Genomic DNA, 57,671 nt, shown 5'->3' with positions numbered 1-57,671 from the left:
ACATATACTGCTTGCGGCTCTTCATGAGACACGCTGACCTGATATATCTCACAGCCATCTACATGCCCCATTGCCTCTGCTGCCTCCAGCAGTATCGAACTCAATTCATCTCTATCATTTTTATTTACTAGAAATTTGCCGTACAAGCCGAATTTCCCCATTCAATCCACCCTTTCGTGATAAACAGTTTGAAGGAAAAATACGACATGTTCTAGACGAATCCCTCTATTTGGAACGTAAAGCCGTCTTATTCACACTTCGGAATGACCAAACTGCAAAAGCAAACGAGAAGATTACTAATAAACTTCCGACATGCGCTGTCGTCTGCATCGAGGATGTAGCGCCGTTCACAAGCCCACCCACTAACGAACCTAATGAAATACCGATCTGCAACGCCGAATTGTTGAAACTCTGGTGTATCCCCGCTGTCTCTGCATCCGACTCAATGATATAGTTCTGCAGCGGCGGTGCCAGACTCCAGCTTAATGCAGCCCAGATTACCATAACTACTAGGAATAATGGGAAGGAAACCGTAGAGAACGGAAGCAGGAATAAGATAATTGCAAATGATGCCACTACGAGAATGATACTTACTTTAGATCCAAATTTATCTGCCAGACTGCCTCCAAAGGCACCTCCGCCAACAGCAGCAATACCGAAGATAAAGTAGCAAATACTAATCCATTGCGTATTCAGACCTAACTCCGATTCCAGGAAAGGTGTGAAATAAGCATAAATCGTATAGTGACCTGCAAGCAGGAACAGCATTGTTAAATGTGCTGTCAGCATCTTTTTATTACGCAGTGCTTTCAGCTGCGATTTCAAGGATTGCACTTGATCTACCTCAATACGATCGAGCGTGAACGCGATCAATATCATAGAAAGCAAAGCCATTAAACCGATGAACAAAAATAGCATTCTCCAGCCAAAGGCATCACTGACGATAATACCAATTGGTACCCCAAGTACAAGCGAAGAACTAATCCCCATGTAAATAAGACCGATTGCTTTCGCACGATGCTGCTGCTTCACAATTTTTGCCGCTATCGTCAAAGAAAGAACTATAATTAATGCTGTACTCATTGCAGTAATAACGCGAGCAATCATGACAAATAGGAAGGACGGACTCATATAAGTGATGACATTCCCAATTACAAATATACCAAGTGTCAGCAGCAAGAGCTTCTTCCGCTCAATATTTGCAGTCATCGTATATAAAATCGGGCCTGACACCGCATAGACCAAAGCGAATACCGTAATAAGCTGCCCCGCCTGACCAATCGAAACCTGCAGATCACTCGCTATGGTTGGCAATATCCCCCCGACAATCAGTTCAACTAACCCTACCGATATAACAGAAATAGCTAATATAAAGACTCTGAAATTCAATTTCCATTTCCTTTCTATATCCTATATTCGAAAATGGCACATAAAAAACTCCCCAATCACAGATTAAAAATCTGTAATCAGGGAGTTATGGCTCCTGGTAGAGACCCTCAAACCAAATTATTGAGGTTATACAGTGTAACACGAACGTATTCCATTTTCTTATAGCATTATAGCAAGATACTGACATTACTGCAAGATGAAGCAAGCACCAGAGATGCTCTCTATTTGACTGCCAAAATGTTTAAGCTTTCATGGTTGCTTTATCGAAAAAACTCGATATACAATAGACTCATGAATACAATCGAACTATTCAAAGCTTTGTCGAATGAGAAACGACTGCAAATACTGCATTGGCTTAAAGAACCGGAGAAGCATTTTCCCAAGCAGCAGGCACATCTGCCGAAGGAGGTTCATTACAAAGGCGGTGTCTGTGTCGGGGACATTCAAGAAAAAGTCCAAGCTTCTCAATCCACGGTTTCGCAATATCTGGCCATGATGCAGCGCGCAGGGTTATTGGAGTCCATTCGTTATAACCAATGGACGTATTACCGCAGAAATGAAGAAACAATTCAGAAGCTAGCAGCTTACCTGGATAAAGAATTGTAACGACTTACAAGGGATCCTTTATGGATTTCTTTTCTTTCACTTTGAATATCGGTTTATTACGATATACGGAAATGTAAATATACATCAATTGGAGTGACACGATGGCTTTAACTAAGAAACAAACATTTTTAGCATTCACATTAACTTTACTGACATTCGTCATGGGAACAAGCGAATTCGTCATTGTTGGCTTACTGACAGAGGTAGCTGCCGATTTAAACGTAACGGTAGCAACTGCCGGAACACTTGTATCGGGATTTGCCATTGCCTATGCAATCGGCACTCCCCTCTTAACTGGCTGGGTAAGCCGCTTTCCGAAATATCCCTTGATGCTAACACTTATCGTCGTCTTTATTCTAGGTAATATTATCAGTGCGTTAACTTCATCCTTCGGCATTTTACTTGCAGCACGAATTGTGACAGCAGCAGCGAGTGGTGTTCTTACTGCTTTAGCAATGACAGTAGCAAGTGACACAATGCCAGCAGCAAGACGTTCTTCCGTTATTGCACTTATCTTTGCCGGATTCACAATCTCCAATGTCTTAGGTGTACCGCTTGGCACATTCATAGGCCAATTAGGCTCATGGCATCTGACATTCTGGACAACTGCACTACTCGGGGTGGTCGCCTTCATTATCAGTCTGTTTATCTTACCAAAGACAGCAGCAGGCGAGAAAAGCTCTATAGTGAAGCAACTTGTACTATTTAAGAACCCAAAAATCCTTGTTGGGTTCTTTATCCCGACGTTCAGTATCGCTGGAACTTATACAATCTACACGTATATCACGCCTATTATCGAGAATGAATTAGCTATTGCATCCAGCTCCGTAGGACTTGTCTTGCTTGCATACGGACTCTTTTCTATCGGCAGTAACTTCCTGGCAGGTAAGATTGCCGGACGTAACGGCATTGGAGATTTACGCTATTCGTTTATCATTCAAGCAATCATCATTGCCTCCCTGTACGTGACAATGGATATTACTATTGCTGGATTGATCAGCATCATGCTGATGGCAGTCATGATTTACGTTATGAATGCAACCATTCAAATTTATCTGATGGACCAAGCAGCAGTTTATTCGACGGCGGCCAGGGATTTTGCTTCCTCGCTGACTCCTGTTTCCGTTAATATTGGTATTACACTTGGTTCCGCTTTAGGTGGAGTGGTCGTAGCATACGGAAACCTGCCTAACCTTGCGATTGTGGGCGGGATATGTGCCCTTATCGCCTCCCTATTATCGTTTATCAGTTATCGAATGGAGAACTGATACCAATACATGAAAAAGACAGGTTGTGATCAACCTGTCTTTTTCGTATGTAAGAAATCAGATTTAGTTATTGCGTACATTTTTACATCACGCTGTACTCCTTTTATATAAAGCAACTTACGCAATGTCCCTTCAAATGACATACCAGCCTTCTGCATGACTTTCTCCGAACCGCTATTTTGCACATCACATTTCGCTTGAACCCGCTCAAGTTTCATTCTTTCAAAACCGAACTGAATGACTTGCTTTGCAGCTTCTGTCATGTAACCTTTACGCCAATATGGCTGCGCAAGTACGTAACCAATCTCGCCCACATGATGATTTTGCTGCCAAGAGACATAATTGATTGTACCAATCATGCGCTTCTCTTCCTTAAGCTCGATTCCCCAAAAAACAGCTTGATTACTTTCGTATAAACTAAGAATGATATCTAGGAATTGCTGTGTATCCTCAATCGTTTGGTGAGTAGGCCAGGTAACAAATTCAGAAACAGCTGGATCCGAACCGTAGGCATATATTGCTTCTACATCTGATGGTGTCAATTTACGAAGAATAAGACGTTCGGTTTCTAAGGAAGGAAGATTTTCAAGTACGTATTCTGTTTGCATTTTAAAACGACCTCCTATTAACTCTCTTATAGCTATTTTTACATATATATCCACTATAATAAACTAGTTTCACTCGTTACCAAAAAACAAAAAACTCCCCGATTACAAAATAACTGTAAACAAGGAGTTCTATCAAAATGAAATTCTATCCTAGATATGAACGATATATATTCTTGCCGTCCTTCTTTGCTTGATACAAAGCAGTATCCGCACTGCGCATTAGCTCATATCCCTTTTTACCATGAGCCGGATAAAAGGCTATTCCGATACTGGAGGTTGTCTTAAATAGATTTCTGCCTATGTTCCAAGCTCTTTGGAAAGATGCCCGGATGTTATCAGCAATGCGGATAGCATCCTGTTCTTCTTCTATACCTGGCAGAAGGATTGTAAATTCGTCTCCGCCCTGTCTAGAAAGAACATCCTCATTTCGCAGGCATTCCTTCACCCTCTGAGCAAATTGGTTAAGCAGCTCATCACCAACATCATGTCCGAGTGTATCATTGATATATTTGAAATTATCTAAATCCAAATACATCACAGCTACCTTGTTCTTCGTTTGCTTCGCCTCTTCCAATGCTTGATCCAGCTTTTCCTTAAACAGCCGTCTATTTGGCAGTCCAGTCAACGTGTCATGATAAGCCATATATGTCAGTTTCTCTTCAAGCTCCAACCTTTCCGTTATGTCCCTTGAGACAACGAGGAAATGATTAAACACACCATTTTCATCAAAGATTGGATTTGCTTTCCCCTCCAACCAAATCCAATCACCTCTAATATTCTTAAAACGGAATTTTAGCACTGTACCTTTTTGGGTCGCAACCATTTCATCCAGCTGCTCTCGCACCTTCCTCCGGTCATCTATATGCATGAAATCTCCTGCATATTTTCCTTCATACGCTACAGCTGGAAACCCGAGTACTGTTACGTGAGATGGAGAAGCGTACTTGAAATAGCCATCCCAATCTATAATGCAGAGCAAATCAGTCATATTCTCCGCAATCAAGCGATAGCGCGCTTCACTCTGCCGTAACGCTTCTTCTGAGTTCCTTCGGTCAGAATTATCAAGCAGAGAAGCTGCTTCCTTTCTATCTGTGATATCCACTGAACACCCGATTACCTCGACGACCTTACCGCCTCTTATGACGGGACGCAAAGATGTGACATATCTTAATCCCTGCACATTCGATTCGTAAACGACGTTTTCTTCCCCATTCCATGCCCGTTCATAATACGGCATCTTTCTGTCTGCTTCTTCTTGAGAAAGGAATTCTTTCAATTCCTTTCCGATAAGTTGCTGCGGAGTAAATTGCATACGATAAATCAGTTCGCCATCACTGAAGCCATGGATAAACCGCCCGTTCTTTTTCGTGAATTTGAAAATCATGCCTTGCTGCTTCCGGACAGCTTCCTGCAAGTCCTGCTGCGTTTTTTCTACACCCCATTGGAGCCAGGATTCTCTGGAGGTCTCTGGAGAAATGCCTTCATTAGGGATGATTCCCTCCAATTTTGGAATGATGTTCACAAATTCCTCTGGCGATACTGGCTTACTGAAAAGATACCCTTGGGCTTCATCACAGAGATTCTGCTGAAGAAAGACAAGATGATCTTTGAATTCTACACCTTCAGCAATAACCTCGAGCTTCAGTTGATGTGCCATTGCGATAATCGTTTTAACGATAGTCGCATCCTTGCTGTCATTGGTACAATTACGCACAAATGACCGATCTATCTTAATAGAATCTATCGGGAATTCCTTTAAATGATAAAGTGAGCTAAATCCTGTGCCAAAGTCATCCATACTGATCCGGACACCCATCCGCTTCAGCTGATGCAAAACTGGCAGCACAGCATGGACATCCATTGTCATGCTTTCCGTTATCTCCAGCTCCAAGTATTCGGGAGCGAGTCCTGATTCGTCTAATACAGATTGTACCTTCTCCGCCAAATCACCTTGATACAGCTGAGGGGCAGATAGATTAACCGCCACAATCATAGAAGACAAACCCTGTTCCTGCCACGCTTTATTCTGCATACACGCTGTCCGAAGCACCCATTCCCCGATAGGCAGAATCATTCCTGTCTCTTCAGCAGCAGGAATAAAATCCAGCGGGGAAATGATCCCTTGCTCAGGATGCTCCCATCGGATCAGCGCTTCCACTCCGCACAATTTGCCTGTCTTCAGATTGAGCTTCGGCTGATACAGAAGACAAAATTCCTCCCTCTCAAGTGCGAGATGCAGCTCTTCTTTCCATTTATCTTTATTTGGTTTATATACATTCACTATCGCAACACCTCGATTTGCTAAGTCTTTAACTCATGCTGCTGGTTGCTGGGTAATAAATTTTATTGTCTTATATGGCCATAGTTGCTCCTGCTATATACGCTACATGATTATACAACCAACCCCGGCTGTATACGACACTTTCCATTAATCCAATTATAGGAAATGAAAGAACAGCTTTATTGTATCTATACCCTATAAGATAAGCTGTGATTCTTTATGCAATATAACAACGAATTAAAACCGCCAGTGTTATATCACTGGCGGTTGTTTGTATTAAATAATCTAAGCTATGGCAAGGCGCAATGAGGAATGTATACATGAATGGGAGTATAGCAGTATCGGATTACGAGCGAATAATGTTTGAGAATTAAAAATGAGATAATCCGCTGGCAGCACCAACGGGTTATCTCATTAAAGTATAGAAACGTGAAAGTTTAAGTTTACCACCAGCCGCCTCTGACCCTTATACTCTCCCTCAAAATAACATAAGAATGCTCTATGCCTTTCAATAGCAATATATTCTCCTCCAAACGCTGCCTCAATGCTTTATTTGCCTGTCCATCAAAGCAATCCTCTAGCGCTTCCTTGAGTTTTGTATGCTCCTCTGAAAGGGATTCAATATGGTAGCACCGCTCTAAATACTTCTTATAAAACTTCTCATCTGCTTCTAAATCGTCCTTGATACTTCTCTCCAACTCTTTCTTTTGCTTCCGTCTCTCAAGGAATTCATCAAATTCATCCAGTATTTCTATCATTCTATCATGCCTTCCACTAATGAATTAGAACCTCAGCCAACCTGCTAACATTTCATCAATATGTGCAAAATCTTTCGCCATCTTGTTCATATTGTGTGCGATTTCTCCAGTGTCAGATTGTGCATCTTTTAGAAATTCAATCACTTCATCAAAATAATCCATCTCAAATAACATCGGAATACCATTTGGACCACTTACCGTCAGATCCCGATAGATATCATCTACATCGGAGCCATTCAGCTTATCGTACCTTCCCGCACCAACCTGACCTTTGAATTTACTCTTCGCATATTCCATCGCCGAGAGATAATCATCCAAGAACTGCATCATCTCTTTTTTAGTCTTCGCAATAAGATCTTCACTAGCTTCTACTTGTGCTGCATAAGATTTCATTAATTCGGTTTGAATAACAATGGGGAAATCTGAAACACCACTATTTTTTAGGAAGAGAGGTGATGTGGAGATAGCAGCGCGTAGTTTTTCATCAAATAGAAGATTTGATTTGTAGTAGCCATTTTCATCATATAGATTTGTATCTGTGTAGTTCTTTATACCATGAGATCCAAGCTTGTCAGCCAATTGATCGCCTAAGCCATCTTTCCCCGCTGGGTCTTCCATATAATAGAGCGAGCCGATTGTTTCTTCGTGGAACATAGCAACCGCATCACTAGGGTAGGCATATGTAATGATCTTATCCTTATAATCTCCTTCGCGAACACGGTTCTGCTCCTCTTCACTTAAAAGGCCATAGGCATCTGCTGCTGCAAAGGTAACCGCGTTAGAATCATAAACGACTGCACAATATTGACCAATCCCGCCTCCAAGTGAATGTCCCGTAAACGTTATATTTTCTGCACCGTATTTATCCACGTATTTCTTTACAGCCGCTTTTGCTTCTGTAAATTGATTCTTGTTGGTAAAAGTAATTGTGCCATTGTCGTTCAGCTTTGCATTTCCAGTCTGCAATGCAGCGTCTTGAGATGGTGTAGCTACATAAGCAGTAGTTCCATACTCCTTTTTGGCATAGTTTGAATTACCACCGACTACACCGAAAGCATCTTCATAAACATCTTTAAGAAACCCGGAATAATCTACCTTTTTATCAGATTCATAGATTACAGTATCACCTTTAAGCGTGGCTCTATCACCAGCCTCACTCATAATGGCATTCTTCGTAGGTTCGTCCAGACCTTTAAGTTCCACTTCTTTTGTGGTAGTTTTAGGAGGTTCAGTACCGCGGAAGCTGATGACGATTTCCTTGGTTTGGGGGTTTTCTAGTACATAGCCGTATAAGCCTGTTTTTTTGTCTTCAATTATTTCAACCGTATTCCAAACTATTTTTTCACCATCAACATCTTTTATTTTGAATGATTTCTTCCCATCATTGTAAGCACTCTCTGATAGTTTACTTGCAACATAATCTGTTAAATTATCCCCCATAGATAAGCACTCCTTTCTTTGATATACTAATCCCGAGGTGTTATTATGAAAAAAATATACATATTACCATTATTTATTATATTTTCCATTATACTATTGGGAGGTTGTAATGTGAATTCAGATCAGAATAAATACGATGATGTAACTACCTCAAAAGTTAAAGATACTGCAAAGAACTTTATTGAAAATAATTATGAAGGTATAGAATCTATCGAGTTAGAAGAACCATATACTGCTCCAATGGGTAGCTTAACAGTTGATGGAACTGTAAATGGTAAAACAGGTTTCTCTATTAGCTTTGATGAAAATCTAGAAGTAACAAGCATAGCTGAAGATGAAGATTTTCCAGAGGAAAAAGAAGAGTGTAAAGAGCAATTTTGTGAATAGAAGTGAAGGTCATTACAGGTTAAATTTGATGATAAGACTGCTAAGTAAATAATTAGCAGTCTTTTTTATTTAGACTTACGTCATAAATATAACTAAAGTAAAGGTTTCAGCTTACTGTTAGATGGCTAAGTAATCTAAATAAGTTATATTTTGTTATGGAGGATGTTAATATGAAAGACCTTAAACAAGCTCTAAATCATCAAATCGGCTTAGGAACAGCACCACTCGGAAACATGTTCCGCAACGTCCCAGAGGCAGAAGCTATAGAAACGATTCAAACCGCATGGGATCAAGGTATTCGCTATTTTGATACTGCCCCTTTCTATGGTGCAGGCTTGGCGGAATTACGCTTAGGTAAAGTCCTTTCCAAATATGATCGGGATGAATATGTAATCAGCACAAAGGTAGGCCGCTATCTTACCGATGAAGAGGAAGATAAGGAAGGCTTGTATGAAGAAGGACGTAAAAATAAAGTGATCACAGATTACACGGAGGACGCAACGCTTCGTTCAATCGAACAAAGCTTGGAACGTTTACAAACTGATCGAATTGATATCGTTTATGTGCATGATCTTTCTCCTGACTTCCACGGAGATGAGTGGATTGCCAAATTCGAAGAAGCGCGAACTGGAGCTTTCCGTGTTCTGTCACGTCTTCGCGAAGAAGGCGTCATCAAGTCATGGGGACTGGGCGTCAATACGACGATTCCAATCGAAGTAGCGATGGAGCTGGAAGAAGTACAGCCTGACTTGTGCTTATCCGCCACGCAATATACACTGTTGCAGCATAAGAAGGCGTTGCAGCGCATGCTGCCGACTGCAGAGGAAAAAGGTGTCGGCATTGTTGTCGGCGGTGCATTTAACTCAGGAGCCCTGCTCGGTGGTCCTTACTTTGACTACAAAGAAGCACCAGCTGAAATCAAAAAGCGAGTAAAACAATTCGAAGAAATCGCCCAGCGCCACGATGTCAGCTTAAAAGCTGCGGCTCTTCATTTCTCTACAGCTCATCCAGCGGTTGCAGCCGTTATTCCTGGCTCTACACGTCCTGAACGAATCAAAGAGGACTTAGCAGCCATGAAGGCGGAAATACCAGCTGCATTTTGGCAGGAACTGCTGGATAAAGAATTGATTTCATCGGACGCACCGCTACCTAACTAAGATACAGACAACTAACAGCAACTATATAAAAAAAGGCTAACTCCCTTCGATAAGGAGTTAGCCTTTTTGATTAGTGCTGCTGATTGATATACGCGTTTTTCCCCGCTCCCATACCCACAATCCAAAGTACTACAGCTACAGCAACCAACAATGCTAGCGGCACTGTCCAGCTTGACGTAACATCATGAATTAAGCCAAATAATGTTGGCCCTACTGCGGCTAATAGATACCCGACAAACTGTGCCATACCTGATAATTCTGCGGATTCCTGAGCTGAGTGTGTCCGTAATACAAAAAACATTGTTGCTAGACTGAACACACCGCCTCCGGCTAATCCGAACAGCAATACACTGATAACACTAATCCATGTGATACCCGTCAACAATCCGGAGAAGCTCATAACGAAACACAAAGCTATGAGGCTCACTATGCCCCTTTGTCCTACAAGACGACCTGCTAGGATCGGGAGCAAAAATGAAGTCGGCAAGCTGCAAAGCTGCGTGAGAGCTAAAAGCCAGCCAGCTGTTGATTCACTAAAGCCTTGATTTTGAAGTATTGTGGGCATCCAGGTAATCATGATGTAATACAATAACGATTGCAATCCCATGAAACCTGTTACCTTCCAGGCAAGACCCGATGACCATAGTTTCTTTCCTTTCTTAGGTAGAGAAATGGATGATGTTATTACTTTTTGGCGCAGCTGTGGTATCCAAGCGACCATCGTTACAAGCGTCAAAATCACCCATACTGCGAGTGAGCCATGCCATCCACTACCGAGACCGTTTGAAAGAGGAACACTAATTCCAGAAGCAAGCGCAGCCATCCCGTTCATGGTCATCGCATACGCTCCAGTCATCACGCCTACATTTTTAGGGAACTCCCGCTTAATCAAGCCTGGCAAAAGTACATTCCCCATAGCTATACCGATTCCTGCTAAAGCCGTACCAACAAAAAGCATCCATACTGGTGAGAAAAACCGCAATATAAGTCCAACAGCTATGATAATCAGTCCGGCAAATAAAGTTCTTTCAATACCTACACGCCTAGCAATTCTTGGAGCGACCAGTGCAAATACAGCAAAAGCAATCAATGGCAAAGTTGTCAGCATACCTGTTGAAGCATTCCCAATGCCTGTATCTGAACGAATATTGTCTATTAAAGGACTTAACCCTGTTATAGGAGCACGCAAGTTAGCACCGACAAGCAGAATGCTTAAGACTAACACAGCAATGCCAACACGTGAGGCGTTTTGTTTTAATTGATTAGATTGTTCCATATGTCTTCTCCTTACTCTGTCCAGCACGCCAGGAAAATCCCCAGCAAAGACACACCCCTTATAGGTGTATCCAACTCATTTTCTCTATTTCCTCCAAAAAGTCGTACAGTCTGCTTTTTCCATAATATTAAACTCTATCATTTTTTCTAGTAATGAATAATCAACTGGTCCATCCCATTTGATACGAACTAGCTGCTTCGTATGATCATAGCCTGCCTGAACAATATCATCAGAAAAATGATCTATTCCCGCCTTTTCCGGAGCAACAGCCAAATGCTGTTTGGCAATGCTGAAGGCAATAATAAATGTGCCATGATCTGTAAACATTGGCTGATTCCACGCTATTTTCTGTTCCATATTAGGATATTTCTCTGCCACCCATTTCAGCACTTCTTCCGTTCGTTCCCGATGCTGCGTGTTATCAATTTGAGCAAGATAATCTGCGAATGCTTTCATTTCATTACCCCCAAGAAAAATTATTGAAGATCTTATTGTATCTCTACTATAACCACAAGCCTAGAAAAAGAAAAGTTGACTAGAAATGGACTATTCTATTAACGACTTTATGCTAAGTTTTAGAATCTACCACAAGAAACTACTTACTATACCAATCAAACTGCACACTATACCTAACACTACAAACTTCCGACCTTTTAGTTTGCTCTTCTTAATCTCTCTATGCGCTATGTACGCAATCCCTAGTCCAAATCCACCTAGAGTTGCTCCATTATCCATAAAAATAACTCCTAAGATCGAAAAGATTCCTATAATAAGAGAGAAAATAGCTTGATGACAATACTCTGAAGCCTCTGTTTGGTTCTTAAATCTCTCGGTACGCAACATCATCACCCTAACATGAACTTTCACTTTATATTTTCCATTATAAACACTATAGGAATATTATTCCTTAACCATTTAAAATAACTGTTAGTACTTCTATTAATTTATAATTAAAACTGATGACTTGGGTAATATCTTATGGGCAATAAAGCAAAAGAACACCTCCTTCACAAGAGGTGTTCTCACTGCCAATTAGTTAGCCAGTTCTTTTATTTCCGTTTCGCTCAAAGCCTTCCGATACACTGCAACATCATCCATCTGCCCGCCAAAGAACGCATCCGCAGCATACCTGCTTCGCCCTAGATAATTTGTATTTCCGAGAACATCAGATGGGTTAGCCGTTATATTTTCATTTGTTCCTGCAAGCTCTCCATTCACGTACAGCTTTCCGGTGTCTCCTTCAAGCGTTACCGCAAGATGCACCCATTCACCTGTAGCTAATGCCTCATTAGTCGTGATATTCTGATCTACTCCATTATGAATCGTAAATCGCAGCTTGCCGCTTCCGTCAGATGGCGTGAAGAACATGTTCTTGCCGTTGCTTTCACCAATGTCAAAGATTCGCTGCCATGCTACACCGCCTTGCCAGTTCACCCAGGCGGAGAATGTGAAATCCTCTGCATCTGCGATAAGGGGAGAAAGTTCCACATACGAATCATTTCCATCCAACGCTAGCTTGCCATCATTAGTTTGAACAGCGTTCCCCTTCAGCTGCGCTGACAGATTGCTGCCTGATGAATCTGCCGCCTCGTTACTACCTGGATTATCAAAGTTATATTGAGCAATTTCTGGCTCGGAAGCCTGCTGTTTTACTGTCACTTGGAATGTTTTCGTATCTTTCTTTTTTCCTGCTTTAATCTTTGCGGTCAGCGTAGCTTTGCCATCTCCGCTTCCTGCCTCTGGCCGGTGAATCGTGCCATCAGCCTCAATCACTTTTGGATTAGATGAAGTCCACTCTATTGTGGATTCGTGGGTACCTTCTGTCGGCAGCTCTACATTTTGATAGAGATTATCGCTGTTCGAGATAGTAAGGTCCTTCTTCACTGCTGCAACAACTTCTTTATCTTTCATATCCTCCATTCGATTACCCCAGATTGCGACGCCTTTATCAGATAAAGCGGTGAATGTCGTATCATATTCCTGGGCTGCTTCATCCCATTGCCTTAGGAAGAATCCATTATACTTCTCGCCATCAATCGTTAAATTAACCTCATTATCTTTTCCGTGCTTCCACTTTCCTTTCACAGCACCTTCGACTTTCCCGTTCTCTTTCAATGTAATTTGCTCAGATGTTTTCACATCAGCAGATATATCTTTTCCATGGTTCACATATTGATAGTCACCAGCCATATCCTTGCGTTTAATCTTTGCTTCTTTCTCATTTGTATTTCGAGACGGCGCGACGACTGGCCACCCTTTATTGTTCATATGCATCTGATGCACCCGCACCTCATGCTCTTCACCACGCTCAGGGAAACGAGAATGGAAAATGAGGTAATGATTCTTCGTATCCTCATCATAAAAAGCAGTGTTATGTCCTGGTGAGACATAGCCAATACCCGGATCCTCTCCTGGATCACCAACCTTCTTCTCGAACAAGTTATTCCCAAGCAGCTTCACGCCATAAGGTTCAATCGACTTATCATCAAATAGAGGTAAATTCGGATCTGCCTTCACATCAATCATGTCATTTCCCTCTGCATCGTAAAACGGTCCATCCGGGGACTTCGAACGTGCCACCCGAATATTGTAGCCGCCAATAGCATCCAGCCCACCGAATGATAGGAACATATAATAATAATCAGTTTCCGGGCTGTACATCATAGCTGGTCCTTCAATCCGGCTATGGTTTCCGCCCATCAGCTTCTTCCCATACCCTTGCCCTGGAAGCGGCTTGCCTGTCTCTTCATCCATTTCCATAATGAAGATACCGCCAGAGTAAGATCCATACACCATCCATAGCTTGCCATCTTCGTCATAGAACACATCCGGATCTACCACATTCGGATGCTTTGTCGCATCATAAATCGTGCCATCCTCACTCGGCTCATCCCACATACCCGACTTCAGGATAATTCCAGTATCCTCATAAGGCCCCTCAATATCATCCGCCACTGCTACACCCATCGCAGAACGCGGCGAATCTCCTTTACACGCATTGTAATACATATAAAACTTCCCATCCGCCAGCTGAATGACATCCGCTGCCCAGAGCGTATTCGTCTGCGCCCATTCAAGCGTCTCCTTGAGTTCTTCCGTTACGTTGGGAATAAGCTTATTCCCATCACGTACACCCGAATCTACCATTTTCCATTTCATAAGGTCGTTCGTTTTTGCTGCAGCTAGGTGGGAACCGAATACATAGTACTGGTCGTCCACTTCAATGAAGGATGGATCATGGACGGAGGCATTCTCAAATACAGGTATCTTTTCTTTTCCGCCTTTATCCTTTGCCAGGGTATCCGAGCCTGGAATAGCAGGTATAAGTAATGCAACAGACAGCATCGACGTTACGAGTATACGCTTATTAGCTTTCATCTCTTTCCTCCTCAATATATGATAACGCTTTCAAATTACTGATTTAAGATTAAGAGGAATAGATAAAGTTGTCAATAAGTATAAAATCCTTGTTTTATAGACAGATTCTTTATAACATTCAGAATAAAAATCATGTATAGACGACATTCATAAACACTTATACGTACAAATATAATGTTTGAGCGTTTAGCAGAATATAGAACTAGAGAACCTCGTCAATTTTTCATGTTTGTAATTCAGCACCTAGTGGGAATGCAATATAATCTAATAAAAGGAGGATTCTTATGAGAGAAAATCCAAATCATACTCAACTTATTTACGAATTAGACCGGACGAAAACAGACGCCTGGGAGGAATTGCGTTCTGTTGAGGAAGAGATGACAGATGAAGATCGTAATGTGGTATGGACAAATGGAGGAAACACACATTCATTAAAATACCCCGTCTATAGCGAGCGTATAAACAAAGCCACGAATCTGCTATATACTGTCGGCGCAATAACTCCTATATACAATTGGAGAAGTAACGGATTGCCAAACCATTCACCTTCTAAGGAATTAAGTGTTGCAGATGCCATTCGCACTGCCACTTACATTGTACGCAGCGAACGATTTGGCGATGGAGCTATTGCAAGGGCAGCTGAGATTGGACTACTGGATAGCATTTTACATAGCTTGATTAAATGGTATGACGAGTAATAAATACCACACTTCTAATAATTTCTCTTTCACGATAAACTCTCAAAAGACTTGAAAGGTGATTAGTAGAAATTCTTATTAAGTAAAAGAAGAATTTAATATAAAACAGGCCGTCAAGACTTTCTTGACAGCCTGAGAAGTATATTCTATTTCATTCTTTCTATTTCTTTTTAAAACGCGGCTTACTAAAAAATATACCGATAAAAAATAATGAAAGCCCACTTATCATACCCCAGAACTGCTCACCTATAAATACAAAAAAACCTAAACTTAACACTGCGAGCGTGAACATAATTTTCATCATCTTTTTTCACCTTGCTTTTTTTAGTATTAACGACAATCTTCAAAACAATTTAGAATTGTCGTAGCACCCAAAATACCAGCAGAATTCACCACAAGCGTAACAAGCTGTTCCTGCAGTAGCTGGAACACCAGCTATACAAGCAACTCCACAAGCAGCAAATGCAAGCATACTTACACCTTTAGACGCTACACAAGAATGAGTACAATCCCATCTTTTTTCCAAATCCTACGCAGACATCATTTGATTGTCTGATTTATCTTTTCCATTGTCTTTTAAGAATTAATATGTAAATTATCTAGTTTATGGAATAAAATGTACAGGTATTTATGCTAAAAAAAGAGACTGAATCACTGATTCAGTCTCTCATACCTAACTACTCCGCCGCTCAACAAGATTAATCCCTACTCCCATCGCCACAATACCAATCAGCAGCATATACAATAACGACATTGTGACTTCCTGCAAGCCAGCACCATAAAACACCACCGACATGATTGCCTCCATCGCATGTGCATTTGGAAACAGATCAGCAATAAACAACAATACTGGATTCGTAATTGTTCCGGGCATCATATAAGCTCCGCTGACGAGTGGAATCAGAGGAATTAGAGACGGGTATATGGCGTAAAACTGTTCTGGTGTCCTGACAAAACCGGTAATCAGCATAGCTATACTAATCATGCCGAATGTAAAACACGCGCTGATCAGTATTATCAGCCATAGATTATTTCCTACATCGTAATCCATGACATACTTAAACATGATCAATACCACAACTATCTGAAGCATCGTAATCAAAAAGCTATATAACAAATAACCACTGTACATACCTGTTTTCTTCACCGGTGACAAAATCATTCGGTCCCAAATACCAGAAACCCTATCTTGGGTCACATTATTAACTTTGAATCCAATGATGAACATCGAAATCAGGAAAGTGAAGGCAAACAGCAGCTGTGTGCGAATGTTGAACTTAGGGATTTGTTCGCCGTCCACTCCTTGCGATTCCAGCTGGAATGGTGCATCAGCCAGATATTCCTCCATTTCGTCTCGAACATTTCCATCTTCTTGCGATTCCACCGCACTTATTTGCACTTCCTGCTGAAACACGCTTGCCACATGCTGTTCTACATAAGAAACACCCGGCATTCTTTTGGAGACTAGTAGCCGGTAATCATCCTCACTCAAGTTCACAGCCACATCGCTGCTTCCGTCTCTTACATCTTCACGCGCTTCCTCTGGATCCACTATCTCAAATTTGAAGGAATCATTCGTATTTAGCAATGCTCCCCATTTCTCTTCAATTTCAGAAGCATTGGCTTCCTCACTGAAAATTGCAACCGTCGTCACTGATTGGACGCCCCCACCCAAGATAAGTGTGGCGACAATACTTCCTGCAATGAATAACAGAATAAGCAAAGGATTTCGTTTATCCTTTAAAAATTGTGCCCATAATACAGATTTCATTGCGCTTTCCCCCTTTTCGGAAACAAAGCTAAACCAATGAATGTGAATAACAGGAATGTGCCGATCAAGAGTATGCTTGGCTGGACGATGAAGGAGAGATTCTCAAATTGGACCCAATCTGTCAGCATGCTTAGAAACAGACCATTCGGTGTCCATGCTCCGATTTCCTGCAGCCACCCTGGCATCATGTAGATGGGAACAAATCCTCCTCCGAGCGTACCAAGAAGCAATAAAACTAACATGAAGATTCCATTGGCTGCATCGATATTCCTCATTCGCAATAAGATTGCTGTAAAGATAGCTGCTAAACCGGACATTACCAAGGCAAGCAGCACAATCATCACCAAGATACCAACCCAAAAGGCCAAGCTTCGATCCGGAAATACACCTAAGATAAAGTGGGACACAATCAATACAAAGATGATTTGCAGGATGACAAGAATAATCGTCGACACCATCTTACCAATCAAAAACCGCATTGGATGGCTGTTCGTCAATAAAATCCGATTGAATACTTGGCTCCTGATTTCGACTCCTGTTTTCGTCGCCACTGTAGTTACTACGAATAAGGCAAATAATGCGCCCATCGAGATGGTAAAGTATTGCGTGATCGTAAAGTCGTGCTCTGTGCCTAAATCCTCAAATCCACCTTCTGGAAGCTTCACGTCTATATCTGCTCCGTCCGTTATTTCCTGGATTGCAAACTGATAATTAAGTTGATTGATAAAGCCCTGAATAAGCTGCTGTAACGCACTGCTGTCGATCGTCTCTTCTTCCATCTTATAAATTAACGAATTGGTCGGAGATTTGCCTGCGAAGCTTGCATACAAACTATCCGCGGTATATCCCTGGGGTATAATCAGCATGCCATCAAGGTCGCCTGCTTTAACTTTTTCGGCAGCTTCCTTTTCCTCCAGAGAATGAACCGTCACCCAATCTTTTAATTCGTCACTTTCCAGATAATCCGATAACAATTGAATAGGTTGTATGTCACCTGCTGTTTCCACTATTGCAGTTACTTCCTGCTCCCCTAAAGCTGCTTCATTGACCAATTTTTCGTTCAGTTGTTCCATAGCCTCTGTCTCGTCATCCTGATTCACGATTGCTAACTGCAAATCCATCGATACCTTGTCATCATCACCAAACAATCCAGCAAATGCAAAATTCAGTACCACGACTAAAATGATAGGAAGCAACAGGACAGAGAGCAGCTCTTTCCAATCCCGCCAAAAGATCAATAAGTCCTTCTTTATAAAACTCCGCATCATATCACCCCTTTAATCTCGCAGCTTTCGTCCGGTTAAATGAAGGAATACATCTTCCAAACTAGGCGATTCTGTATGGAAATTAATCAATTGGATATGATGCTGTTCGGTCAGATGAACCAGTTTGCTAATTAAGTTACTTCCTTTTGCTGCGATAATCCTCAGTTGCAATTCAGCTACTTCTATTTTGTGAACCCCTTCAAGCGTCTCTACTTGTTGGACAAAATCTTCATCTATCCTGCTTAACTCCACTTTTATCTTATCCTCCGTCGACAAGATGCTGAGCAACTCCTCTTTTGTTCCTGCCGCAATGACTTTGCCATGATCCATAATGTACAATCGATCGCAAAGCTGCTCCACTTCCTCCATATAATGACTTGTGTAAAGAATCGTCGTTCCCTCTTGCTGGTTCAGCGCACGTACAGCTTCCAAAATATGATTTCGCGATTGCGGATCGATACCGACTGTCGGTTCGTCCAAGATCAGAATCTTCGGGCGGTGCAATAATGCTGCAGCTATATTAAGCCGACGTTTCATCCCTCCAGAATAAATCTTCACTAAGTCCTTTTTGCGATCTTCCAACCCGACAAACTCCAAAGCCTGCTGAATCGCCTTTTCTAATTCGGTGCCTTTCAATTTATAAATTGATCCAAAAAACTTCAGATTTTCATAAGCAGACAGCTCCTGATACAACGCCAATTCCTGCGGCACCACACCCGAAACACTTCTGATTTCACCTGGTTTATGAACCGCGTCCACACCGTTCAGGATTATTTTTCCGCTCGTAGGCTTTATCAGAGTTGAAATCATCGAAATCGTCGTCGATTTTCCGGCACCATTTGGTCCAAGCAATCCGACAGACTCTCCATCGTTCAAATATAAATTTAAATCCTGCACGACCTTCTTACCCTTAAAGGACTTGCTTAAATTGATGGTTTCAAGCACGTTGTCTCCTCCTTTAATGTTGTTACTTGCATCATAAATAAAAAAGGCCAAAGCCACTACTGACTATGGTCATTCTGCGATTGGGCTCTTATTACTTTCGTCACTTTTTATACAAGACGATGACGTATCGCATAAATGGCTAATTGCGTCCGATCTCTTAATTCCAATTTATCTAGAACATGACTAGTCTGGTTCTTAACCGTCCCAACAGACAACCCAAGCCGTTCCGCCACTTCCTTATTATTCAGTCCCTCACCGATACACTTCAATATCGCTCTTTCTCTTGGCGTAAGTGTCGGATCAATTTGTCTCTCCTCTTGGTTTTGCAGCAGAATCGGCATCACCTTTGAAGCAACCTGATCCTCCAAAGATAAGCCGCCACTCAAAGCGCTTTTAATAGAGCGAATGAGTGACGCAGTATCTCCGTTTTTCAGCATATAGCCGCTGACTCCAAGCTTTAAAGCGTTCATAACATACTCGTTATCATCAAACGTGGTAAGCATAAGAACCTTTATTTGAGGGAAGCGAGTGCGCAAGATTTTTGCTGCCTCAATACCATCCATCACAGGCATACGAATATCCAAAATAGCCACATCGAAAAGCTGCTTCTCACATAGCTTGACCGCTTCTTTCCCATTATCTGCTTCCCCGGTCACGCTGATCTCTTCATCCGTCTCAATCATCATCTTCAAACCCTGACGAACCATCACTTGATCTTCAGCCAATAAAATTTTAATCATCAGAACCGCCCCAGTCTGCTAATCTTATCGTGCCTCTCACCAAAAACCGATGTGTCTCATAATCGATCTCAAGCGTTCCGCCCACTTTCTCTAAGCGCTCCCGCATCGCCTTCAAACCATATCCTTCTTGAAAATAACGATCATGTGTTGCAGCGTTAATCACCTCAAACCGAAAGATACTGCCGCCAGGCGATTCAAAATTCACTTGCGCCTCCCTAGTAGAACTATGCTTCATAATATTCGTCAATGCCTCCTGCACAGCACGATAAATCGCAAATGACTGCTCACCTGTCAAAGGGGCTGCAAACGCCCCATGTCTTACCGAAAAGTTGATCTTCATAAAACTTTCTATTTCTAGCTTCCGGATAAGCTGAATCACACCCTGTAATCCACCCACTTCTCTTTGCTTGAATGAACGTACAGCCTGCCTTGTTTCCTCCAAGCTCTGTTCAGCTAGTTCTTTCAGCTTCCCAACCGTTTCCTTATCCTTCTCAGCCGCTGTTAAACGAAAAGCCTCAAACTGGAACAGCAGCGCCGTCAGTTTGTGACCGACAGAATCATGAATCTCATGACCGATTAGCATGCGCTCATCTTGTCTAGCTTGCTGCTCCTCTACAAGAAGCTGCCTTTTCATTCTTCTGTATTCTTCTATTAAGGCCTCATTGCTTAAGCGCGCCTCTTTTTCTCGGTTATGTATGACTTGATGATAAAGTAATGCTGTTACTAATAAGAGATAATATAATATGAACCAAACTATTTTTGAGGCAGTGGGTGTCGATATCATTAACATCACTGCAGTGCTCGCAAATTGAACAGTGATTACTATTAAACTTTTAGTTCGAGAAAGATAAAAGACGGCTTCTGTCATTATTAATGATTGTATAAGGAATGCATAAGGAATGAATTCGTTGTTTACTGGGTAGAATATGAGGATTATCAACAATGCTTGCGCGCAGAATATTAGGGTTTGTAATAACGGTTTCTCTCTGAAGATAGGCAAAATGAATAATATAATTAAGAAGATACTTATACCTGTCACTTGTCTTGCATTTAAATCAGTGGTAACTTCCCAATAAATTATCACCCAAACAGTAAGATAGATAGTAAGCCAAATAAAATAATTATTTTTCATTTAGTCAATTTTCTCCTTGATAAAAGAAGCCCCATACTTAAAATTATGTATGGGGCTTCTTTATTTGTTTCGCAGGATACACTCGAATTTTAACTAATTGTTTGTATCAAGAGATAATCCTTATTTAAAGTATCTCCATGGATAAACAATTTAACTATCATACCGAGTAGTGGCCCTTTTATGTACTTTGTACCAATGCCTTTTAATCTGTTTACGTATCAAACTATTAGTTGGTAAGTTATTCATAAGAGCATGTGCTTTGTATGCATAAGATATAAAATTACCATAATACTTATAGTCATATCCTAAATGAGTATATAAATCATAAAGTTCTTTTCTTGGTCCTGGTCTTTTAGTTGCATAAGATATTCTTCTACTTGTCTTAGCTTTCCTGTACGCTCTTGTATAGTACTTGAACAAGCTCTTCTCTCTAATCCTCATAAATCTGCCGTCTGTTACAAACCCTAAATAATCTAAGGTCGCTGCTTCCATATTCTCGTTTAATATCGATTTGTTCTTATATAACCGCATCTCTGTTTTCTCATCTTGTATAATTAATCCATCTTCTTTATATTTCTCTACAATACCTATTATTTCTTTCTTAATTTCATGGAAACTTCCTTCTCCGTCATTAGATACCGGAATGATTAAAATTAAATCATCGCAATATCTTCGATACAACGCATTAGGATGTTTTTGTTTAGCCCACTGAGCCAACTCCCTATCAAAATCAATTAAATGAACATTAGAGCATACTGCACTCATACCGGATCCTTGCGGAATTCCATATTCATTTTTATTAATTTGAATGTGACACCTCTTAAAATCTCTAAATTCATGAGGTTCCATAATTCTTGATAAGTGTACTTTCTTTCGCTTCTTTATCCCGTACTTTTTCTTTAGAAAATCCTCAGTGGCATTTTTCTCTATATAAGTATATTTAGTTAAGTTTCTAAACACTTTGTACCAATCTTCAGGTAGAGTTTCTTGTCCCAAAACACGCTTTATATTTTGCTTTAATTTTTTGTGAGAGATCTTATCAAAAAAACTCGTAAAATCCATAGAGATAACAACCGCCTGTTCAAAATTAAACATATGATTGAATACCTCAAAAGCAAAATCAGCACTATTTTTACCTTTTTTATTATTTCTATAAGCAACCGCGATATTGTCAATTCTAGTTTTAGTTGCATATTCATTATATGCATTGTTTAAAACATCACCATAATACTTATATATATAGCTATCCTTATGTGCCGCATAAAAAATCTTTCTTACCTTCTTCTTTTTCTCTTTTTGCTTTATAATAATACCTTTTTCATTTGCCCGTTTAACTGTAACATACTTATTAAAAGTAATATCAAAATGAAGAGACGGCAAAAAAGCATATGAAGTGATCCACTGCTTGTCCTGGACCTTTGACTTCATATACTCTACATCTATCCTTCTATCAAAGTGAAGATAATTTTTAGGTTCATAACTTGCCCAATTTATTTCAGAGCTAGGAAGGTTATGTAATTCACGTGGTCCATTACTCTGTTTCATAACAGAAAACCTCCTAGCCTAAATTGGTGGGATATAATTTCATAGAGCCCGTTGACCACTCATTTACTACACAGTGATTATGTAGCAAATGTATTAGAACAATAAGGTATAATAATTACTATAAGGAGCTAATTATAACCATGATAAGTTTGACTGGAATATTTGAACAACCAATGATTGTACAATGGATAGCAGTCATATGGCAGCTTGGGAAGATTCTTCACGGGAAGAAACTTGTCAAGCTAGAAACTTATCGCCCTCGTAACTAATTTTACGAGACTAGCATTTCACTTATTCAGTGTACAAAAAATTCCAACAATAGTCAATTTACACTATAAATAATGAGTTTATTTACAAAATCATTTTTCTCTATAAATTCATATTAATCACTACTATTAGAACAAAAGACTTAATTAATTACAGCCCCCTTAAAACCTAGCTCTAATAAAAGTTCTAATTCTCCAATAACTTGTTCTATTTCACTAACATTTAGAGACTCATCGTCCATTACCTCAGCACTCGAATGATTTATTGGATTATGATTCCTTAAGTCATGTGCTTTTTCAATTAAGTCTTTAATATCTGATATTGCCGAATTAAAATTAATTCTATTAAAACTCCTTATAATTGAAGACTGTTTATAAAACATTTTATAATTAGGTTTACCTTTACCGGTTCTTTCCACTCCCTTGTAGTGCATCAAAAGCGCAGTTATTCTATCAAAATATGATTTATAATATGAAAATGCCTCCAAACTATCCCCGCTACTTCTATAATGACAATACATAAAGTATATATACCAGACTTTCAGGTCATTACCGAAGTCATAACTCCCTTCAAGGATCAAATGCAAATACCCATTGTTTTCGTCAGAAATCACAGATTTCATAAATGAATCATTACAATAATTGGTTATATATTTACATATTTCAGGTTCATACTGAGCTAGTTTTTCTAATAGAGGCTGGTGTTGGAAACTCCTCGAAATTAAATAATTGATAATCATTGTTATATCAAATGAATCCAAATTATTGTTCTCAAATATTTGTTTTAAGAAAAATTTTATTAAATCTCCATTTCGAGTATTCAACAGCATATTTATAAAATTTCTTATATCATACTTTATCAACTTGTAATCTGTTTGTATTAAAGCAAATAACTTACTTATAAGTTCCGCATCTTTAAACAAAGATCTTCTGTAATATATTAAATATCTGAATACCTCTTCAGAAGAATACTGAATTCCAGTTCTACTAAATATAGATTCTTTTATCTCCTTGTAGCGATTGTGATTATGCGCTCTCTCCTTAGCTATTACAAACAATTCATCAATAAATGTTTTAACAGTACTTTCATTAAACATACTAGATATATTTATATCAAGTTCATTTACATAGTGATCGTAAAGAGCCGCGCTTAATTCATCACTTATATTATTAGCATTTCCATAAGTACTTTTTTGTTCATTTAACTGTAAGTTTATCTCCCGATAAAAATGAATTACAGAATTCTTAATAAATGAAACAGAATCATTTAAAGATTCCTCACTAGTATCAAAGAAAATATACAAGTCATCAACATACCTTACAATCTGATATCTTTCAATATCTTCTAAATCATCCATTAAAGTCTCTAATTTTTTATCAAATAGATCCAAGTATACACAGGTTGCTAGAAAAGATAAGGAACATGAATTTTCTACAGTAGGAAACTTCCCACTTCCAATTGTTTGTAGCAATCTTTTATATATTAAGGCTGTTCTAGAATCTATGATGTTAGAAGTTCTGTTTATATTATCAAATAGAATATTGATATCCAGGTTATCGAAGAAATTATTAATATCAAATTTGTAATAATATCTATATCGTCTAGAACATTCATTAACATCAGCATAAAAATTATCATAACTTCTTTTATAGTGAAAGTCTCCTTCCTGGAAGTCACCTGCATAATAACACCTTGTCTTATTAGATTCTTTTTCATATGCTTCCCATACATGGTAACCTATACTCTCTAAATATATGTAAAGTAACGGAGAAACCAATTTTGTACTCCTAAACGAACTATTACCTTTTTGAATATAGTGTTTTGGAAAATCAAATATCAGCTTATTTTTAAAGAAGGCACCATTTAAAATAAATTTATCAAAAAAATCTTCTTTTTGAATATATACTTTCTCATCATCACTTAATAAAGAAAATGGATATAATTGAAGATACTCTTTTAAAGAATTCTCACTTTGACCAAAAATCCCTCGACAAACATTTACCCAAGTTTCATATTTCAAATTAATCACTATTCATTTCCTCCATTACATTCTCTATAAAATAAAGTAATAAATAATATAAATCACGCTAGAATACACTTGTTTTATGTAATTCTCTAATAATCCAGTTCTTTAAAACTTAAAATATTTTTTTACAATAATTGTAACATTATTATCTTAAATAAGGCGTTTTTTACATTAAAAAAATCCTTCCCGTAGTGGGAAGGATTTTCTATTGAATTATTCCACCGTTACACTCTTAGCCAAGTTACGTGGCTTATCAACATCCGCACCACGCTGAACTGCTGCATAATAAGCAAGCAATTGAAGCGGTACGACACTTGCAAGTGGTGTTAATAGCTCATGCACTGCTGGGATAACGAAGGCATCTTCGTCATGCTCTAGGCCTTTCATGCTGATGAGCAATGTGTTGGCACCGCGTGCATTTACTTCCTGTACGTTACCACGGATAGAGTGGTTCAGGGAGCTTTGTGTAGCTAGTGCGATGACAGGTGTGCCTTCTTCGATCAAGGCGATTGTGCCGTGTTTCAATTCTCCTCCAGCGAAGCCTTCAGCTTGGATGTAGGAGATTTCTTTTAGTTTTAGTGATCCTTCGACGCAAACGAAGTAATCGACACCGCGGCCGATGAAGAATGCGTTACGGGATTCACTTAGATAGCTTTGCGCTAATGTTTCGAATGTTTCTTTTTGATCTGTCAGTACTTCCATTGCGTTCGCAACAATCGCAAGCTCCTGAAGCGGGTTGAAATCAAGTGTGATTTCTTTGCCTTTTGCTGCGTCTACAGCTAGCAATAGCATAACTGCCATCTGTGCTGTATATGCTTTAGTAGAGGCAACCGCGATTTCTGGGCCAGCGTAAAGCGGCAATGTGAAGTCTGCTTCACGAGAAAGGGTGGATCCTGGCACGTTTGTGATTGTAAGTGCTGGGTGTCCGAGTTCTTTGATTTTCACCAATACGGCTCTGCTGTCAGCAGTTTCACCAGATTGGGAAATGAATATGAATAATGGCTTCTGTGATAGAAGCGGCATATTGTAGGCGAATTCACTCGCAATATGCACTTCAACCGGAATTTTAGCCAGGTTTTCGATGAATTGTTTACCGACTAGTCCTGCGTTGTAGCTTGTTCCCGCTGCTACGATGTAAATACGGTCTGCATTCATCATCGCATTACGGATAGCAGGGTCCATTTTGATTTGTTCCGCTTCATCCTGGTAGTGCTGGATGATTTTACGGATAACGAATGGTTGCTCATCAGTTTCTTTTAGCATGAAGTGATCGTATGTGCCTTTTTCTGTATCAGATGCATCGATTTCTGTTGTGAACGTATCACGTTCTACTACAGTACCGTCAAGCAGCTGAATTTCCACAGCGTCACGGCGAACGATAACGATTTCTTTGTCGCGGATTTCTTTGTACGTATCTGTTTCGCGAAGTGTTGCCATCGCGTCACTTGCTACGACGTTGAAGCCTTCACCAATACCTACAAGCAATGGGCTTTTGTTTTTTGCCACAAAGATTGTTTCTTTATCGTCTTTATCGATCATTGCAAGGGCATAAGAACCAGTAAGCAAGCTAACTGCTTTACGGAAAGCTGCTGCTGTATCCCCTGTCTCTTCATACATTTTCTCTACAAGCTGTACAACGATTTCTGTATCGGTATCACTTTTCAATGTTACGTCAGAAAGATACTCTTTACGGATGTCGACGTAGTTCTCAATTACACCGTTATGCACAATCGTAAATTTGCCAGAAGCGCTCTGGTGCGGGTGCGCGTTGTCTTCGTTCGGTGCACCGTGTGTCGCCCAGCGTGTATGACCAATTCCCATTGTGGATGAAACGTTGTGATCTACTTTTTCACGCAATGCAGCAATGCGGCCTTTTACTTTGAAAAGATTCACACCTTGCTCGTTTTCGATTGCGATACCAGCTGAGTCGTATCCGCGATACTCCAGCTTCTCTAGTCCGTTAAGCAATACTTCCTTTGTATCATTCTGTCCAATATATCCTACAATTCCACACATATCGTTGTTGTCCTCCTCAAGACTTGGAAGGGGCAAACGAACGGTCTGCGTTAAAAGCCAGGGGCGTTGTTTGCCCCTTTCTCGTTTTATCTATTTTTCACATCTTGTTTTGTCCTTATCCAAAGAGTCGCCTCTCTGCTTTCGGCTCTAAAACATGACGACTGAGATGTGTGCAATCGGGAGGCATCCGCCGAATGGTTCGATAAACCTCCACCTCGTCAACTTACCCCACCGCTCGGGATAAGTCCTGGCGCTTTTATAATGTTGTAACCTCTATCCTCACTTTCCTGCTTGAATGACTAACTCCTCCATTTTACATGAAGGAAATCCAGTTGGTCAATTCTTTCTTGCATGTAAATAAAGTATGCGCAAGGAGCATGTTCTGTTCCCTGCGCATACGTTGGTTTTATTTTGTTCCTAGTACCTGTTTGATGACAGCAACTACTTTGTCTGCATGTTTCTCACAGTCTTCCTTAGTCGGTGCTTCCACCATTACCCGTACTAGTGATTCCGTACCGGAAGGTCGTACAAGAACGCGTCCTTGATCGCCAAGCTCCTGCTCAACTTCTGCAATCGAGTCAAGGACCTGCTGGTTCACAAGTGCTTCTTGCTTATCCGTTACCGGCACATTTATTAGGATCTGCGGGAAGATTTCCACTTCACTTGCAAGCTCGGATAGCTTCTTGCCTGTTTCTTTCATAACATTGATCAGCTGAAGTGCTGCTAACATTCCATCACCAGTTGTCATGTAATCCAAAAAGATGATGTGACCAGATTGCTCTCCACCAAGATTAAAGTCACCTCGGCGCATTTCTTCCATCACGTATCTGTCACCAACAGCTGTCTTGTTGCTCTTGATAGCATGCTTATCCAATGCACGGTAGAAGCCGATATTGCTCATTACTGTGGATACAACCGTGTTATGACGCAAGCGACCATGATCATTCAGGAATTTAGCACAAATGTACATGATCTTGTCACCATCAACAATTTGTCCTTTTTCATCGATAGCGATTAATCTGTCGCCATCACCATCGAAGGCAAGTCCGATATCTGCTTCTTTTTCCAGAAGGAAATCACGCAATGTTTCTGGATGCGTAGAGCCGACGTTTTTATTGATGTTCAAACCATCAGGCGATGTACCGATTGAGGAGATATCCGCTTCCAGATCCGCAAACAAGTGTGTTGCAATGGAAGAAGTCGCTCCATGGGCACAGTCGATCGCAATGTGAAGTCCTTCGAAATCATTGTCGATTGTCTGCTTCAAATATTGAATATATTTCTGACCGCCTTCAAAATAGTCATTGATTTGACCTAGATCAGCTCCGGATGGTCGAGGCAGTTCGTCTGTCTCTGCATCAATCAGCTGCTCAATTTCGTTCTCCTGCTCATCAGAAAGTTTGAAACCATCTGGACCGAAGAACTTGATTCCGTTATCCTGCACAGGGTTATGAGACGCAGAGATCATAATACCTGCAGCTGCTCCCATATTCTTTGTAAGATAAGCAACACCTGGTGTACTAACGACACCAACACGCATTACCTCAGCTCCAATGGACAGAAGTCCTGCAACAAGTGCTCCTTCAAGCATTTCACCGGAAATACGTGTATCTCTGCCGATCATCACTTTCGGTCTATCTTCACTTGTCTTTGTCAGCACATAGCCGCCATATCTGCCTAGCTTGAAGGCAAGCTCCGGGGTGAGCTCCTCATTCGCAATCCCCCTGACGCCGTCCGTTCCAAAATATTTTCCCATTGTTACCTCTCCTTCACATGGCTCACAGTCACTGTGTCTGTGTATCTGTATTCGTATCTTCCTCTTCTTCACTCGTTGCATTATCTGCGGATTGAACAGTTATTGTGGCTTCCTCTTGGCTCGGGGTAAGCTCGATATTTTGAGGTCCTGATACGTCGATCTGAACCGTCTGCTCCCCTTCTTCCAAGCTGCTTCCATCAATCGTTGCCGTAATATCGTCTGCCGATAGGCCTTCGATTTCACTCTGCGCTCCACTTACTGTTACATCGATCTGCTCATTCTGAGGATCTGAAATGGTCGCTTCCTGATCATCAGGAAGATCTTCGATTGTAACTGGAACGTTTTCGATTGTCGTCTCGCTCGTTTCATCCAGCTCAATATCGACTGATATCTGCTCATCACTTGCTGAGCGTACATTATCCGGCAGCTGCAAGTCCGCGTCTATCGTCTGGTTCTCTGTCACCTTGGACAAATCAATTTCTTCAGTACTGACCGAATTGATACCATCCAATGTATCCTGCGGTGCATAGATAGTCACTTCTTGAATATCTGGTGTAAGCGAAGCAACCGACACATCATCAGGCGCTTGCCCCTTTGTCTTCACTTCTACTGGGACTGTCTTGCTCGGATTGCTCACCTGCACCGAAACCTCGACTGTCTCCGGCTGTACATTCACACTCAGTTCATTCCCCTGAGCATCATATACTTTCACCGGTGCTTCTCTGCTATTAATATCTGCATCGATGTCTGTTAGATCCACATAAGCACGTACACTGGCAATTTGGTCAATGACCTCCTGTGTACTTACGATTGAAACCGTCTGAGGTTCCACAGTGGAGCTATCAACTTGGAATCCTGCTGCCATTTGATCTTCGTTGGTATAGCCTACGTTTACGTTAAATTGCTGTGAAGCTTTTTCTTGAATTGTCACCTCAATAGAGGCTGGCTGCATATATACTTGCAGGTTGTCCGAGACGTTTTCGTAATGCAGCTTCACTGTATGCGTTCCGGTATCAAGATCTGTCAAATCCACATAAGCTTCGTAGTTCTTTTGCTGTATTGCAGCCGTTACATCACTTGCCGGTCCGACAAGCTGCATGGATACATACTCCGGCACACCACTGACGACATATTTGGAGTCATCGATCCGGATGCCCACAGGTGCATCGACTGTATTTGTTTCGTCCGAGCTGGTGATTGGAACCTCACCCGCACGGTTATCTACGTCCGATTCCGCACTCACATAGGCATAGAGAAGGACAGCAAACACAAGCGATACAACACGCAATGTCCATGGACTCTTCAGCCATTTATCCATTCTTACCCCTCCATCTTCTCGCCTTGGAACCGGAAGCTGGTACGCCTACTTCTCTATCTAGGATCTCTTTCAAGGCGTCAGGTGTGATGTCACGGAACAATTCTCCGTTCTTCGTACAGGAAATCGATCCTGTCTCCTCCGAAACGATGATTGTCAATGCATCCGTTACCTCACTGATTCCCATAGCTGCCCGGTGACGCGTCCCAAGTTCCTTGGAAATAAACGGACTCTCAGATAGCGGCAAGTAGCAGGCAGCTGCTGCAATCTGGTTTTCTTTCAGAATGACGGCTCCGTCATGCAATGGTGTATTAGGTACAAAGATATTTGTGAGCAATTCGAATGTCAGATGACCATTCACCGGAATTCCTGTCTCAATATAATCTCCCATACCTGTTTCGCGCTCGATTGTGATCAGCGCACCAATCCGCCGCTTCGCCATGTAATTACAGGACTTCACAATCGCTTCTATGTTTTTATTCGTCTGTTCTTCCTCCGATCGCACGTTTCGGGAGAAGAAGCTGCCTCGTCCGAGCTGCTCCAATGCACGCCTGATCTCCGGCTGGAACAAAACGACGATGGCTACGAATCCCCATGTAATCGCCTGCGAGCTCAGGAAGGCGAGCATCGGGAAGTCGAGTATCTGCTCACTGCTCAAGAAAGCGATAATAACAACGATGAAGATCCCCTTCAACAGTTGAATCGCTTTCGTTCCCCTTATGAGCATTAAGACTTTGTAGAAAATGAACCATACTGCCGCAATGTCCACGATAATCCGCAGTATGGATAATATAGAAAGTTCACTTAATCCCCCAAACATGGATACACGTCCTTTTATATGAATAGCTCGAATTTCTTCGTACATTATAGCACAGTTCCCCTATAGCAGTCGCTTACTAACAAGGAGAGTGATTTAACCTTACTGTCCCCTGTTATCTTAACGCAATACAAGCTTGTACCGCCAATGATTTAAGGGTAAAAAAAAGAGCCCTTTTACAAGCAGCTCAACTTACTCTAACACTAGAATGTAACCAATTCTTTTAGATGGTACCAAGCCCATCCGAAAATACGGTCAATTTCCTGATATTCACCTGATATATTATCAACAGAAGCCATATTCACTTTAGCTCCAGGATCCTCGACAAGGTCGCCATTGATGATGGTGACATCACCATCCACTTGACCTCTGATATCCAAATCGCCATTTTCAACGACCAGGTCCCCTTTGACTGTGACGCCTTCCGGTACAATTACAAGATCATTCTCTACTATCAAACCCTCTTGCTTCGATACACTTACACTGCTATCACTATTCCAAGCAGATAATACGCTTGTGAACATGAATAGGAAGAATACCGCAGCAGCCGTAATGATAGGGTGCGCGCGGAACCATCTCATATACCCGACACGCTTCTTTTCTTTTGGCAAGTTTGCCATGACACTGGCGGTGAAGCCGGCCGGTGCACTCAACTCATAGGCAGCGCCGCTAAGCAGGCTTTCTGTCTGTTTGAGCTCTCGATAATGCTGGTTACAATCTGGGCAGGTTTTCAGGTGCTCTCGAAGCTGCTGTGCTTCTTCCTCTGAAGCATCTCCATCCAGATACAGATGCATAAGCGCGAGGCTTTCTTCGCAATTCATGTATTACCCCCCTTTATACGTGGCGCAGTTTTTTCCGTAGTAGTTCTCTGCCACGGTGGATACGCGTCTTCACTGTCCCGAGCGGCAGGTCCAGGATTTCGCCGATCTCCGCTAATGATAAATCATCCAGGAATCGCAGTACGATAACGCCGCGATACTTTGGCGGAAGGGACAATATTTCCTTATGGATATAACTCTGCAGCTCCATGCTTTCGACTTCTTCCTCAGGCAGTGCCTGGTCAGCCGCCAACTGAGAATACATATCCAATCCTTCTGTTCCCTTCACCTCAGCATCCAGATGAAAATCAGGCTTCTTCTTCCGCAGACGGTCGATGCTTAAGTTCGTTGCGATCCGGTAAAGCCATGTGGAGAATTTCCGGTTTTCGTCAAAAGAATGGATGTTGGTGTAAGCACGGATAAATGCCTCTTGGGCGATATCCTGCGCTTCGTGGCTGTCTCCGACCATTCGGTATACGATATGGTACACCTTGTTCTGATAAAAGGAAACGATTTCCTCGAAGGCCGCGTGATCACCCTTCTTGACGTTTTTTATATGATATTTTATGATGTTCTCCATGAAAATCCTCCCGCCTAACTGCGGCTTCTTGATAACGAATGACGTTCCGAAAAGGTTTCACTTTCACAAAAAAATATCTTTTTCTCAAACCTTATAGTGTGCCAGCAACAGTTTTTTTCTTATTTTTTATATTTTTTTAAAAAATGATGTTTTAAATAAAAAAAGAAAGGGTACTCTTAACGACAAATAGTATATCAGATTCTGGAGGTTAAAATGGTTACTTTAGACAATCTTTTGGAAAAAATTGAACAGACGCGCAACCACATGCTAAACCTGTCCCGTCGCATGCCGCTTACATCCGAACCAGTTGTCACTGCCAGCGTACAGCTTGATGACTTATTAAACGAATACGAAAAACAAAGAAAGAATGTATAGAGCAATTAACAGCCCGCAAGGAAAGCTGTTAATTTTTTTTTGCATAAAAAAAAGCACGTACACGAAGTACGTACTTTCAATTAATGGCGATCTTCCGTCCAAGCACCTTGTTTAAGGAAATAAGCTTTCACGTCGCTATGAAAACCGACACTCGCCTCCAGCGGGAAAGCATCTCCGCCAGCTCGCTTGTAGCAGTCAGCAAACCAGGCAACCATCACCTGTTCATCCGCTTTTTCTACAGCATCCTCTTGCAGTTCACGGAAAGCTTCGAATGCATCGGTAGCCGTATCAGGCAGCTGGAAATATGGGATCTCCTCTGCCACTTCTTCACTTCCACCAGCATATTTATCGCCCATTTCATCATAATAACGTTCATTGCCGTCTGCATCGAGCGCATAATACATGATTGTCAGTTCAAAAGCCATTGGCTCCTTGAACAAACGAAAAGCAATTTTCTCCACTTCCGGAAGGAACGGCAGCTGGAAAATCTGCTTCAATTCACTTATTACATCCTCCGAATGCTTTTGTAACGAGACACTAACTGCCTCAGTATAATCTTGTATGGAAAACAAAGCGCTAACCTCCTTCTTACTCTCGCTCTACTTTACCACACAGGACCGAAATAACGCATCAAGCAAGCGTTTTACCTTTCGTTTCTTCTCCAAGAAGCCACACCGCCACTGCAGCAATTAGAACTGTCACACAAAATAAAAGGAACACAGTACTGACTGATATCCCTAATGAACCGCGATAACCGATCAGTAATGGTCCAAGGATACCTCCGATCCTTCCTGCGGTTGCTGCAATTCCAGAGCCGGTAGCACGTATAGCAGTAGGATATTGTTCCGGAGTATAAGCATACAAAATACCATAAGCACCCAAATTGAAAAATGATAGCAACATTCCGGCCATAAGCAGCATACCCGCTGACTCTGCATTACCGAAAAGAACAGCACTAATGGCTGTACCGATAAGATAAATGATGAGAATCGGCTTTCTGCCCACCTTTTCGATCAGCCAAGCAGCAGAGAAATAACCTGGCAGCTGCGCGAGTGTCATGATCAATACATACTCGAAACTTCGGACCATATCGAATCCTTTCTCAACCATTACACTTGGAAGCCATAAAAACATGCCATAATAGCTGAGCATAATACAAAACCATACAATCCAAAGCATCATGCTGCGCTTAGCAAATCCTTTAGCCAGCAACTGACGAATACCAGCCATGACAGAAGTTTTTTGCTTCAGCTTTGTATAAGACGGCGAGTCCGGCAGATTTTTACGAAGAAAGACTGCGAACAATGCAGGTATCGCTGTCAGTAAGAGAGCTACCCGCCAGCCGTAATCCGGAATGACAAAATAAGAAATAATCGCTGCTAGCAGCCAGCCTACTGCCCAGAAACTTTCCAGCAGTACGACCATGCGCCCCCGTCTTTCTGGCGCGACAGACTCCGATACTAATGTTGACGCAACTGGCAGCTCACCGCCGAGCCCTGCACCAATAAAGAAGCGCAGCACAACGAAAATTAAGTAAGATGCTGCTAAAGCCGACAATCCGCTTGCAATAGAGAAAATCAAAATCGTGATCATAAAAACTGTTCGACGGCCTACTCGATCCGCCATAATTCCGAACACAAATGCCCCCACAGCCATCCCAATGCTATTGACACTGCCTATCCAGCCTGCCTGCTGTGATGATAACCCCCAGTCCAATGTCAAAGCGGTAATAATAAAAGATAAAATACCAACATCCATGGCATCAAACAACCAGCCTGTTCCGACAATACCGAGCAGTTTTCGCTCAGAAATCGGTTTGCCTGTTTTTTGATTTGCTACTGCTCTCTCCATTCCAGCACCTCTGCGAAAATGTATTATTTGACACATTAAGTTTACAGGTGTCTTGACACTTTGTAAATCTGTTATAGCGTTATTTTTACCAAAATATCAGCAACCATGAAAAAAGCTGCCTTATTCGGCAGCTTTTGCAGCAGATAATGAAGTTTTAGGAGCAGCAGCTTGGTACCATTGCCAGCACAATATAACGATTATAGTAAGATCAATTAGATCCCCGCCGTAGTACATTAACATTGCCCCCTGCTGTGCATCTGCAGCAGCTATGCCCATAGGCGGGTTTGCGTATAAATACTTCGACAGTATGCCGTGTCCTGCAAGCGCAAATACAAAAACAATTACCCGGTAAAGATAACTTTTCCGGTACGAAACCGGATCTGTATATAGCATAGCCAGCGTGAACAAATAACCTGCTGCAAATATATGCAAATGAACGAGCATCGAAACCAAGGATGATTGATGCATGTAATGAAATAGATGCGTTGTATAAAGAAGCCATAACCCTCCGATATTTAATACAGCTGCAGTGATCGGATGAATTAGGAAACGCGCATATCTGCTTCGAAAAATACGAGAGACAGCTCTCCCTCCTGATTGCGGAAGCGCACGCAAAAGCAAGGTGACAGGCTGTGATAAAACGAGCAACAACGGAGCGAGCATCCCGAGCAGCAGATGCCCGATCATATGATATACAAAGCTATGATGCGCATGCATAGCAATCGGCCCCGCCACAGCTTGAAGACCAATGACAATTCCACTTACAAATAACAGCAGCTTACGCAGCGGCCAGGCTTTGAAACTCTTGGCAGAATACTTCATTGCCAGCAGATAAGATAGTATACAGAAGAAGGCGATACATAGAGCAAATTTATCAACGTACATGCTCTTTCCTCCTTGAAAGATGGATACACCAGATGCCTGCTGCAATTAACAGGACAGCGATACCATTCCATATCAGGTCATAATAGAAGATATCCACTCCATATCGAATCTGGTGAATGCGGAATAATTTATGCTGTATTAGGCCATCGTACAGCTGGAAAACACCGCTTCCGAGCATAACAGCACCGACCCATCTAAGCGGAATCAAACTTCTGCGTCTGCGAAGATCCGCAAAAAGGAACAAACCTCCAACTGTTGCAAACCAGCTCAGCGCGTGGAAGAAGCCATCCGATACAAGCCCCCATGTCGTAGAAGATAAATCGTAGAAATGATGCCAATGCAAAAGCTGATGAAAAACTGCTTCATCAATAAAAGCAACCAAACCGACACCGAACAAAAAACCAGACAGCACATTCCTGCGCCTATATGTATGACTATCCTCCATTCGTATCCTCCTATCAAAAGACTTTTATCTAAACTGTTTCCCGATAGGCTTAAGAATAAACAAAAAAGGCATAGAAGATTTTCTCCCTATGCCTAAGAAATTAAAAAAAGCCGCCCAGATGGACGACTTTCATATGAGTGGAGCCTAGCGGGATCGAACCGCTGACCTCCTGCGTGCAAGGCAGGCGCTCTCCCAGCTGAGCTAAGGCCCCATATGGAGCGGAAGACGAGATTTGAACTCGCGACCCCCACCTTGGCAAGGTGGTGTTCTACCACTGAACTACTTCCGCTCAGCAGTAAAGTAATGATGATGCGGGTGGAGGGACTTGAACCCCCACGCCGAAGCACTAGATCCTAAGTCTAGCGTGTCTGCCAATTCCACCACACCCGCGTAATAGAAACAGTTACTGGAACTGATCTATAAAGTGAGCCATGAAGGACTCGAACCTTCGACCCTCTGATTAAAAGTCAGATGCTCTACCAACTGAGCTAATGGCTCAAAAACATTCTATTGAAAAGAAGTAAATGGCTGGGCTAGCTGGATTCGAACCAACGATCACGGGACCAAAACCCGTTGCCTTACCGCTTGGCTATAGCCCAATAAATGGTGGAGGGAGTAGGACTCGAACCTACGAACCCGATGGGAGCGGATTTACAGTCCGCCGCGTTTGGCCAACTTCGCTATCCCTCCAACATAAGTGGTGCCGGCCAGAGGACTTGAACCCCCAACCTACTGATTACAAGTCAGTTGCTCTACCAATTGAGCTAGACCGGCAAACTATTTAATTGATTGACTCGAACGTCACGAATGATATCATATCATCATCCAAATAACTTGTCAACACTTTTTATTAACTTCTTTTAAAAACAAGTGGTGGAGGATGACGGGCTCGAACCGCCGACCCTCTGCTTGTAAGGCAGATGCTCTCCCAGCTGAGCTAATCCTCCAGCTTGATGACCCGTACGGGATTCGAACCCGTGATACCGCCGTGAAAGGGCGGTGTCTTAACCGCTTGACCAACGGGCCAGGATGTCTGTTTTTCATCGTTGCGTTTTTCGTAACTCGAAACTGACAAGAGTTATTATATACAGGAATGCAAGGGTTTGTAAACCCACTTTCATAATTTCTTTTAATTCAGATAATTAATCTGCAGACAACCCCCTCTTCTACTTGGTGAAACCCCTGTTATATCAACGTTTTCAGCTATTTTAATAACATCTATTCTTCTTGCATACTTTCCTCTCAAAACAGGAATATAAACATGAACGCAAAAAAACGTGAGCAATTTTTTTGTCTGATAGAAAAATTCCTTGTTATGCTTTTCCTATGAAATAAATTAGAAAAGGGGCATTCGACATGACAGAGACATTTGATGTAACGAATCCAGCCACCGGCGAATTGATCGAAAAAGTAGCAATTGATTCAGAAGAAGCAATCAACAAGAAAATAGAAAAAATTCATCAAGCCTTCCATTCTTGGTCCAGAACTTCTGCAACTGAACGCAGTAAGCTTCTCCGCGCTTGGCATGATAAGATGGTGGAAAACAAAGCAGAACTTGCTGCTTTGATGACAGCGGAAAACGGTAAGCCGCTCAAAGAATCTGAAGGCGAAGTATTATATGCAGCTGGCTATATTGAATGGTTTGCAGAAGAAGCAAAACGTGTATACGGCCGCACTATCCCTGCTTCCACCACCGATAAGCGAATGCTCGTAACTCGTGAAGCTGTCGGTCCAGTTGCAGCAATCACACCTTGGAACTTCCCGGCAGCTATGATTACAAGAAAGGCAGCTCCCGCACTAGCTGCAGGTTGCACATTCATAATCAAACCAGCACCCGATACACCACTGACAGCCATTCGCTTGGTTGAACTGGCGCATGAAGTCGGCATTCCAGAGGACGTCATTCAATATGTAAATGCTGATGGAGAAACAGTCGGAAAGATTTTCACCGAGCACCCTCATATCCGTAAGATTTCCTTTACCGGCTCTACCCCTGTCGGCAAGCTGCTTATGAAACAGAGCGCTGATAGTGTGAAGCATGTATCCATGGAGCTTGGCGGACATGCTCCGCTTATTGTTGATGAGTTCGCAGATATTGACCGCGCTGTGAAGCATGCTCTGGCATCAAAATTCCGGAACGCGGGACAAACATGTGTCTGTGCCAACAGACTGCTCGTCCATGAATCCATAAAAGATGAATTTACAACAGCATTCACTAAAGCAGTATCAGAAATGAAGGTAGGTCAAGGTACTGAAGAAGGTGTTGAAATCGGTCCTGTCATCAATAAGAAAGGCTTTGATAAAATCGTAGCTCAAATTGATGATGCAAAGTCCAAAGGCGCTAAAGTCCTTGCTGGCGGCACATATAATGCTGATGCCGATAAAGGCTACTTCTTCGTCAACCCGACTGTTCTTGATCAAGTAACGGATGACATGGACATCATGCACGAAGAAACATTTGGTCCAGTCGCTCCGATTACAACTTATACCGAAATTGATGAGGCAATCAGTTTGGCCAACGATACTCCATTTGGTCTGGCAGCTTACTTCTTCACAGAAAACTATCGCCGTGGTCTGTACATTGCCGAAAACCTGAAATATGGTATTGTTGGCTGGAATGACGGCGGCCCATCTGCCGTACAAGCTCCATTTGGCGGTATGAAGGAAAGCGGCGTCGGCCGTGAAGGCGGAATTGAAGGAATTGAGCCTTACTTGGAAACAAAATATATCTCTATTGGCATATAAGAAAAGGACCCGTCACTGACGGGTCTTTTTTATTCTATAAATATCTTTCAACAGTAGTTGCTTTGTTTGGCAACAACATTCCTCCATCACCATGCTGCAACACCGTACAATAGCCTACAACTAGGGAAGCTTTCTTTCCCTTAATAATCCCTACTGCTATCGAAAATGTTCATTCAGTGCTTCACTTAGTAAGAAATAAATCCTATGCTACTATGAAAATAGGCGATTAGAAAAATTAAACCTATGGGAGTTGGACTAATGGAAAATATCGAATTTCTAAACATAATATTACGTGATGGCACTTCACAATCAGAGGCCTTTGCTTTTTATGACCAGCTTGATATCGTCGAACCTGAAGAAATGATAGGCATGTGGAAAGGCGAAGAAATTGTAACTGGGCATCTCTTAGAGGGGCTTCTCACAGCATCTGGTTGGTATGGAAAAGAATTTATCGATGAAGAACACGTCCACCCTTTAGTTTTCAAAAAAAGTAATGGGGTTCTCTATACTATTAGTCCAAGTTTACTTCCTTTAAATCTTCTTTTGCAAAGTTTGCAAAACATACCGAAGCAAATCCTCTCTCCATCTATGACATTATTGCGACCTATCATAAACACGAATAAGAGTGCAGCAAGGTTACGAAAAGTAAATCATAGAGGAAAAATTACTTCAGCAATGATCTACGATAATAAAGGTATTATAGATATATTTAGAAAGATTGATGAAAATACTCTTTTAGGTATTATGGATATCAAAGAACAATCATCAGATAAGACTTTTTTCTTTATATTAAGAAAAGCATAAACAGATTACATTCATTTAGAAGATATTGCTATCATCACCTGCTGCACTTCTGAGATAGGAAAAACTCTCTCTAGCTTTCGAGTCATTCACGATGTTAAATAATCAATTAACCATAAAAAGATGGGGCTTCTCGTTAACTCGTGGAAGCCCCATCTTTCATTTTTTAAACTTGCGTTTTGTTCAAAGCTCTTCTTTATTATTCTACAAACACTTTTCCTGCCGCAGTTGCTTCCGTTTCATTACCGAATGCATCTGTTGCTTTCACAACAACATCTGCTCCATCAAGCTTTGCAGAAGATGTTGCTGTCCAGTAACCTACATACAGACCATCTTCTGTTTCCCGCATCGGCAGCTCTGTTGCTTGTGATGTTGTACGGAAATTCGTCAGCGGTGCTTTCAAGTAGAAGGTTGCATCTTCCAAACCAGGTTCTGATTCAAAGGAGATGACAACTGTTTCTCCAGGCTGCACTTGGGCATCCTGATCCGGTTTTACATTCTCCAGCTCAGGAGCTGTGTAGTCGGCTTCCAGCTCAATAACCTGCTTCGCTTTATTTCCTGCTTGGTCTGTTGCGACTACTTTAATCTCATTAACACCTTCATCCAATAGAATACGCTTGGAGAATGTTCCATCTTCTTTCACATCTGTTTTTGCCCCGTTGATTGTCAGCTTGTTTAAATAATCATCAGATGCAGTCCCTGTAACAGTCACCGTCTCCTTATTTGTCTTGCTGCCATCTTCTGGAGCTGTGATTGTTAACTCCGGCGCCGTTTGATCCCGGATGATTGTCACAGCTTCAGATGGTGCTGTGCTGCCATTTTCAAGCTTTGTGACAGCTGTCAGACTGTTTTCACCTTCTGTCAGCTCTACATCCGCTGCAAAGGCCCCTTCATCTGTTGCTTCAACTGACGCAGCAACCTCACCGTTATTGCTGATTTCTACTGTTCCTCCAGCTGCAGCTGTCCCTTCCACCGTCACACTGTCTTCTTTCGTGACTGTGTCTGGAGCAGGCGAGGTAATGACTGGTGCCTGTGCCTCATAGTCAACAAGCGCACGGATCATATAGTTCCCGTCTTCTTCTGGAACAGGGCTCCATTCTCCCCCTACATTCTGCCAGCTGCGTCCGGAGAATTCTCCGTCTTCATCTGTTGCCAATGCAGGCGTGTTAGGATTCGGATCTGTTTGGACATAAAGAATATAGAAATCAGAATCTACTACAACACCTTCTCCAGCCAAGTCGACCTGAGTCCACTCTCCATTTCGTAGTGCTTCCCCGGCAATCGGGCCGGCAAGTTTCTTACCTGGTGCACTGTCTTCTCCGGAAGCATCATAGATTTCTACTGCAAAGTTCGTTCCTCCTGGTGTAGGGAAGCTTTCATCCCAGAAACGGAACAAGCCGCCTGTCACCTGTGCAGAAGATTGTCCTTCCGCCAGCGTGAATTTCACTGCCCAGCCATTTCCGGCATCGTAAAAGGCATGTGCATTCTCGCCTGTTCCATCGTCATAGCCAATTTCTCCGGCAAATCCGATGAATGGCTCCAGCTCAACATTTTGTTCTGTCGCTTCATCCGCATTCACTGTTACTTCGAATTCTGTTCCTTTGAAGGATGGGGCTGTGATTTTAAGTGTGTACGTTCCTTCATAAGCAGTCAGCGTATAAGCGCCGCTATCATCGGTTTTTACTGGCTGTACCGCTGCATCCTCGACCACATATACGTTTGCTCCAGCTATTGGTTCACCTGTTTGCGCATTCGTCACAGTACCCGAAACCGTTCCTTCCGCAATAGGATCAAGCGTGAAGTTCTGTGTAACAGCAGATCCCTCTGTTACGGTAACTGGCGCCGTGCTGGAGTGGAATCCATATGCAGCAGCCTCAAGCGTTATATCACCTGCAGCCTGCAACAAGCGGTAACTGCCGTCTGCTGGGTCGGTCTGTACACTTCTACCTGTTTCCTGTACTGTCACTGTCGCATCAACCGGCAAAGCAGTTGGGCTGATGTCTGCTGGATCTGCTTGTCCATCCGGCAATGTTGGACCTTGTACATTTTGAATTGGTGTTGGAGCAAGCTTCTTCGCATCTACCTTTTTCTTGCTCTTTGCACTATCTTTCGTCTGCTTCGCGTCCTCTTTTACTTTCTTTGTGCCTTTCATAATAGAAGCAGAGGTGCTGGAAGAATCCGAAATGGCTACGTCATCGATATACCAGCCTTGTTTACTGATGCTGCCGTCTGTCTCCAAATGGAATCCGACATAAACTGTTTGACCGGCGAAGTCACCCAAATCAATTTGTTCAGCGCTCCAAGCGCCATTCGCGCCGTTGTACGAGCCTACCTGCTCCCAGTTTTCTTTGTCCGTCGATACGACCACATGGCCATAATCATAACGGCTTTCCAAGTCAAACCATGTCTGGAACTGCAAGTACGCTTCTCCATCCTCTGGTACTGCTACCGGCGGTGCTAGCAAAGTTGCATCGGCATTGTTAGGATAAGCACCTGTTCCGTATACATTCTCACCAGAAGCTGCTGCTTCAGGGCCTGCAGCTGGAGCACCCCACTCCCAGGAGTTCTGATCGCCAAATGACGTCCAGCCTGCTGGTTCCTCTTCGAAGTCCTGGCTATATCCAACTGAAAGCGGCGCAATGAGCTCCACTTCGAACGCATCCGTCTCTGTTGTATTACCGCCAAAGTCTGTCACGACGAATTTATATACGAGTGTTTCACCTGTTGTCGCTTCAGCTGGCAGCACTGCTTGATACGTACCGCTTGCTGCGTTTCCTTCTACAAGCGCAGCATCAACTGATTGCCATTCTCCTTCATCTTTTTTGTATTGAAGCGTTACTGTATCTGCGCTGATGTTATCCGTCACTTCTGCTGTGAGCTGAGTGGCAACACCTTGATACAATTCTGACACTGCTTCATGTGTAATTACAGCAGGTTCTTCGTCATCGCCATCCTGATAGACGTTACCATTGATTTCGCCAACACCAGTTGCGATCGTGGATACTGCCAAATAAGCATTCACAATACCATGACCGAACCCTTCATTGATTTCATCCGGATAATCGCTGCTCGTTTGACGATCAGCTGTATCGTACAATATCGTCTCGATCTCATCGACTGTTAACGAACTATCCGCCTGCAGAAGTAAGGCAATAACACCGCTTATATGCGGAGCTGCCATCGATGTGCCGCTGAATGCTGCACTATAATCACTGCCGCTTACCGCAGAATAGACATTCACTCCCGGAGCCGCAATATCCGGCTTGATTTCTCCATCATATGGAGAAGGACCGCGAGATGAGAAGCTTGCCAATCCATCTTGACTATCCGTTGCTGCTACAGAGATTGATTCTGGGTAGTTGGAAGGTGCTGATACTGTCGCATCTCCATCTCCATCATTACCAGCAGAGAACACTGGCACGATACCGGCATTTCGCCAAGTTTGGACAACTTCCCGATACCATTCATCCAGACCTGGACCGCCGCCCCAAGAGTTATTGACGATATCTGGCGCTTGCTCTGGATGAGGGTTGCCTTCTTCATCCTTTGGTGCAAGCATCCATTCAGCAGCATCAAGCAAGATGGCATCCGTTGTCTGCCCAAGTCCAGTATCAGGATGGAAAGCTTTTACCGCAATCCATTTCGCACCTGGCGCAACCCCAATATCCTGAGAGCCATCGGGTTCTGCACCGACAGCTGTACCGATTGTATGTGTACCATGATCCAAGTCATCATACGGTACTGCTTCCCCGTCGACTGCATCATACCAGTTGAATTCATGGGAAACATTATCCGGATCAGCTGGATTATAGCCGCGGTATTTTTCAAGTAACGCAGGATGGTCATACTGTACACCAGTATCCAGCCCACCGATGACGACACCAGTACCATCCAAGCCGGTTTCCTGCCATACCGCAGGTGCCCCGACTCTTTCTACGCCCCATGCTTCGACTTCCTCAGCCAAAGCGGCAACCTGCTTTTCTTCTGCCTTTGCAGGCTCGAGAATTTTACGCTCTCTGTTTGGTAAGATTTTCTCTACTTCCTCAGAAGCAGCTATCTCATCCATCACTTCTTTGGAGCTGGTTACCTTCAATGCATTGACGATATAGTAAGAGTCATAATCCTTAACAACCCCTTTGTCCTTTGCCTGCTTCAAGTAATCAAGCAAATTCGCTTGAGAAGCATCTGCCGTTACCCGCAAATCGCTGACAACAGCTGAATTTTGAATGCGCTTCTCTTCCTTAGCTGACAAACTGGCTGACTGCTTCTTCGCCTTCTCGACTGCAGTCTCTGCAGCCTTCTTCGTATCCGCTTGTTCCTTCAGCTTAACCAGATACGTCACCTGCCCATCCGCTTTGAACTGTGACGTAACATCCTTGTCCACCTTCGCTGCTACACCCTCACTCGCTTTTACAGAAGTTCGCTCAGAAGACTGTGCTCGTGAAGCTGTAGGAGAAAGCAATGACAAGAGAAATACACCGACCGCCAGAATACTGAGCCATTTTGCCATACGTTTCTGCATCTTCTCATTCTCCTTTTTCATGATATGGTCTTGCCCGGTAACCTCCTCCACCTCAGCCTTCTAAAATGACAGATTATGTAATATCGCTCAGATGTTATAGATAGATTACGAGATTATGTCGGTTACGGGAAGAGCGTCGGGAGAAATGAGGAGCATATGCATAGATACGGGAATCTCCTGCATGATTATAGTAATAATTTTCTGTTAATTTAGTGTAATGATTGTTTAAAAGCTGCGAAAAATTACTTTTGTCTTCCAGCAAAAGTCCTTAGTCATAGGGAAAGGACATTGCTTATTTGTATAATTAATTCCCTGAATCTGTGCATCTGCTGTCAGTTTGCTCAACTAGACTTTACCTCCCTTGCCTTAAAGATTAAATTTATGGGAATATTGGCATGTAGAAAACCTCTGTATTCATGGCTAGATGGTTTTTATCCAATCACTGCATTTCCTCACCCTATATACCTGTAAAATATATCCATTCCCGAACAAAACAGGCTAAAGGTCCTGACGATTAATAACTCAACTGAATAAAAAAATGCTTAGAGTCTTTAGTGACTCTAAGCATTCCTTTTACTGCCATTAACCTAAATCGACATTATGATAAACCTGCTGCACATCTTCCAGATCTTCAAGAGCATCGACAAGTTTCTCGAATTGCTCCTGTGCCTCTGCATCAAGGGTGATGTCATTCTGTGCCAGCATAGAAAGCTCAGCTACAGTGAACTCTTCGATTCCAGCTTGCTTAAGAGCTTCCTGTACAACGTGGAACTGATCAGGCTCTGCATAAACGATGACCGCATCGTCTTCTTCGATGATGTCACGTGCATCGACATCAGCCTCCATCAGAATCTCCAATACGTCATCTGAGGACTTGCCTTCGATACCGACGACTGCTGTCGCATCAAACATATACGCAACAGATCCGCTGACACCCATGTTTCCACCATTTTTACTAAATGCAGCACGAACCTCAGGAGCTGTACGGTTCACATTGTTTGTCAATGCATCAACAATAATCATAGAGCCGCTCGGCCCGAAACCTTCGTAGCGCATTTCGTCGTAGTTCTCTTCGCCGCCGCCTTTAGCTTTCTCGATTGCACGATCGATGATTGCTTTCGGTACGTTATACGTCTTCGCACGCTCCAAGACAAACTTCAATGCCTGATTGGCTTCCGGATCCGGCTCGCCTTGTTTGGCAACTACATAGATCTCCCGGCCGAACTTCGCGTAAATCCGGCTAGTATTGGCATCCTTTGAAGCTTTCTTCTCTTTGATATTGTTCCATTTACGTCCCATTAGTGAACACTCTCTTTCAATCTATTTTAAAACTGTGTGTGAAATAATGATTGCTACTATCATTATAACGCATAAAGCTGCTTTCTTAAACTGGGGTACTTGAGGTGGTGATTGGTATTAGAGTCCTCTATAAAGTAAATGCATGAACCCTTATAAGGATTCATGCTCTTTACTGAACTGCTCATATGCTGTTTCGAATGCTTGAAAGCTAGCTGGACCAAGTTTTGCTTTATCCCGGTCAAATAGCCTCTCAAAGACAATGTCATAAACTTCTGCTGCACTGCATTTCCTGAAGCTTGCAACAAGCTCTAGATAAGATAGAAAATATGCAGTGCTTAACTTACCACCTTTATTCAGAATCATAGATTAGCCTCCTCCTCAATTGCATGACGTCACGCCACTTCTTTGTCTATTATAAGTATATAACAATTGCCTTATATAATAAAATGCTTATATACTAGTTTCAGAAGGAGGAATTTTGATGACGGTAACAGCTGCTTTATCGACTGAAAAGCTTACAGAGACTTTAAAGATCCTTTATGATCCAACACGTCTTTTGCTAATGAAATTACTGACGGAAAAAGAGTACTGTGTCTGTGAACTGGTAGGCATGTTTGAAGTCAGCCAGCCGGCAATCAGCCAGCACTTGCGTAAATATAAAAAAGCAGGTCTTGTTTACGAAGAAAGGCGCGGACAATGGCGCTATTATCGTTTCAACGAGACTTGTGAACAGCGTGCCTTGGTAGAGCAAATTCTCAGTCAACTGGACGAGAATGACGAGCAGCTTGTAAAGTTGCGGACCAAAGCAGAAGCAATCACTTGTTAAGTAAGGAGTTTTTATACACATGTTAACAACTGTTCTAGCCTGCACTATCTTTCTTATCACACTTATTTTTATCATCTGGCAGCCTAAGAATCTCAATATCGGCTGGACAGCCTGTGGCGGAGCTATACTAGCCTTATTGGCAGGTGTAGTTGATTTTACGGATGTATGGGAAGTGACAGCAATTGTCTGGAATGCCACCTTGGCGTTTGTGGCAATCATATTAATATCACTCATTCTGGACAGGATTGGATTTTTTGAATGGGCTGCTTTACATATGGCCGCTGCTGCCAAAGGTAATGGTGTAAAGATGTTCATTTACGTCTGTCTGCTTGGCGCGGTCGTTTCTGCCTTTTTCGCAAACGATGGAGCGGCTCTGATTCTGACACCCATTGTTCTGGCAATGGTTCGGGCACTGCGCCTTGACGAAGCACTCGTCTTTCCATTTATTATCGCGAGCGGGTTCATTGCCGATACGACATCCTTGCCGCTTGTTGTAAGTAATCTTGTGAATATCGTTTCTGCCGATTTCTTTGATATAACGTTTCTAGAATATGCATCTCGAATGATCGTACCTAACTTTATTTCGCTTGCAGCAAGTATATTGGTGTTATATTTATTTTTCCGTAAACGAATACCTGCAACCTATGATACTGCAGCTGTGAAAGTACCAATGACTGCAATTAAAGATAAGAAATTGTTTAAACTATCTTGGTATGTGTTAGCGTTGTTGGTAGTCGGTTACTTGGTTTGCGAGTTCTTACATATCCCTGTCTCTTTTGTAGCCATCAGTATTGCTTTTATTTTCTTGGCTTTTGCTCGGCGCAGTCCAGCAGTCGAAACTAAAGCTGTTGTGAAAGATGCACCGTGGAATATCGTTTTCTTCTCTATCGGTATGTATGTGGTTGTCTACGGATTGCGTAATGTAGGTTTGACTGACATACTTGCTGATAGCATTCAGTATGTTGCCGATCAAGGCATGTTCATTGGAACCTTGGGCATGGGCTTTATCGCAGCCATCCTGTCATCAGTTATGAATAATTTGCCGACAGTCTTGATTGACGCGATTGCCATTTCCCAGACATCCACTTCCGGCGCGATACGGGAAGCCCTTATATATGCAAATGTGATTGGATCCGATCTTGGTCCGAAAATCACACCGATTGGATCATTAGCGACTCTTTTATGGCTTCATGTACTGTCACAAAAGGGCATGCGTATCACGTGGGGTACTTATTTCAAGTCAGGAATCATCCTGACTATACCAACGCTGTTACTGACACTTACAGGATTATATGTTTGGCTCATTATCATCCATTAAAGGAGAGATACTATGAAAATTCGTATAATAGGATCCGTCGCAGCCGGAACGTCTGTTGCTGCCAAAGCACGCCGAAACAACGAAGAAGCTGATATTCGCATTTATGACAGAGATTATGATATATCCTACAGCGTCTGCGGCATCCCTTACTTTGTCGGTGATGAAGTCGAGGATCTGGAGACACTAAATCCGCGCAATCCAGCATGGTTCAAGAAACGCTATAATGTCTCGATTCAGACCAGACACGAAGTAATTGATATAGATCATGCTGCTAAAACCTTAACTATAAAAAATTTGGATACAGAAGAAACAATGACGGACACGTATGATGTTCTTGTCTTCGCTACTGGCGCTAGTCCAATAACACCTGATATAGAAGGCACAAAGCTGGAGCATGTCTTTCACGTTCGTACGATTCAGCATGCAGGTGCAATCGACCAGTTCATCGAATCTAGCGTGCCAAAGAAAGCTACCATCATTGGTGCCGGTTATATTGGATTGGAAATGGCTGAACAACTGACTCATCTAGGAATTGAAGTAACAATTATTCAGCGCAGCAACCAGGTGATGAAACATCTGGATAAAGATATAGCTGATCATGTGGCCGATACTTTGGAAGCGCATGGTGTAAAATTGCTGCTCGGACAAGAAGCTATCCGTATTACCAATACAGAGGTTATTACTTCCAGCGGAGATACCATTGCATCTGATATAGTTTTCCTGGCTGTTGGTGTTCAGCCGAATACAGCTTTAGCTGAAAAGATTGGCGTCAAAATTGGAGAAACCGGAGCAATTGCAGTAAACGAAAAAATGCAAACCAATTTGCCGGATGTATATGCAGTCGGTGATGTGGCAGAGAGCTTCTCAGTTATTACAGGTAAACCGCTCTATCGACCGCTCGGTTCCACTGCTAACAAGATGGGGCGCATAGCAGGTGATGTCATTACCGGTGGCACTTCTGCTCACCGAGGTATTCTTGGCACCGGTATTGTCCGTATATTCGAATTAGCTGTTGGGCAGACCGGTATGAATGAACAAGAGGCTCTTGCGCATGGATATGATATCGAGACGCTGCATAATATCAAACCTGCTCGCGCTGCTTATCTTGGTGGCAAGGAGATTACCATAAAAGCAACTGCTGACCGAGCAACCGGTCTTCTTCTTGGTGTTCAAGCAGTCGGTGAAGAAGGCGTGGACAAGCGCATCGACGTATTTGTAACAGCTATGACCTTTGGAGCCAAGGCAGAGGACCTGTTCCATCTCGATTTAGCATATGCTCCCCCATTCAGCACAACAAAGGATCCAGTCATGTATACAGGTATGGCACTGGATAATGCAATCAAGAAGCATAATAAGCTGCTTACGCCAAAAGAACTGCAGCATCGGCTAAGCCAAGGTGAATCTTTTCAGATCATTGATACACGCGCGCGGTCCCAATATGAAACATCCCACGTGCCAGAAGCTCATAGCATTCCTTTAGCAGAGCTCAGGGAGAAAGCAAAAGAACTTGATCCGAAAAAGCCGACCCTTTGCTACTGCAACAGTGGTGTCACAGGTAATGCTGCACAAAATATTTTGCGTAACATGGGATTTGAAGAAGTATACAATCTATCTGGCGGGAATAAGAATTATCAGAAGTACAGGTCATGAGAAAAGCCGCATACGTTTGTATGCGGCTTTTTGTTACAATGATTCTGTGATTGAACTTTTGTGTATCAGGTACACTAAATTATGTTCACATCAGTTATTCGTTAGTACTAATGTTCCAAATGACTATTTCTTTGTTTAATATCGTAAAAATAATATGAAACAAGCTGGAAACGGCGAAAGGATTAATTCAAATGGAAGATTTAATACAGCAAATAAAAAAGAGATTTAAACAACATGACCAGAATAAACCATTTCTCATCGCCTTAGATGGTTTAAGCGGCTCAGGGAAAACGACATTGGTGCATCAGCTTAAAAGCAATTTTGATGACACTGTCGTCATACATATTGACGACCACGTGGTGGAAAATGCCAAGCGATATAATACAGGTCATGAGGAATGGTTTGAGTATTACCATTTGCAGTGGGATACGATTTACTTGAGAGATAACTTATTTAAAAAGCTAAATAACAATCACTCTGATATTCAATTGATGTTTTATGAAAGAGAAAAAGATACATTTAAAAATAAGTCCATAGAGTTTACTAGTAAGAGTATAGTAATTGTTGAAGGCATCTTCCTACTAAGAAAAGAATGGAAGGATTTCTATGATTATATCATTTTCCTGGATTGTCCTCAGGAAATAAGGCACGAGCGCGCACTTGATCGCGATGCTTACATAGGAAGTTTTGAAGAGAGATTAAGAAAGTATAAAGAAAGATATTGGATTGCAGAGGATTATTACATGGATACTGAAAATCCTATGAAAAAAGCACACTATATTCTGCGATATAAAGATATAAAGATATAAAGATATAAAGATATAAAGATATAAAGATATAAAGATATAAAGATATAAAACAGTATAAGCCTAAACACTAAAAAACCGAGTGCTCTTTAAACTATTTAAATTATAATCAATAAAATAATAAATCTGAAGTAATTGAGGGTGAGTATATGGATTTCCCCGATTTAGAAACAGACCGATTATACTTAATTCAACTATCCGAACCACATGTCGAGGATTTTTTCGATATCCTTTCGCGTGATGATGTAACTAAATACTATGGAACGGACCCACTCAATAGTCGTGATGAAGCCCTAGAAATCATCCATATGTTTCAAGAAGCATACGATAAACAGATTGGTATAATGTGGAGCATCATGTTGAAGGAGAGCAATAAATTCATAGGTAGTGGTGGGATCAGCAATATCTTTCTTAAAGGTAAGAGAGCAGATATAGGTTTTGATTTGCACCCTGATTATTGGGGAAGTGGTTATGCAATGGAAGCCTGTAGAGAAATCTTAAATTATTCCTTTGGTAATTTGGAATTGTATAGGATTGGAGCTCAAGTCTATCCTAATAATCATGGATCAAGAAAATTATTAAAACGACTCGGTTTCTCTGAAGAAGGATTATTACGTAGTTACTTTTATCAAAGAAATCAATTTCATGATGCACTTACTTTGTCTTTGTTAAAAGATGATTGGGCTTGATTAAAAGTTGGGCGGTCAACTGGACGGACGTCTAAATAAATACTCTCCTTCAAAAATTAAAGGAAAGCATAAAAAAGCTCTAGAAACATCACATTTCTAGGGCTTTCTCTATAAGCTTGGGTAGTGGACTTGAACGGTTTCCCCCCAACCTTACCATGGTTCATATCCTATGCGGCAGTATAGGGTGGATGGTGTTATATCGGGCTATATATAGCAATAAGTACGCTAGTTTGAAGAAGGTATTGAAATTACTGGTCGGTTTGGTCAGCTGATGGCTAAAGTTGATTGATTAATCTCCCTTTTCAGATCAAGGTTTTTTACTTAATTACCAAGAGGGCTTCTGCAAACACCTAAGTCTTCACCACGACTGTTCAATTCTTTTTTTAAGTTAACTAACAGTGAACCCGCATAAATTGTATCTAGTAAGTTCTTCATTTCCTCTAACTCTTCTCCACGATGATTCTGTCCCTTTAGTAATACTTCAAACCAATTTCTAATTCCTTCAGGATCCAAATTACCCGCTATAGAAGATAAACGATTAAAACCATGATGTGCTATCTTATCTTCTAATCCTTGTTCTCCTCCAGCATAAATGTAATACTGTTTGTCACTTTCTATGTTTATTTTTTCGATTTTACTTTTCTCCCCAGCTTCTTTAATCCCAATAATATTCTTTAAATTTAATAATTTATTTATGGTATCGACTTCTAAATCAAAACCGGTTCTCGCAGGATTGTTATATAAGATTGCCTGTTTTTTTGAAGATGATAATATTTTCTCAGTATATCTAATAGCTTCTTCTTGAGAAGGTTTTATATACGGCGGGTATCCTATCAATATTGCTGCTATATTTGTTTTACTTATATGCTTAGCAAGTTCTTCTGCTTCCTTTTGTCTTATAGAAGCTACTCCAAAAATGATTTCCATATTATTAACTAACTCTTGCTCTTTTCCTATAGCTTCCAACAAAATTAACTTTTCACCTAGACTCAAGCTGTGCTGTTCACCTGTAGATCCACAAACTAATACAGAACGGACACCCTTTTGATATAAATGCTTTATATGATTGATTGTCCCTTCAACATTTAAACTTTCATCACTATAAAAAGCTGTTGGTACAGCTATATGATAATCTTCCTTTAACATACATATCTCTCTCCTTTTTTCATTAAACAAATGAATTTTATATCATATATATTATTGCAATTGACTTTTTGAATCTTACAATAGAAGCTGTTGATAACTTGACGAAGCATTATTTGAAGGGTTAACTGGAAGTTATGAAATTTGTTAAAGATTATCTTATACTCATTTGGTTCAAAAGAATAAGTGAGATCTGTCATGAAGAAAGAGAGTGGACTTAGACTATTGATACAGAAATCATTTTTTACGATTGTACAAATAGCACAAATTTAATTTTTTACTCTTACTAATAATAAATAAGTAATTGCGGTTAGATACAGGGATTATAACACGCATTTTTCGACCTCCACGCACACAAATCTTGAGTTTGATCAATTGCAAGTTCCATAGCTCTACAATAACTATAAAGGAGCATAAGAAAAACCCCAGAAACTCAGTGTCTCTGGGGTTTTTCTTATAAGCTTCCTAGCGGACTTGAACCGCTGACCCCCACCTTACCATGGTGGTGCTCTACCGACTGAGCTAAGGAAGCAGTGGCTCCACAGGCAGGATTCGAACCTGCGACCGATCGGTTAACAGCCGATAGCTCTACCACTGAGCTACTGTGGAACAATAATAAATATGTATACAAAAAAGAACTGCCTGGCAGTGTCCTACTCTCACGGGGCGAACCCAACTACCATCGGCGCTGAAGAGCTTAACTACTGTGTTCGGCATGGGAACAGGTGTGACCTCTTCGCTATTACCACCAGACAATTCAAGAATTCAATTGAATGAACCCTCAAAACTAGATAAGAAACATGTCCTGCCAGACATCTCATGCGGCCAAGCACCGGAGTGCTTGGACTTTGGCGTTGACTTAAGTTTAGTTAAGTCCTCGATCGATTAGTATTCGTCAGCTGCACGTGTCACCACGCTTCCACCTCGAACCTATCTACCTCATCGTCTCTGAGGGATCTTACTCATTTAAAATGATGAGAAGTCTCATCTTGAGGGGGGCTTCATGCTTAGATGCTTTCAGCACTTATCCCTTCCGCACGTAGCTACCCAGCTATGCTCCTGGCGGAACAACTGGTGCACCAGCGGTGCGTCCATCCCGGTCCTCTCGTACTAAGGACAGCTCCTCTCAAACTTCTAACGCCCACGACGGATAGGGACCGAACTGTCTCACGACGTTCTGAACCCAGCTCGCGTACCGCTTTAATGGGCGAACAGCCCAACCCTTGGGACCGACTACAGCCCCAGGATGCGATGAGCCGACATCGAGGTGCCAAACCTCCCCGTCGATGTGGACTCTTGGGGGAGATAAGCCTGTTATCCCCGGGGTAGCTTTTATCCGTTGAGCGACGGCCCTTCCATACGGCACCGCCGGATCACTAAGCCCGACTTTCGTCCCTGCTCGACTTGTAGGTCTCGCAGTCAAGCTCCCTTCTGCCTTTGCACGCTACGAATGATTTCCAACCATTCTGAGGGAACCTTTGGGCGCCTCCGTTACTCTTTGGGAGGCGACCGCCCCAGTCAAACTGCCCACCTGACACTGTCTCCGAACCGGATAACGGTTCTGGGTTAGAATGTCAATACAGCCAGGGTGGTATCCCACGGATGCCTCCACCGAAGCTAGCGCTCCGGCTTCTAAGGCTCCCACCTATCCTGTACAAGCTGTACCAACATTCCATATCAGGCTACAGTAAAGCTCCACGGGGTCTTTCCGTCCTGTCGCGGGTAATGCGCATCTTCACGCATAGTATAATTTCACCGGGTCTCTCGTTGAGACAGTGCCCAAGTCGTTGCACCTTTCGTGCGGGTCGGAACTTACCCGACAAGGAATTTCGCTACCTTAGGACCGTTATAGTTACGGCCGCCGTTTACTGGGGCTTCGGTTCACAGCTTCGGGACGAAGTCCCTAACCATTCCCCTTAACCTTCCAGCACCGGGCAGGTGTCAGCCCCTATACTTCGCCTTACGGCTTTGCAGAGACCTGTGTTTTTGCTAAACAGTCGCTTGGGCCTTTTCACTGCGGCTTCTCCTTAAAAGAAGCACCCCTTCTCCCGAAGTTACGGGGTCATTTTGCCGAGTTCCTTAACGAGAGTTCTCCCGATCATCTTCGGTTACTCACCGTGCCTACCTGTGTCGGTTTGCGGTACGGGCACCTATTTCCTCACTAGAGGCTTTTCTTGGCAGTGTGAAATCAGGAACTTCGGTACTAAATTTCCCTCCCCATAACCGCCTGGAATTAGTGTTGAGTGGATTTGCCTGCTCAACTTCCTCACGGCTTGGACGCGCATAACCAGCAGCGCGCTTTCCTTATCCTCCTGCGTCCCCCCATCGTTCAAGCGGATTTAGGTGGTACAGGAATATCAACCTGTTGTCCATCGCCTACGCCTTTCGGCCTCGGCTTAGGCCCCGACTAACCCTGAGCGGACGAGCCTTCCTCAGGAAACCTTGGGCTTTCGATGAAAGAGATTCTCACTCTTTTTTCGCTACTCATACCGGCATTCTCACTTCTAAGCGCTCCAGCCGTCCTCACGATCGACCTTCACTGCCCTTAGAACGCTCTCCTACCACTGACATCGTAGATGTCAATCCGCAGCTTCGGTGGTGTGTTTAGCCCCGGTATATTTTCGGCGCAGCGTCACTCGACCAGTGAGCTATTACGCACTCTTTCAATGATGGCTGCTTCTAAGCCAACATCCTGGTTGTCTAAGCAACGCCACATCCTTTTCCACTTAACACACACTTTGGGACCTTAGCTGGCGGTCTGGGCTGTTTCCCTTTCGACCATGAACCTTATCACCCATGGTCTGACTCCCAAAGTAGATTGATTGGCATTCGGAGTTTGACTGAATTCGGTAACCCGATGAGGGCCCCTAGTCCAATCAGTGCTCTACCTCCAACCATCATCCTTTGAGGCTAGCCCTAAAGCTATTTCGGAGAGAACCAGCTATCTCCGTGTTCGATTGGCATTTCACCCCTACCCACACCTCATCCCCGCACTTTTCAACGTGCGTGGGTTCGGGCCTCCAGTCAGTGTTACCTGACCTTCACCCTGGACATGGGTAGATCACACGGTTTCGGGTCTACGACCACCTACTATATCGCCCTATTCAGACTCGCTTTCGCTGCGGCTCCGTCTATACAACTTAACCTTGCAGGGGATCGTAACTCGCCGGTCCATTCTACAAAAGGTACGCCGTCACCCATTAACGGGCTTCGACTACTTGTAGGCACACGGTTTCAGGATCTATTTCACTCCCCTTCCGGGGTGCTTTTCACCTTTCCCTCACGGTACTGGTTCACTATCGGTCACTAGGGAGTATTTAGCCTTGGGAGATGGTCCTCCCGGATTCCGACGGAATTTCACGTGTTCCGCCGTACTCAGGATACACTCCGGAGGAAACCACATTTCAAGTACAGGGCTCTTACCTTCTATGGCGGGCCATTCCAAGCCGCTTCGTCTATATGGTTTCTTTGTAACTCCAAAGGAGTGTCCTACAACCCCAGAAGGCAAGCCTTCTGGTTTGGGCTAATTCCGTTTCGCTCGCCGCTACTCAGGAAATCGCATTTGCTTTCTCTTCCTCCGGGTAATGAGATGTTTCAGTTCCCCGGGTCTGCCTCGTATTACCTATGTATTCAGTAATACGTACTATCCAATAACGGATAGCGGGTTCCCCCATTCGGAAATCTTCGGATCAAAGCTTACTTACAGCTCCCCGAAGCATATCGGTGTTAGTCCCGTCCTTCATCGGCTCCTAGTGCCAAGGCATCCACCGTGCGCCCTTCTTCACTTAACTAATAACGCATGATAAATCTATAAATCGCGACAATAAATTGTCGGCTTTAAAGTTTGATGTTTTGGCATTGTTGTTTCTTATCTAGTTTTCAAGGTTCACAAGAGAGATTGATCTCTCAAAACTGAACAAACAACCAATCACGATGTCTACTACGAAGTAGTAGTTCCAATTATCCTTAGAAAGGAGGTGATCCAGCCGCACCTTCCGATACGGCTACCTTGTTACGACTTCACCCCAATCATTGATCCCACCTTCGGCGGCTGGCTCCTAAAAGGTTACCTCACCGACTTCGGGTGTTACCAACTCTCGTGGTGTGACGGGCGGTGTGTACAAGGCCCGGGAACGTATTCACCGCGGCATGCTGATCCGCGATTACTAGCGATTCCGGCTTCATGCAGGCGAGTTGCAGCCTGCAATCCGAACTGAGAATGGTTTTATGGGATTTGCTTAGCCTCGCGACTTTGCTGCCCTTTGTACCATCCATTGTAGCACGTGTGTAGCCCAGGTCATAAGGGGCATGATGATTTGACGTCATCCCCACCTTCCTCCGGTTTGTCACCGGCAGTCACTCTAGAGTGCCCAACTTAATGCTGGCAACTAGAATCAAGGGTTGCGCTCGTTGCGGGACTTAACCCAACATCTCACGACACGAGCTGACGACAACCATGCACCACCTGTCACGCTGTCCCCGAAGGGAACGTCTTGTCTCCAAGATTGTCAGCGGATGTCAAGACCTGGTAAGGTTCTTCGCGTTGCTTCGAATTAAACCACATGCTCCACCGCTTGTGCGGGCCCCCGTCAATTCTTTTGAGTTTCAGCCTTGCGGCCGTACTCCCCAGGCGGAGTGCTTAATGCGTTAACTTCAGCACTAAGGGGCGGAAACCCCCTAACACCTAGCACTCATCGTTTACGGCGTGGACTACCAGGGTATCTAATCCTGTTTGCTCCCCACGCTTTCGCTCCTCAGCGTCAGTTACAGACCAGAGAGTCGCCTTCGCCACTGGTGTTCCTCCACATATCTACGCATTTCACCGCTACACGTGGAATTCCACTCTCCTCTTCTGCACTCAAGTTCCCCAGTTTCCAATGACCCTCCACAGTTGAGCTGTGGGCTTTCACATCAGACTTAAGAAACCGCCTACGAGCCCTTTACGCCCAATAATTCCGGACAACGCTTGCCCCCTACGTATTACCGCGGCTGCTGGCACGTAGTTAGCCGGGGCTTTCTGGTTAGGTACCGTCAAGGTACGAGCAGTTACTCTCGTACTTGTTCTTCCCTAACAACAGAGCTTTACGACCCGAAGGCCTTCATCGCTCACGCGGCGTTGCTCCGTCAGACTTTCGTCCATTGCGGAAGATTCCCTACTGCTGCCTCCCGTAGGAGTCTGGGCCGTGTCTCAGTCCCAGTGTGGCCGATCACCCTCTCAGGTCGGCTATGCATCGTCGCCTTGGTGGGCCATTACCCCACCAACTAGCTAATGCACCGCGGGCCCATCTGTAAGTGACAGCCGAAACCGTCTTTCCATTTCCAATCAGGAGAAAGGAAATACTATCCGGTATTAGCTCCGGTTTCCCGAAGTTATCCCAGTCTTACAGGCAGGTTGCCCACGTGTTACTCACCCGTCCGCCGCTCATTCCGCCAGAATCACCCCGAAGGGGTCATCTGGTTTCCTGCGCTCGACTTGCATGTATTAGGCACGCCGCCAGCGTTCGTCCTGAGCCAAGATCAAACTCTCCATGAAAGTTTTGATGCTTTTGCTCGTTAGAGCTGACGTTGATCTTACGATCTTGTCGTTTAATTCGTAATTGGTTGTTTTGTTCAGTTTTCAAAGATCAATTTCGTTCTGCCGCTCATTTGGCGACTAGAACATCATACCATGTTTCAACTTTCGTTGTCAACATGTTTTTTTCAGCGAAGCAATCGATGTTGATCGACACTGCTTCGAAAATAAAAGACTCCTTATCGGCACATAACAGTGCTGGAGTCCTTTACCTTGCCTGGCAACGTCCTACTCTCGCAGGGCGAACCCAACTACCATCGGCGCTGAAGAGCTTAACTACTGTGTTCGGCATGGGAACAGGTGTGACCTCTTCGCTATTACCACCAGACAATTCAAGAATTCAATTGAATGAACCCTCAAAACTAGATAAGAAACATGTCTTGCCAGACATCTCATGCGGCCAAGCACCGGAGTGCTTGGACTTTGGCGTTGACTTAAGTTTTAGTTAAGTCCTCGATCGATTAGTATTCGTCAGCTGCACGTGTCACCACGCTTCCACCTCGAA

At 42.7% G+C, this 57,671-nt stretch carries 43 protein-coding genes, 11 tRNA genes, 4 rRNA genes and 1 riboswitch (1 of these 59 running past the window's edge); of the genes, 13 read left to right on the top strand and 45 right to left on the bottom strand.

Annotation, left to right across the window (positions count from 1 at the left end; all coding sequences use genetic code 11):
- Positions 1 to 161: the 5' portion of a putative quinol monooxygenase gene (locus tag GZ22_RS00290; protein WP_038557610.1), read on the bottom strand. It extends 154 nt beyond the left edge of the window; only the first 161 of its 315 coding nucleotides appear in the window; its start codon is at positions 159 to 161; its stop codon lies off the left edge, out of view.
- A gap of 64 nt (positions 162 to 225) precedes the next feature.
- Positions 226 to 1,389 (bottom strand): MFS transporter, encoded by a 1,164-nt coding sequence (locus GZ22_RS00285; protein WP_038557608.1) that lies wholly within the window; start codon positions 1,387 to 1,389, stop codon positions 226 to 228.
- Positions 1,390 to 1,443: 54 nt separating this feature from the next.
- A riboswitch (purine riboswitch) is annotated at positions 1,444 to 1,543 on the bottom strand.
- 137 nt (positions 1,544 to 1,680) lie between these two features.
- Between GZ22_RS00285 and GZ22_RS00280 the strand changes: the two genes are divergently transcribed.
- Positions 1,681 to 1,995 (top strand): ArsR/SmtB family transcription factor, encoded by a 315-nt coding sequence (locus GZ22_RS00280; protein ID WP_038565330.1) that lies wholly within the window; start codon positions 1,681 to 1,683, stop codon positions 1,993 to 1,995.
- A 101-nt stretch (positions 1,996 to 2,096) separates the two neighbouring features.
- Entirely contained in the window at positions 2,097 to 3,263 is a 1,167-nt protein-coding gene (locus GZ22_RS00275) for an MFS transporter (RefSeq protein ID WP_038557607.1), read from the top strand.
- Between the two features lie 29 nt (positions 3,264 to 3,292).
- On the opposite strand, the gene GZ22_RS00270 is transcribed toward GZ22_RS00275, so the two are convergent.
- From GZ22_RS00270 to GZ22_RS00255, 4 genes are all read right to left on the bottom strand, one after another.
- Entirely contained in the window at positions 3,293 to 3,871 is a 579-nt protein-coding gene (locus GZ22_RS00270; protein WP_038557605.1) for a GNAT family N-acetyltransferase, read from the bottom strand.
- Positions 3,872 to 4,016: 145 nt separating this feature from the next.
- Entirely contained in the window at positions 4,017 to 6,152 is a 2,136-nt protein-coding gene (locus GZ22_RS00265; RefSeq protein ID WP_038557604.1) for an EAL domain-containing protein, read from the bottom strand.
- 443 nt (positions 6,153 to 6,595) lie between these two features.
- Positions 6,596 to 6,910, bottom strand: coding sequence for a hypothetical protein (locus GZ22_RS00260; RefSeq protein ID WP_038557602.1), 315 nt, complete (start codon positions 6,908 to 6,910; stop codon positions 6,596 to 6,598).
- A gap of 24 nt (positions 6,911 to 6,934) precedes the next feature.
- Positions 6,935 to 8,350: a Tle-like phospholipase domain-containing protein gene (locus GZ22_RS00255; RefSeq protein WP_038557601.1), complete on the bottom strand. Its 1,416-nt coding sequence runs from the start codon at positions 8,348 to 8,350 to the stop codon at positions 6,935 to 6,937.
- Positions 8,351 to 8,461: 111 nt separating this feature from the next.
- Between GZ22_RS00255 and GZ22_RS00250 the strand changes: the two genes are divergently transcribed.
- Both GZ22_RS00250 and GZ22_RS00245 read left to right on the top strand, forming a co-directional pair.
- Positions 8,462 to 8,737: a hypothetical protein gene (locus GZ22_RS00250; RefSeq protein WP_038557598.1), complete on the top strand. Its 276-nt coding sequence runs from the start codon at positions 8,462 to 8,464 to the stop codon at positions 8,735 to 8,737.
- 170 nt (positions 8,738 to 8,907) lie between these two features.
- Positions 8,908 to 9,894, top strand: a complete 987-nt coding sequence (locus tag GZ22_RS00245; RefSeq protein ID WP_038557596.1) for an aldo/keto reductase — start codon at positions 8,908 to 8,910, stop codon at positions 9,892 to 9,894.
- A gap of 70 nt (positions 9,895 to 9,964) precedes the next feature.
- Here GZ22_RS00245 and GZ22_RS00240 read toward each other — a convergent pair whose 3' ends face one another.
- The 3 genes from GZ22_RS00240 to abnB all read right to left on the bottom strand — a co-directional run bounded on the left by GZ22_RS00240 (position 9,965) and on the right by abnB (position 14,548).
- The gene (locus GZ22_RS00240; RefSeq protein WP_038557595.1) at positions 9,965 to 11,170 is read right to left on the bottom strand and encodes a CynX/NimT family MFS transporter; all 1,206 of its coding nucleotides are present in this window, start codon (positions 11,168 to 11,170) and stop codon (positions 9,965 to 9,967) included.
- 84 nt (positions 11,171 to 11,254) lie between these two features.
- Positions 11,255 to 11,626, bottom strand: a complete 372-nt coding sequence (locus tag GZ22_RS00235) for an iron chaperone (RefSeq protein ID WP_038557589.1) — start codon at positions 11,624 to 11,626, stop codon at positions 11,255 to 11,257.
- 576 nt (positions 11,627 to 12,202) lie between these two features.
- Positions 12,203 to 14,548, bottom strand: coding sequence for an arabinan endo-1,5-alpha-L-arabinosidase AbnB (gene abnB, locus GZ22_RS00230; protein WP_038557587.1), 2,346 nt, complete (start codon positions 14,546 to 14,548; stop codon positions 12,203 to 12,205).
- A 284-nt stretch (positions 14,549 to 14,832) separates the two neighbouring features.
- On the opposite strand from abnB, the gene GZ22_RS00225 reads away from it, so the two are divergent.
- On the top strand, positions 14,833 to 15,246 hold the full coding sequence (locus tag GZ22_RS00225) for a DUF6508 domain-containing protein (RefSeq protein WP_038557585.1): 414 nt from the start codon (positions 14,833 to 14,835) through the stop codon (positions 15,244 to 15,246).
- Between the two features lie 673 nt (positions 15,247 to 15,919).
- On the opposite strand, the gene GZ22_RS00220 is transcribed toward GZ22_RS00225, so the two are convergent.
- The 13 genes from GZ22_RS00220 to sigW form a co-directional block, all read right to left on the bottom strand.
- On the bottom strand, positions 15,920 to 17,017 hold the full coding sequence (locus GZ22_RS00220; RefSeq protein ID WP_038557583.1) for an ABC transporter permease: 1,098 nt from the start codon (positions 17,015 to 17,017) through the stop codon (positions 15,920 to 15,922).
- Positions 17,014 to 18,255, bottom strand: a complete 1,242-nt coding sequence (locus GZ22_RS00215) for an ABC transporter permease (RefSeq protein ID WP_245609692.1) — start codon at positions 18,253 to 18,255, stop codon at positions 17,014 to 17,016. The genes GZ22_RS00220 and GZ22_RS00215 overlap by 4 nt, the downstream gene beginning before the upstream one ends.
- 39 nt (positions 18,256 to 18,294) lie before the next feature.
- Positions 18,295 to 19,227: an ABC transporter ATP-binding protein gene (locus GZ22_RS00210; protein WP_038557580.1), complete on the bottom strand. Its 933-nt coding sequence runs from the start codon at positions 19,225 to 19,227 to the stop codon at positions 18,295 to 18,297.
- A 107-nt stretch (positions 19,228 to 19,334) separates the two neighbouring features.
- On the bottom strand, positions 19,335 to 19,967 hold the full coding sequence (locus GZ22_RS00205; protein WP_038557578.1) for a response regulator: 633 nt from the start codon (positions 19,965 to 19,967) through the stop codon (positions 19,335 to 19,337).
- Positions 19,960 to 20,601, bottom strand: coding sequence for a sensor histidine kinase (locus GZ22_RS18785; protein ID WP_245609691.1), 642 nt, complete (start codon positions 20,599 to 20,601; stop codon positions 19,960 to 19,962). The genes GZ22_RS00205 and GZ22_RS18785 overlap by 8 nt, the downstream gene beginning before the upstream one ends.
- A 648-nt stretch (positions 20,602 to 21,249) precedes the next feature.
- The gene (locus GZ22_RS00195; RefSeq protein ID WP_051747890.1) at positions 21,250 to 22,644 is read right to left on the bottom strand and encodes a reverse transcriptase domain-containing protein; all 1,395 of its coding nucleotides are present in this window, start codon (positions 22,642 to 22,644) and stop codon (positions 21,250 to 21,252) included.
- 409 nt (positions 22,645 to 23,053) lie between these two features.
- Positions 23,054 to 24,940: an AbiA family abortive infection protein gene (locus GZ22_RS00190; protein WP_038557574.1), complete on the bottom strand. Its 1,887-nt coding sequence runs from the start codon at positions 24,938 to 24,940 to the stop codon at positions 23,054 to 23,056.
- A gap of 210 nt (positions 24,941 to 25,150) precedes the next feature.
- The gene (glmS, locus tag GZ22_RS00185) at positions 25,151 to 26,953 is read right to left on the bottom strand and encodes a glutamine--fructose-6-phosphate transaminase (isomerizing) (RefSeq protein ID WP_038557573.1); all 1,803 of its coding nucleotides are present in this window, start codon (positions 26,951 to 26,953) and stop codon (positions 25,151 to 25,153) included.
- 406 nt (positions 26,954 to 27,359) lie between these two features.
- The gene (gene glmM, locus GZ22_RS00180; RefSeq protein ID WP_038557571.1) at positions 27,360 to 28,709 is read right to left on the bottom strand and encodes a phosphoglucosamine mutase; all 1,350 of its coding nucleotides are present in this window, start codon (positions 28,707 to 28,709) and stop codon (positions 27,360 to 27,362) included.
- A 28-nt stretch (positions 28,710 to 28,737) separates the two neighbouring features.
- A complete protein-coding gene (locus GZ22_RS00175) occupies positions 28,738 to 30,027 on the bottom strand; it encodes a CdaR family protein (protein WP_051747889.1) in 1,290 nt (429 codons plus the stop codon).
- The gene (gene cdaA / locus GZ22_RS00170; RefSeq protein ID WP_038565321.1) at positions 30,020 to 30,844 is read right to left on the bottom strand and encodes a diadenylate cyclase CdaA; all 825 of its coding nucleotides are present in this window, start codon (positions 30,842 to 30,844) and stop codon (positions 30,020 to 30,022) included. Before cdaA ends, GZ22_RS00175 begins: the two co-directional genes overlap by 8 nt.
- A 200-nt stretch (positions 30,845 to 31,044) precedes the next feature.
- Positions 31,045 to 31,662: a zf-HC2 domain-containing protein gene (locus tag GZ22_RS00165; protein ID WP_038557570.1), complete on the bottom strand. Its 618-nt coding sequence runs from the start codon at positions 31,660 to 31,662 to the stop codon at positions 31,045 to 31,047.
- Between the two features lie 13 nt (positions 31,663 to 31,675).
- Positions 31,676 to 32,239 carry an RNA polymerase sigma factor SigW gene (sigW, locus tag GZ22_RS00160; protein ID WP_038557568.1) on the bottom strand — a complete coding sequence of 188 codons (564 nt, stop codon included), beginning with the start codon at positions 32,237 to 32,239 and terminating at the stop codon, positions 31,676 to 31,678.
- Between the two features lie 213 nt (positions 32,240 to 32,452).
- Here sigW and GZ22_RS18125 point away from each other — a divergent pair, with 213 nt between their 5' ends.
- On the top strand, positions 32,453 to 32,614 hold the full coding sequence (locus GZ22_RS18125; RefSeq protein WP_084160581.1) for an aspartyl-phosphate phosphatase Spo0E family protein: 162 nt from the start codon (positions 32,453 to 32,455) through the stop codon (positions 32,612 to 32,614).
- An 80-nt stretch (positions 32,615 to 32,694) separates the two neighbouring features.
- Here GZ22_RS18125 and GZ22_RS00155 read toward each other — a convergent pair whose 3' ends face one another.
- From GZ22_RS00155 to GZ22_RS00095, 13 genes are all read right to left on the bottom strand, one after another.
- Positions 32,695 to 33,186, bottom strand: a complete 492-nt coding sequence (locus GZ22_RS00155) for a hypothetical protein (RefSeq protein WP_038557567.1) — start codon at positions 33,184 to 33,186, stop codon at positions 32,695 to 32,697.
- 58 nt (positions 33,187 to 33,244) lie between these two features.
- The gene (locus GZ22_RS00150) at positions 33,245 to 34,465 is read right to left on the bottom strand and encodes an MFS transporter (protein WP_038557565.1); all 1,221 of its coding nucleotides are present in this window, start codon (positions 34,463 to 34,465) and stop codon (positions 33,245 to 33,247) included.
- A gap of 120 nt (positions 34,466 to 34,585) precedes the next feature.
- Entirely contained in the window at positions 34,586 to 35,350 is a 765-nt protein-coding gene (locus tag GZ22_RS00145) for a cytochrome c oxidase assembly protein (protein ID WP_038557564.1), read from the bottom strand.
- On the bottom strand, positions 35,340 to 35,795 hold the full coding sequence (locus GZ22_RS00140; protein ID WP_038557563.1) for a DUF2243 domain-containing protein: 456 nt from the start codon (positions 35,793 to 35,795) through the stop codon (positions 35,340 to 35,342). Before GZ22_RS00140 ends, GZ22_RS00145 begins: the two co-directional genes overlap by 11 nt.
- 138 nt (positions 35,796 to 35,933) lie before the next feature.
- A tRNA-Ala gene (locus tag GZ22_RS00135) sits at positions 35,934 to 36,006 on the bottom strand.
- Between the two features lie 3 nt (positions 36,007 to 36,009).
- A tRNA-Gly gene (locus GZ22_RS00130) sits at positions 36,010 to 36,084 on the bottom strand.
- A gap of 21 nt (positions 36,085 to 36,105) precedes the next feature.
- Positions 36,106 to 36,185: transfer RNA gene (locus GZ22_RS00125), tRNA-Leu, on the bottom strand.
- A gap of 35 nt (positions 36,186 to 36,220) precedes the next feature.
- Positions 36,221 to 36,293, bottom strand: a tRNA-Lys gene (locus GZ22_RS00120).
- A gap of 27 nt (positions 36,294 to 36,320) precedes the next feature.
- A tRNA-Gln gene (locus tag GZ22_RS00115) sits at positions 36,321 to 36,394 on the bottom strand.
- Between the two features lie 5 nt (positions 36,395 to 36,399).
- Positions 36,400 to 36,485: transfer RNA gene (locus GZ22_RS00110), tRNA-Tyr, on the bottom strand.
- Positions 36,486 to 36,493: 8 nt separating this feature from the next.
- Positions 36,494 to 36,569, bottom strand: a tRNA-Thr gene (locus GZ22_RS00105).
- Positions 36,570 to 36,666: 97 nt separating this feature from the next.
- Positions 36,667 to 36,742, bottom strand: a tRNA-Val gene (locus GZ22_RS00100).
- 7 nt (positions 36,743 to 36,749) lie between these two features.
- Positions 36,750 to 36,821: transfer RNA gene (locus tag GZ22_RS00095), tRNA-Glu, on the bottom strand.
- A gap of 330 nt (positions 36,822 to 37,151) precedes the next feature.
- Between GZ22_RS00095 and GZ22_RS00090 the strand changes: the two genes are divergently transcribed.
- Positions 37,152 to 38,540 carry an NAD-dependent succinate-semialdehyde dehydrogenase gene (locus GZ22_RS00090; protein WP_038557561.1) on the top strand — a complete coding sequence of 463 codons (1,389 nt, stop codon included), beginning with the start codon at positions 37,152 to 37,154 and terminating at the stop codon, positions 38,538 to 38,540.
- A gap of 258 nt (positions 38,541 to 38,798) precedes the next feature.
- On the top strand, positions 38,799 to 39,344 hold the full coding sequence (locus GZ22_RS00085; RefSeq protein WP_038557560.1) for a DUF4334 domain-containing protein: 546 nt from the start codon (positions 38,799 to 38,801) through the stop codon (positions 39,342 to 39,344).
- 196 nt (positions 39,345 to 39,540) lie between these two features.
- Here the strand turns inward: GZ22_RS00085 and GZ22_RS00080 are convergent, their stop codons facing one another.
- From GZ22_RS00080 to GZ22_RS00070, 3 genes are all read right to left on the bottom strand, one after another.
- Positions 39,541 to 43,863: a S8 family serine peptidase gene (locus GZ22_RS00080; RefSeq protein WP_123921875.1), complete on the bottom strand. Its 4,323-nt coding sequence runs from the start codon at positions 43,861 to 43,863 to the stop codon at positions 39,541 to 39,543.
- Positions 43,864 to 44,445: 582 nt separating this feature from the next.
- On the bottom strand, positions 44,446 to 45,162 hold the full coding sequence (locus GZ22_RS00075) for a YebC/PmpR family DNA-binding transcriptional regulator (protein WP_038557556.1): 717 nt from the start codon (positions 45,160 to 45,162) through the stop codon (positions 44,446 to 44,448).
- A 150-nt stretch (positions 45,163 to 45,312) separates the two neighbouring features.
- Positions 45,313 to 45,525, bottom strand: coding sequence for a hypothetical protein (locus GZ22_RS00070; protein ID WP_038557554.1), 213 nt, complete (start codon positions 45,523 to 45,525; stop codon positions 45,313 to 45,315).
- 118 nt (positions 45,526 to 45,643) lie between these two features.
- Between GZ22_RS00070 and GZ22_RS00065 the strand changes: the two genes are divergently transcribed.
- The 5 genes from GZ22_RS00065 to GZ22_RS00045 all read left to right on the top strand — a co-directional run bounded on the left by GZ22_RS00065 (position 45,644) and on the right by GZ22_RS00045 (position 50,451).
- Positions 45,644 to 45,988 carry an ArsR/SmtB family transcription factor gene (locus GZ22_RS00065; protein ID WP_038557552.1) on the top strand — a complete coding sequence of 115 codons (345 nt, stop codon included), beginning with the start codon at positions 45,644 to 45,646 and terminating at the stop codon, positions 45,986 to 45,988.
- Positions 45,989 to 46,007: 19 nt separating this feature from the next.
- Positions 46,008 to 47,306, top strand: a complete 1,299-nt coding sequence (locus tag GZ22_RS00060) for an arsenical efflux pump membrane protein ArsB (protein ID WP_038557550.1) — start codon at positions 46,008 to 46,010, stop codon at positions 47,304 to 47,306.
- Positions 47,307 to 47,318: 12 nt separating this feature from the next.
- Positions 47,319 to 48,956 (top strand): FAD-dependent oxidoreductase, encoded by a 1,638-nt coding sequence (locus GZ22_RS00055; protein ID WP_038557548.1) that lies wholly within the window; start codon positions 47,319 to 47,321, stop codon positions 48,954 to 48,956.
- Positions 48,957 to 49,147: 191 nt separating this feature from the next.
- Positions 49,148 to 49,765, top strand: coding sequence for a kinase (locus tag GZ22_RS00050; RefSeq protein ID WP_038557546.1), 618 nt, complete (start codon positions 49,148 to 49,150; stop codon positions 49,763 to 49,765).
- A 146-nt stretch (positions 49,766 to 49,911) separates the two neighbouring features.
- Positions 49,912 to 50,451 (top strand): GNAT family N-acetyltransferase, encoded by a 540-nt coding sequence (locus tag GZ22_RS00045; RefSeq protein ID WP_038557544.1) that lies wholly within the window; start codon positions 49,912 to 49,914, stop codon positions 50,449 to 50,451.
- 321 nt (positions 50,452 to 50,772) lie between these two features.
- On the opposite strand, the gene GZ22_RS00040 is transcribed toward GZ22_RS00045, so the two are convergent.
- From GZ22_RS00040 to rrf (GZ22_RS00010), 7 genes are all read right to left on the bottom strand, one after another.
- Positions 50,773 to 51,597: a dihydrodipicolinate synthase family protein gene (locus GZ22_RS00040; RefSeq protein WP_038557541.1), complete on the bottom strand. Its 825-nt coding sequence runs from the start codon at positions 51,595 to 51,597 to the stop codon at positions 50,773 to 50,775.
- Between the two features lie 456 nt (positions 51,598 to 52,053).
- A tRNA-Thr gene (locus GZ22_RS00035) sits at positions 52,054 to 52,126 on the bottom strand.
- A 2-nt stretch (positions 52,127 to 52,128) separates the two neighbouring features.
- A tRNA-Asn gene (locus GZ22_RS00030) sits at positions 52,129 to 52,203 on the bottom strand.
- A 31-nt stretch (positions 52,204 to 52,234) separates the two neighbouring features.
- Positions 52,235 to 52,347, bottom strand: a 5S ribosomal RNA gene (gene rrf / locus GZ22_RS00025).
- 112 nt (positions 52,348 to 52,459) lie between these two features.
- Positions 52,460 to 55,385: ribosomal RNA gene (locus GZ22_RS00020) — 23S ribosomal RNA — on the bottom strand.
- A 179-nt stretch (positions 55,386 to 55,564) separates the two neighbouring features.
- Positions 55,565 to 57,127: ribosomal RNA gene (locus GZ22_RS00015) — 16S ribosomal RNA — on the bottom strand.
- Positions 57,128 to 57,381: 254 nt separating this feature from the next.
- Positions 57,382 to 57,494 (bottom strand): 5S ribosomal RNA (gene rrf, locus GZ22_RS00010).
- Together the 16S, 23S and 5S rRNA genes with 2 tRNA genes alongside form the textbook arrangement of a ribosomal RNA operon.
- Positions 57,495 to 57,671 lie beyond the last annotated feature (177 nt).

This window comes from Terribacillus saccharophilus, assembly GCF_000725365.1.
Taxonomy (GTDB): domain Bacteria; phylum Bacillota; class Bacilli; order Bacillales; family Amphibacillaceae; genus Terribacillus; species Terribacillus saccharophilus.
Note: the sequence above shows the minus strand (reverse complement) of the source record. Positions and strands in the feature narration are given on the sequence as shown.

What these genes read in the sequence shown, in the direction of transcription:
- GZ22_RS00240 (WP_038557595.1), bottom strand. Translation starts at nt 11,170, where the DNA reads ATGGAACAATCTAATCAATTAAAACAAAACGCCTCACGTGTTGGCATT.
- GZ22_RS00085 (WP_038557560.1), top strand. Translation starts at nt 38,799, where the DNA reads ATGGAAAATATCGAATTTCTAAACATAATATTACGTGATGGCACTTCA.
- GZ22_RS00055 (WP_038557548.1), top strand. Translation starts at nt 47,319, where the DNA reads ATGAAAATTCGTATAATAGGATCCGTCGCAGCCGGAACGTCTGTTGCT.
- GZ22_RS00070 (WP_038557554.1), bottom strand. Translation starts at nt 45,525, where the DNA reads ATGATTCTGAATAAAGGTGGTAAGTTAAGCACTGCATATTTTCTATCT.
- GZ22_RS00275 (WP_038557607.1), top strand. Translation starts at nt 2,097, where the DNA reads ATGGCTTTAACTAAGAAACAAACATTTTTAGCATTCACATTAACTTTA.
- GZ22_RS00140 (WP_038557563.1), bottom strand. Translation starts at nt 35,795, where the DNA reads ATGGAGGATAGTCATACATATAGGCGCAGGAATGTGCTGTCTGGTTTT.
- cdaA (WP_038565321.1), bottom strand. Translation starts at nt 30,844, where the DNA reads ATGTTTGGGGGATTAAGTGAACTTTCTATATTATCCATACTGCGGATT.
- GZ22_RS18125 (WP_084160581.1), top strand. Translation starts at nt 32,453, where the DNA reads ATGGTTACTTTAGACAATCTTTTGGAAAAAATTGAACAGACGCGCAAC.
- GZ22_RS00225 (WP_038557585.1), top strand. Translation starts at nt 14,833, where the DNA reads ATGAGAGAAAATCCAAATCATACTCAACTTATTTACGAATTAGACCGG.
- GZ22_RS18785 (WP_245609691.1), bottom strand. Translation starts at nt 20,601, where the DNA reads ATGAAAAGGCAGCTTCTTGTAGAGGAGCAGCAAGCTAGACAAGATGAG.
- GZ22_RS00165 (WP_038557570.1), bottom strand. Translation starts at nt 31,662, where the DNA reads ATGAATTGCGAAGAAAGCCTCGCGCTTATGCATCTGTATCTGGATGGA.
- GZ22_RS00270 (WP_038557605.1), bottom strand. Translation starts at nt 3,871, where the DNA reads ATGCAAACAGAATACGTACTTGAAAATCTTCCTTCCTTAGAAACCGAA.
- GZ22_RS00235 (WP_038557589.1), bottom strand. Translation starts at nt 11,626, where the DNA reads ATGAAAGCATTCGCAGATTATCTTGCTCAAATTGATAACACGCAGCAT.
- sigW (WP_038557568.1), bottom strand. Translation starts at nt 32,239, where the DNA reads ATGGAGAACATCATAAAATATCATATAAAAAACGTCAAGAAGGGTGAT.
- GZ22_RS00050 (WP_038557546.1), top strand. Translation starts at nt 49,148, where the DNA reads ATGGAAGATTTAATACAGCAAATAAAAAAGAGATTTAAACAACATGAC.
- GZ22_RS00175 (WP_051747889.1), bottom strand. Translation starts at nt 30,027, where the DNA reads ATGGATAAATGGCTGAAGAGTCCATGGACATTGCGTGTTGTATCGCTT.
- glmS (WP_038557573.1), bottom strand. Translation starts at nt 26,953, where the DNA reads ATGTGTGGAATTGTAGGATATATTGGACAGAATGATACAAAGGAAGTA.
- GZ22_RS00040 (WP_038557541.1), bottom strand. Translation starts at nt 51,597, where the DNA reads ATGTTAAAGGAAGATTATCATATAGCTGTACCAACAGCTTTTTATAGT.
- GZ22_RS00065 (WP_038557552.1), top strand. Translation starts at nt 45,644, where the DNA reads ATGACGGTAACAGCTGCTTTATCGACTGAAAAGCTTACAGAGACTTTA.
- GZ22_RS00260 (WP_038557602.1), bottom strand. Translation starts at nt 6,910, where the DNA reads ATGATAGAAATACTGGATGAATTTGATGAATTCCTTGAGAGACGGAAG.
- GZ22_RS00045 (WP_038557544.1), top strand. Translation starts at nt 49,912, where the DNA reads ATGGATTTCCCCGATTTAGAAACAGACCGATTATACTTAATTCAACTA.
- GZ22_RS00145 (WP_038557564.1), bottom strand. Translation starts at nt 35,350, where the DNA reads ATGTACGTTGATAAATTTGCTCTATGTATCGCCTTCTTCTGTATACTA.
- GZ22_RS00080 (WP_123921875.1), bottom strand. Translation starts at nt 43,863, where the DNA reads ATGCAGAAACGTATGGCAAAATGGCTCAGTATTCTGGCGGTCGGTGTA.
- GZ22_RS00205 (WP_038557578.1), bottom strand. Translation starts at nt 19,967, where the DNA reads ATGATTAAAATTTTATTGGCTGAAGATCAAGTGATGGTTCGTCAGGGT.
- GZ22_RS00245 (WP_038557596.1), top strand. Translation starts at nt 8,908, where the DNA reads ATGAAAGACCTTAAACAAGCTCTAAATCATCAAATCGGCTTAGGAACA.
- GZ22_RS00195 (WP_051747890.1), bottom strand. Translation starts at nt 22,644, where the DNA reads ATGAAACAGAGTAATGGACCACGTGAATTACATAACCTTCCTAGCTCT.
- GZ22_RS00255 (WP_038557601.1), bottom strand. Translation starts at nt 8,350, where the DNA reads ATGGGGGATAATTTAACAGATTATGTTGCAAGTAAACTATCAGAGAGT.
- GZ22_RS00075 (WP_038557556.1), bottom strand. Translation starts at nt 45,162, where the DNA reads ATGGGACGTAAATGGAACAATATCAAAGAGAAGAAAGCTTCAAAGGAT.
- abnB (WP_038557587.1), bottom strand. Translation starts at nt 14,548, where the DNA reads ATGAAAGCTAATAAGCGTATACTCGTAACGTCGATGCTGTCTGTTGCA.
- GZ22_RS00220 (WP_038557583.1), bottom strand. Translation starts at nt 17,017, where the DNA reads ATGAAATCTGTATTATGGGCACAATTTTTAAAGGATAAACGAAATCCT.
- GZ22_RS00280 (WP_038565330.1), top strand. Translation starts at nt 1,681, where the DNA reads ATGAATACAATCGAACTATTCAAAGCTTTGTCGAATGAGAAACGACTG.
- GZ22_RS00090 (WP_038557561.1), top strand. Translation starts at nt 37,152, where the DNA reads ATGACAGAGACATTTGATGTAACGAATCCAGCCACCGGCGAATTGATC.
- glmM (WP_038557571.1), bottom strand. Translation starts at nt 28,709, where the DNA reads ATGGGAAAATATTTTGGAACGGACGGCGTCAGGGGGATTGCGAATGAG.
- GZ22_RS00060 (WP_038557550.1), top strand. Translation starts at nt 46,008, where the DNA reads ATGTTAACAACTGTTCTAGCCTGCACTATCTTTCTTATCACACTTATT.
- GZ22_RS00150 (WP_038557565.1), bottom strand. Translation starts at nt 34,465, where the DNA reads ATGGAGAGAGCAGTAGCAAATCAAAAAACAGGCAAACCGATTTCTGAG.